This window comes from Bacteroides sp. A1C1, assembly GCF_004328515.1.
GTDB classification, from domain to species: domain Bacteria; phylum Bacteroidota; class Bacteroidia; order Bacteroidales; family Bacteroidaceae; genus Bacteroides; species Bacteroides uniformis.
The window spans coordinates 3,921,658-3,979,328 of sequence record NZ_CP036491.1 but is presented as its reverse complement, the minus strand read 5'-3'; the positions used below and the strand labels follow the sequence as shown (position 1 = coordinate 3,979,328).

Annotated in this window: 53 protein-coding genes and 1 pseudogene (1 of these 54 running past the window's edge); 16 read left to right on the top strand and 38 right to left on the bottom strand. The window is 44.6% G+C overall.

Going from position 1 to position 57,671, the window contains the following annotated elements; translation table 11 throughout:
* Nucleotides 1–27: 27 nt before the first annotated feature.
* The 16 genes and pseudogenes from EYA81_RS16490 to EYA81_RS16415 form a co-directional block, all read right to left on the bottom strand.
* Nucleotides 28–258 (bottom strand): annotated as a pseudogene (locus tag EYA81_RS16490) (hypothetical protein); the annotation flags it as partial.
* 56 nt (nucleotides 259–314) lie between these two features.
* A complete protein-coding gene (locus EYA81_RS16485) occupies nucleotides 315–1,565 on the bottom strand; it encodes a DegT/DnrJ/EryC1/StrS aminotransferase family protein (protein WP_057087885.1) in 1,251 nt (416 codons plus the stop codon).
* A 76-nt stretch (nucleotides 1,566–1,641) separates the two neighbouring features.
* The gene (locus EYA81_RS16480) at nucleotides 1,642–2,232 is read right to left on the bottom strand and encodes a sugar transferase (protein ID WP_119992782.1); all 591 of its coding nucleotides are present in this window, start codon (nucleotides 2,230–2,232) and stop codon (nucleotides 1,642–1,644) included.
* Between the two features lie 39 nt (nucleotides 2,233–2,271).
* The gene (locus EYA81_RS16475; RefSeq protein ID WP_370293220.1) at nucleotides 2,272–3,228 is read right to left on the bottom strand and encodes a glycosyltransferase family 2 protein; all 957 of its coding nucleotides are present in this window, start codon (nucleotides 3,226–3,228) and stop codon (nucleotides 2,272–2,274) included.
* Between the two features lie 40 nt (nucleotides 3,229–3,268).
* Nucleotides 3,269–4,549: a nucleotide sugar dehydrogenase gene (locus EYA81_RS16470; RefSeq protein ID WP_119992786.1), complete on the bottom strand. Its 1,281-nt coding sequence runs from the start codon at nucleotides 4,547–4,549 to the stop codon at nucleotides 3,269–3,271.
* Nucleotides 4,550–4,591: 42 nt separating this feature from the next.
* Nucleotides 4,592–5,716, bottom strand: coding sequence for a glycosyltransferase family 4 protein (locus EYA81_RS16465; RefSeq protein ID WP_119992788.1), 1,125 nt, complete (start codon nucleotides 5,714–5,716; stop codon nucleotides 4,592–4,594).
* Nucleotides 5,717–5,746: 30 nt separating this feature from the next.
* Entirely contained in the window at nucleotides 5,747–7,300 is a 1,554-nt protein-coding gene (locus EYA81_RS16460) for a hypothetical protein (protein WP_131226093.1), read from the bottom strand.
* On the bottom strand, nucleotides 7,260–8,150 hold the full coding sequence (locus EYA81_RS16455) for a hypothetical protein (protein WP_131226092.1): 891 nt from the start codon (nucleotides 8,148–8,150) through the stop codon (nucleotides 7,260–7,262). The genes EYA81_RS16460 and EYA81_RS16455 overlap by 41 nt, the downstream gene beginning before the upstream one ends.
* 58 nt (nucleotides 8,151–8,208) lie before the next feature.
* On the bottom strand, nucleotides 8,209–9,366 hold the full coding sequence (locus tag EYA81_RS16450) for a hypothetical protein (protein WP_131226090.1): 1,158 nt from the start codon (nucleotides 9,364–9,366) through the stop codon (nucleotides 8,209–8,211).
* Between the two features lie 39 nt (nucleotides 9,367–9,405).
* Nucleotides 9,406–9,951 carry a DapH/DapD/GlmU-related protein gene (locus EYA81_RS16445; protein ID WP_119992796.1) on the bottom strand — a complete coding sequence of 182 codons (546 nt, stop codon included), beginning with the start codon at nucleotides 9,949–9,951 and terminating at the stop codon, nucleotides 9,406–9,408.
* The gene (locus tag EYA81_RS16440; RefSeq protein ID WP_119992798.1) at nucleotides 9,948–11,036 is read right to left on the bottom strand and encodes a polysaccharide pyruvyl transferase family protein; all 1,089 of its coding nucleotides are present in this window, start codon (nucleotides 11,034–11,036) and stop codon (nucleotides 9,948–9,950) included. The genes EYA81_RS16445 and EYA81_RS16440 overlap by 4 nt, the downstream gene beginning before the upstream one ends.
* Nucleotides 11,037–11,049: 13 nt before the next feature.
* Nucleotides 11,050–12,510 carry a lipopolysaccharide biosynthesis protein gene (locus EYA81_RS16435; RefSeq protein WP_131226089.1) on the bottom strand — a complete coding sequence of 487 codons (1,461 nt, stop codon included), beginning with the start codon at nucleotides 12,508–12,510 and terminating at the stop codon, nucleotides 11,050–11,052.
* Between the two features lie 83 nt (nucleotides 12,511–12,593).
* On the bottom strand, nucleotides 12,594–13,694 hold the full coding sequence (locus EYA81_RS16430; RefSeq protein ID WP_119992851.1) for a Wzz/FepE/Etk N-terminal domain-containing protein: 1,101 nt from the start codon (nucleotides 13,692–13,694) through the stop codon (nucleotides 12,594–12,596).
* A 37-nt stretch (nucleotides 13,695–13,731) separates the two neighbouring features.
* Complete coding sequence (locus EYA81_RS16425; protein ID WP_131226087.1) at nucleotides 13,732–16,152, bottom strand: SLBB domain-containing protein; 2,421 nt, start codon at nucleotides 16,150–16,152, stop codon at nucleotides 13,732–13,734.
* A gap of 413 nt (nucleotides 16,153–16,565) precedes the next feature.
* Nucleotides 16,566–17,060 carry a UpxZ family transcription anti-terminator antagonist gene (locus EYA81_RS16420; protein WP_119992804.1) on the bottom strand — a complete coding sequence of 165 codons (495 nt, stop codon included), beginning with the start codon at nucleotides 17,058–17,060 and terminating at the stop codon, nucleotides 16,566–16,568.
* Between the two features lie 50 nt (nucleotides 17,061–17,110).
* On the bottom strand, nucleotides 17,111–17,647 hold the full coding sequence (locus tag EYA81_RS16415) for a UpxY family transcription antiterminator (RefSeq protein ID WP_131226085.1): 537 nt from the start codon (nucleotides 17,645–17,647) through the stop codon (nucleotides 17,111–17,113).
* 719 nt (nucleotides 17,648–18,366) lie between these two features.
* On the opposite strand from EYA81_RS16415, the gene EYA81_RS19265 reads away from it, so the two are divergent.
* The 3 genes from EYA81_RS19265 to EYA81_RS16405 all read left to right on the top strand — a co-directional run bounded on the left by EYA81_RS19265 (nucleotide 18,367) and on the right by EYA81_RS16405 (nucleotide 20,029).
* Nucleotides 18,367–18,594, top strand: coding sequence for a hypothetical protein (locus EYA81_RS19265; RefSeq protein WP_165491396.1), 228 nt, complete (start codon nucleotides 18,367–18,369; stop codon nucleotides 18,592–18,594).
* 216 nt (nucleotides 18,595–18,810) lie between these two features.
* Nucleotides 18,811–19,158, top strand: a complete 348-nt coding sequence (locus EYA81_RS16410; RefSeq protein ID WP_022401485.1) for an SH3 beta-barrel fold-containing protein — start codon at nucleotides 18,811–18,813, stop codon at nucleotides 19,156–19,158.
* Between the two features lie 40 nt (nucleotides 19,159–19,198).
* Entirely contained in the window at nucleotides 19,199–20,029 is an 831-nt protein-coding gene (locus tag EYA81_RS16405; protein WP_117951925.1) for a DUF4373 domain-containing protein, read from the top strand.
* A gap of 127 nt (nucleotides 20,030–20,156) precedes the next feature.
* On the opposite strand, the gene EYA81_RS16400 is transcribed toward EYA81_RS16405, so the two are convergent.
* Both EYA81_RS16400 and lipB read right to left on the bottom strand, forming a co-directional pair.
* Nucleotides 20,157–20,753 carry an ACP phosphodiesterase gene (locus tag EYA81_RS16400; protein ID WP_117951922.1) on the bottom strand — a complete coding sequence of 199 codons (597 nt, stop codon included), beginning with the start codon at nucleotides 20,751–20,753 and terminating at the stop codon, nucleotides 20,157–20,159.
* Nucleotides 20,750–21,421: a lipoyl(octanoyl) transferase LipB gene (gene lipB, locus EYA81_RS16395; protein WP_370293456.1), complete on the bottom strand. Its 672-nt coding sequence runs from the start codon at nucleotides 21,419–21,421 to the stop codon at nucleotides 20,750–20,752. The genes EYA81_RS16400 and lipB overlap by 4 nt, the downstream gene beginning before the upstream one ends.
* A gap of 111 nt (nucleotides 21,422–21,532) precedes the next feature.
* Here lipB and EYA81_RS16390 point away from each other — a divergent pair, with 111 nt between their 5' ends.
* Nucleotides 21,533–22,366, top strand: a complete 834-nt coding sequence (locus tag EYA81_RS16390) for a helix-turn-helix domain-containing protein (protein ID WP_005828170.1) — start codon at nucleotides 21,533–21,535, stop codon at nucleotides 22,364–22,366.
* Between the two features lie 11 nt (nucleotides 22,367–22,377).
* On the opposite strand, the gene EYA81_RS16385 is transcribed toward EYA81_RS16390, so the two are convergent.
* From EYA81_RS16385 to EYA81_RS16370, 4 genes are all read right to left on the bottom strand, one after another.
* A complete protein-coding gene (locus EYA81_RS16385) occupies nucleotides 22,378–24,072 on the bottom strand; it encodes a heavy metal translocating P-type ATPase (protein ID WP_117951916.1) in 1,695 nt (564 codons plus the stop codon).
* Nucleotides 24,073–24,142: 70 nt separating this feature from the next.
* Nucleotides 24,143–24,454 (bottom strand): heavy-metal-associated domain-containing protein, encoded by a 312-nt coding sequence (locus EYA81_RS16380; protein WP_117951913.1) that lies wholly within the window; start codon nucleotides 24,452–24,454, stop codon nucleotides 24,143–24,145.
* Nucleotides 24,455–24,482: 28 nt separating this feature from the next.
* A complete protein-coding gene (locus EYA81_RS16375) occupies nucleotides 24,483–26,699 on the bottom strand; it encodes a TonB-dependent receptor domain-containing protein (protein WP_117951910.1) in 2,217 nt (738 codons plus the stop codon).
* An 83-nt stretch (nucleotides 26,700–26,782) separates the two neighbouring features.
* Nucleotides 26,783–27,181, bottom strand: coding sequence for a hypothetical protein (locus EYA81_RS16370; RefSeq protein WP_117951907.1), 399 nt, complete (start codon nucleotides 27,179–27,181; stop codon nucleotides 26,783–26,785).
* A 138-nt stretch (nucleotides 27,182–27,319) separates the two neighbouring features.
* Between EYA81_RS16370 and EYA81_RS16365 the strand changes: the two genes are divergently transcribed.
* The 9 genes from EYA81_RS16365 (at nucleotide 27,320) to EYA81_RS16325 (ending at nucleotide 37,727) form a co-directional block, all read left to right on the top strand.
* A complete protein-coding gene (locus EYA81_RS16365) occupies nucleotides 27,320–28,186 on the top strand; it encodes a DUF3298 and DUF4163 domain-containing protein (RefSeq protein WP_117600571.1) in 867 nt (288 codons plus the stop codon).
* A gap of 37 nt (nucleotides 28,187–28,223) precedes the next feature.
* On the top strand, nucleotides 28,224–28,844 hold the full coding sequence (gene rsmG / locus EYA81_RS16360) for a 16S rRNA (guanine(527)-N(7))-methyltransferase RsmG (protein ID WP_117600572.1): 621 nt from the start codon (nucleotides 28,224–28,226) through the stop codon (nucleotides 28,842–28,844).
* A gap of 35 nt (nucleotides 28,845–28,879) precedes the next feature.
* Complete coding sequence (locus EYA81_RS16355) at nucleotides 28,880–29,518, top strand: MBL fold metallo-hydrolase (protein ID WP_117600573.1); 639 nt, start codon at nucleotides 28,880–28,882, stop codon at nucleotides 29,516–29,518.
* Between the two features lie 31 nt (nucleotides 29,519–29,549).
* Nucleotides 29,550–32,399 (top strand): aminomethyl-transferring glycine dehydrogenase, encoded by a 2,850-nt coding sequence (gene gcvP / locus EYA81_RS16350; RefSeq protein ID WP_117951904.1) that lies wholly within the window; start codon nucleotides 29,550–29,552, stop codon nucleotides 32,397–32,399.
* Entirely contained in the window at nucleotides 32,378–33,061 is a 684-nt protein-coding gene (locus EYA81_RS16345; protein ID WP_117600575.1) for a hemolysin III family protein, read from the top strand. Before gcvP ends, EYA81_RS16345 begins: the two co-directional genes overlap by 22 nt.
* A 117-nt stretch (nucleotides 33,062–33,178) precedes the next feature.
* Entirely contained in the window at nucleotides 33,179–34,003 is an 825-nt protein-coding gene (locus EYA81_RS16340; RefSeq protein WP_117951901.1) for an ABC transporter ATP-binding protein, read from the top strand.
* The gene (locus tag EYA81_RS16335; RefSeq protein WP_131226083.1) at nucleotides 34,000–34,794 is read left to right on the top strand and encodes a hypothetical protein; all 795 of its coding nucleotides are present in this window, start codon (nucleotides 34,000–34,002) and stop codon (nucleotides 34,792–34,794) included. The genes EYA81_RS16340 and EYA81_RS16335 overlap by 4 nt, the downstream gene beginning before the upstream one ends.
* Before the next feature lie 3 nt (nucleotides 34,795–34,797).
* Nucleotides 34,798–35,166: a GntR family transcriptional regulator gene (locus EYA81_RS16330; protein WP_009036896.1), complete on the top strand. Its 369-nt coding sequence runs from the start codon at nucleotides 34,798–34,800 to the stop codon at nucleotides 35,164–35,166.
* A 230-nt stretch (nucleotides 35,167–35,396) separates the two neighbouring features.
* Nucleotides 35,397–37,727, top strand: coding sequence for a TonB-dependent receptor (locus EYA81_RS16325; RefSeq protein ID WP_131226081.1), 2,331 nt, complete (start codon nucleotides 35,397–35,399; stop codon nucleotides 37,725–37,727).
* A gap of 111 nt (nucleotides 37,728–37,838) precedes the next feature.
* On the opposite strand, the gene EYA81_RS16320 is transcribed toward EYA81_RS16325, so the two are convergent.
* The 4 genes from EYA81_RS16320 to EYA81_RS16305 all read right to left on the bottom strand — a co-directional run bounded on the left by EYA81_RS16320 (nucleotide 37,839) and on the right by EYA81_RS16305 (nucleotide 41,776).
* A complete protein-coding gene (locus tag EYA81_RS16320) occupies nucleotides 37,839–38,402 on the bottom strand; it encodes a nitroreductase (RefSeq protein ID WP_117951893.1) in 564 nt (187 codons plus the stop codon).
* A 60-nt stretch (nucleotides 38,403–38,462) separates the two neighbouring features.
* Nucleotides 38,463–39,587, bottom strand: coding sequence for an HpaII family restriction endonuclease (locus tag EYA81_RS16315; RefSeq protein WP_117951890.1), 1,125 nt, complete (start codon nucleotides 39,585–39,587; stop codon nucleotides 38,463–38,465).
* 158 nt (nucleotides 39,588–39,745) lie between these two features.
* The gene (locus tag EYA81_RS16310) at nucleotides 39,746–40,342 is read right to left on the bottom strand and encodes a YigZ family protein (protein WP_005837654.1); all 597 of its coding nucleotides are present in this window, start codon (nucleotides 40,340–40,342) and stop codon (nucleotides 39,746–39,748) included.
* A 702-nt stretch (nucleotides 40,343–41,044) separates the two neighbouring features.
* Nucleotides 41,045–41,776, bottom strand: a complete 732-nt coding sequence (locus EYA81_RS16305) for a hypothetical protein (RefSeq protein WP_074668557.1) — start codon at nucleotides 41,774–41,776, stop codon at nucleotides 41,045–41,047.
* Between the two features lie 450 nt (nucleotides 41,777–42,226).
* Between EYA81_RS16305 and EYA81_RS16300 the strand changes: the two genes are divergently transcribed.
* Nucleotides 42,227–43,384, top strand: coding sequence for a glycerate kinase (locus tag EYA81_RS16300; RefSeq protein WP_117951949.1), 1,158 nt, complete (start codon nucleotides 42,227–42,229; stop codon nucleotides 43,382–43,384).
* On the opposite strand, the gene EYA81_RS16295 is transcribed toward EYA81_RS16300, so the two are convergent.
* The 5 genes from EYA81_RS16295 to EYA81_RS16275 all read right to left on the bottom strand — a co-directional run bounded on the left by EYA81_RS16295 (nucleotide 43,381) and on the right by EYA81_RS16275 (nucleotide 46,519).
* On the bottom strand, nucleotides 43,381–44,721 hold the full coding sequence (locus EYA81_RS16295; protein WP_131226079.1) for an MATE family efflux transporter: 1,341 nt from the start codon (nucleotides 44,719–44,721) through the stop codon (nucleotides 43,381–43,383). The genes EYA81_RS16300 and EYA81_RS16295 overlap by 4 nt on opposite strands.
* Nucleotides 44,722–44,830: 109 nt before the next feature.
* Nucleotides 44,831–45,013, bottom strand: coding sequence for a hypothetical protein (locus tag EYA81_RS16290; RefSeq protein ID WP_005828120.1), 183 nt, complete (start codon nucleotides 45,011–45,013; stop codon nucleotides 44,831–44,833).
* 64 nt (nucleotides 45,014–45,077) lie between these two features.
* Nucleotides 45,078–45,479, bottom strand: coding sequence for an FKBP-type peptidyl-prolyl cis-trans isomerase (locus tag EYA81_RS16285; protein ID WP_117951886.1), 402 nt, complete (start codon nucleotides 45,477–45,479; stop codon nucleotides 45,078–45,080).
* Nucleotides 45,480–45,497: 18 nt separating this feature from the next.
* Nucleotides 45,498–46,073 carry a flavodoxin family protein gene (locus EYA81_RS16280; RefSeq protein WP_005828115.1) on the bottom strand — a complete coding sequence of 192 codons (576 nt, stop codon included), beginning with the start codon at nucleotides 46,071–46,073 and terminating at the stop codon, nucleotides 45,498–45,500.
* A 50-nt stretch (nucleotides 46,074–46,123) separates the two neighbouring features.
* Nucleotides 46,124–46,519 (bottom strand): DUF6249 domain-containing protein, encoded by a 396-nt coding sequence (locus EYA81_RS16275; protein WP_016273511.1) that lies wholly within the window; start codon nucleotides 46,517–46,519, stop codon nucleotides 46,124–46,126.
* A 143-nt stretch (nucleotides 46,520–46,662) separates the two neighbouring features.
* Between EYA81_RS16275 and EYA81_RS16270 the strand changes: the two genes are divergently transcribed.
* Both EYA81_RS16270 and EYA81_RS16265 read left to right on the top strand, forming a co-directional pair.
* Nucleotides 46,663–47,211, top strand: a complete 549-nt coding sequence (locus EYA81_RS16270; protein ID WP_057097949.1) for an RNA polymerase sigma factor — start codon at nucleotides 46,663–46,665, stop codon at nucleotides 47,209–47,211.
* Nucleotides 47,208–47,597, top strand: a complete 390-nt coding sequence (locus tag EYA81_RS16265) for a hypothetical protein (RefSeq protein WP_016273509.1) — start codon at nucleotides 47,208–47,210, stop codon at nucleotides 47,595–47,597. The genes EYA81_RS16270 and EYA81_RS16265 overlap by 4 nt, the downstream gene beginning before the upstream one ends.
* A gap of 60 nt (nucleotides 47,598–47,657) precedes the next feature.
* Here the strand turns inward: EYA81_RS16265 and EYA81_RS16260 are convergent, their stop codons facing one another.
* The 7 genes from EYA81_RS16260 to EYA81_RS16230 form a co-directional block, all read right to left on the bottom strand.
* Nucleotides 47,658–48,905, bottom strand: coding sequence for a DUF1015 domain-containing protein (locus EYA81_RS16260; protein ID WP_117951883.1), 1,248 nt, complete (start codon nucleotides 48,903–48,905; stop codon nucleotides 47,658–47,660).
* A 103-nt stretch (nucleotides 48,906–49,008) separates the two neighbouring features.
* Nucleotides 49,009–49,929, bottom strand: coding sequence for an NAD(P)-dependent oxidoreductase (locus tag EYA81_RS16255; RefSeq protein ID WP_005828107.1), 921 nt, complete (start codon nucleotides 49,927–49,929; stop codon nucleotides 49,009–49,011).
* A 110-nt stretch (nucleotides 49,930–50,039) separates the two neighbouring features.
* Nucleotides 50,040–51,107 (bottom strand): 3-phosphoserine/phosphohydroxythreonine transaminase, encoded by a 1,068-nt coding sequence (gene serC / locus EYA81_RS16250; protein WP_005828105.1) that lies wholly within the window; start codon nucleotides 51,105–51,107, stop codon nucleotides 50,040–50,042.
* Nucleotides 51,108–51,381: 274 nt separating this feature from the next.
* Entirely contained in the window at nucleotides 51,382–52,719 is a 1,338-nt protein-coding gene (locus EYA81_RS16245) for a DEAD/DEAH box helicase (protein WP_117951880.1), read from the bottom strand.
* Between the two features lie 147 nt (nucleotides 52,720–52,866).
* A complete protein-coding gene (locus EYA81_RS16240; protein ID WP_005828102.1) occupies nucleotides 52,867–54,156 on the bottom strand; it encodes a DNA/RNA non-specific endonuclease in 1,290 nt (429 codons plus the stop codon).
* Between the two features lie 97 nt (nucleotides 54,157–54,253).
* On the bottom strand, nucleotides 54,254–56,746 hold the full coding sequence (locus EYA81_RS16235) for a choice-of-anchor J domain-containing protein (protein WP_227186897.1): 2,493 nt from the start codon (nucleotides 56,744–56,746) through the stop codon (nucleotides 54,254–54,256).
* A gap of 12 nt (nucleotides 56,747–56,758) precedes the next feature.
* A protein-coding gene (locus EYA81_RS16230) for a TonB-dependent receptor (RefSeq protein WP_131226078.1) crosses the window boundary here: on the bottom strand, nucleotides 56,759–57,671 show its final stretch. It continues 1,835 nt past the right edge of the window; only the last 913 of its 2,748 coding nucleotides appear in the window; its start codon lies beyond the right edge, outside the window; the stop codon is at nucleotides 56,759–56,761.

Genomic DNA, 57,671 nt, shown 5'->3' with positions numbered 1-57,671 from the left:
TGACAGATTAGGCAAGCCAACTTAATCAAGATATCCTACGATGATGATTGCCTGTACTGCCATATAGGTCGAAGATACTATGACATGGGGAATCTTCAGCTCATTCGCCATAATCTGATAAGATGTTTGCGATGCGGTAGTCCAATATTCTCATGAAGCATCAGGCGGTGAATATTTGGCACGCTTGCAGAAATTGAAGAAGCAGAAGACTAGAACGGAACAGACAACGGTATAGATGAAATCCGCATTGACAAACGTATTGGCAACCGACAGCGTTGTCAAGGTCGTAGTTAAAAAAGCTGTATTTTCATCTATTATTTTACTATGGCCTCTTTTATACACTCCACGATATAATATACATCTTCATCAGTCACCCACGGCCCGGCAGGAAGGCACATACCGATTTTAAAAATAGCTTCGGATACCCCATTGATATAAGCCGGAGCATCCTTATAGACCGGCTGCTTGTGCATCGGTTTCCAAACCGGGCGTGCCTCTATTTTTTTGCCAAGCATAAAAGCACGCAAAGCCTCCACATTCTCGTTGGGCTGGCAATCTGTTGTAGCACAATCTACGGCATGAATCACACCAGCAGCACCACCTACGGCAGTCTTGACAATATCCTTATAAGCATTTTCCTGCCCTTTGATGCGAAGTGAAGAACCCAGAGTGATTGTACAAAGCCAGAAATTAGAGTCATAATCAGCCGAAGGAGCTTCATGCAGCAATACCCCCTCCACATCCTTAAGCAGTTCCTTATAGAGAGCCTGCACATGTCGGTGATGTGCAATATGCTTATCGGCAACGGTCATTTGACCACGACCAATACCTGCACATATATTACTCATGCGATAGTTATACCCTATCGCCTCATGCTGGTAATAAGGATAAGCCTCACGAGCCTGCGTAGCATACCACATGATTTGATTCTTGCTTTCGGCATCTTTACAAATCAACGCACCACCGCCACTGGTAGTAATCATCTTGTTACCGTTAAAGCTCAGCACCCCGAACTTGCCGAACGTCCCCAGTACCTGTCCCTTAAAACGGGAGCCAAAACCTTCGGCAGCATCTTCCACCACTGGAATAGCATACCTATCGGCTATCTCCATGATACGTGTACAGTCATAGGGCATGCCATACAATGCCACAGGAACAATAGCTTTTGGCTTTTTGCCAGTCTTGGCAATGCGGTCTTTGATGGCTTCTTCCAACAGTTCCGGAGACATGTTCCAAGTTTCTTTCTCAGAATCCACAAATACCGGAACAGCCCCCAGATAAGTGACCGGATGCGAAGACGCACAGAATGTGAAGCTTTGTACAATCACTTCGTCACCCTGTCCCACTCCGCAAGCCAACAGAGCCAAATGTACTGCCGCCGTACCGGCCGAAAGTGCCACCACTTCCTTGCCTTCGCCTACAAAACGTTTCAAATCCTCTTCAAAAGCATTCACGTTAGGACCGAGAGGAACCACCCAGTTCGTATCGAAGGCTTCTTTTACATATTTCTGTTCAATACCCTCCTCGCTCATATGGGCAAGGCAGAGATAAATGGTTTTATCCATAAATATATATGTGATTATTTAATGATCAGACTTCGGATTCCTCACATAGTGGGGAATAAAAAAGAAAGAAAGAAGTTTACAGATCCTTTCCAAGTACTGTGTAGATAATGATTTTGATGTCATTCCAGAAGGACCAATTATCCAAATATTCTATATTTATCTGTACTTTATCCGGGAATAATACCGCATCATTATATTTTTGAGGATTCTCCTGTTCTGCCAATATCTCTTCCTCATTCCGGTATTTTAAACTTGCAGGACCTGTAATTCCCGGTTTCAAAAGAAGCATCCGCCTATTCTCTCCTTCAAGTTTGTCAGCATAACCGGGAACATCGGGACGGGGGCCGACAAGACTCATGTCACCTATCAATACATTCCATAATTCCGGCAATTCATCCAGTTTATATTTCCGCAATTTGGCTCCCAAAGGAGTAATGCGGCTTTCTCCTTTCACAGATACGGAGCTTCCCGAATGGCCGACAGTCATAGATCGGAATTTGTACATGGTAAACAATTGCCCGTGTTGTCCGACCCTTCTCTGCTTAAAGATTATAGGACCACCGGGCATCTTGATGCGAATCAGAATACCAACTACAATCAAAACTGGAAACAAGAAGACTAGACCGAAAAACGAAGCGGTACGGTCAAAAATGGATTTTAGGAGCATAATTTAAATTGTAAACACAACTTCCCATTCTGTCTATTTTCACTTCCCATAACCGATGCATTTATAGATTCCTACTAACGACCCATACCCATAAGAAAGATGCAGCACCACAAAAGATAAAAGCAAGTAAGAAATACTGATTTTACTACGCAAATTTATAGACATACTGATACAGAAAAGAACCAACAGATAGGATAATAATGAAAGAAATGAAAGAAAAGCGAACGGAAGATAAAACAATGCCGCAAACAACGGAAGAAGTAAAGACAGCAAAAACACCAACGGAATAAAATGCCTTACCGACAAAGATTTCAATTGCCTTGTATAATACACCGTCAAGACATTCCATTTTCCGTTAGAAAAATTATTCCTTGCCAATCCTTTAAACGTCTCACGAGCCAAATAGGTACAATAAGTTTCGGGCACAATACAAATGCGACCACCACCATGTATAATACGCTTGTTTAGCTCAATGTCCTGATTACGTATCAAGCGTTCATCATAGTAACCATATTTCTCAAACACCTTCCTGCGCCAACACCCAAAAGGCACGGTTTCCACATCCATTACCTTGTCCACACCCAAACGAAACGTGGAATTCCCCACACCAAACCTATTACTCAGTACCTCGCGTATGGCAAGTGTTTTAGGAGTCTTGTTCAATACGTCCGTCCTGCAAGCAGCCCCCACATTGTCCGCATTCAGTTCATAAAGTTTCTTCACCAAAACCCCAAAATAGTTCGTCGGATAACTGGCATGGGCATCCAGGCGCATCACTACATCTCCTTTGGATGCCCGTATACCAATGTTCATCGCCACCGGAACAATCTTTTTGGGGTTGTCTATCAATTTGATAAACGGATATTCACGGGCATATTCCAACACCCTTTCACGGGTTCCATCCCGGCTCATGCCATCCACAAAGAGCACTTCGAGCTGCTCTTTCGGATAATCCTGAAGCAAAACAGATTGAATGCATACATCAATGTATTTCACTTCATTATATATAGGACAAATTACGGAAAGCATATTTTTCCTACAATCTTCCGTCTATTTGGTTCTTGGGTAGAATGCCCTTCACATCATACACTACTCCATTCTCCGCCTTCAAGAAAGCGCGAGCATCCAAATCCTTGAATTCATTGTGTGCAACCCCGAAAATCACGGCATCAAACTTCCCTTCCAAACTTTCCATATCTCCTTTGGAAATTCCGATACCATATTCATGCTCTACGTGCGCTTTGTCCGCCCAAGGATCATAAACTGTAATGTTTGAAGTATATTCACGCAACGTGCTGTAAATATCCACAATTTTAGTATTTCGGATGTCAGGGCAGTTTTCTTTGAACGTGATGCCTAACAACAGAATCCTGGCATCTTTCACCAATACCCCCTTCTTGTTCATCAGCTTAATCACTTGATTGGCCACATAGTCACCCATACCATCGTTCAAGCGACGTGCCGATGACATCACACGTGGCAATACCCCATACACTTGCGCCTTCTGAATCAAATAATAAGGATCCACGCTAATACAATGACCGCCTACCAATCCCGGCTTCAACTTAATGAAGTTCCATTTGGAAGCAGCGGCCTCTATCACATCGTTCGTATCGATACCCATCGCATTAAAGATCTTTGCCAACTCGTTCATAAACGCAATATTCACATCTCGTTGCGAATTTTCAATAATCTTCGAAGCCTCTGCAACTTTGATAGTCGGTGCTTTATGAGTGCCATTTACCAACACAGAATTATATACATCATCTACTATATTGGCAATCTCAGGGGTGGAACCGGAAGTCACCTTCTTTATTTTTTCCACCGTATGTTCTTTATCGCCCGGATTGATGCGCTCGGGAGAATACCCCGCAAAGAAATCTACATTGAATTTCAGGCCTGATACCTTTTCAACCACCGGCAAACACTCCTCCTCTGTAACTCCCGGATATACCGTGGACTCATACACCACAATATCCCCTTTAGAAATCACCTTGCCTACCGTTTCACTAGCCCCCCACAAAGGTTTCAAGTCGGGACGATTGTCCGCATCAACAGGTGTAGGTACTGCTACTACATAAAAATTACAATCCTTTATATCTTCCAATTTCGTAGTACATACAAAACCATTATTTCTGATGGCATCCTGGAGCAAATCATCCGCTACTTCCAGTGTGGCGTCATGACCGGACATCAACGCATCTACACGCGATTGATTCATATCGAAGCCTAGCGTTTTATACTTTGTTGAGAAAAGTCGAGCCAAAGGAAGCCCTACGTAACCGAGACCGATTACGGCAATTTTAATTGAGTCCATAATTATATTCTAATGTTTTATAATAATTTTAATGAATCTATCCTAATGAATTAATCTAATCACATCACGTGCTATATTATCCCATGAGAAACGATAAAGTGATTTTCCTATCGGTTCATATTGTTCATATTCATCTATCAACCGACATATAGCTTTTTTTATAGAGTTCTCATCATAAGAATCAGCCGCCTCACCAATCTTTTCTTTTAACGTACCATCAATACCTTGTCCTCGAGTATAAAGAATAGGTAGCCCTTGACTAAGTGCCTCGATATAAACCAAGCCAAAAGTCTCACTATGCGAAACCATCACAAAAATATCAGATTCAGCAAACACTTTACATAAATCTTTTTTATCTAATATTTTTCCCTTAAACGTAAACAATTCCGGATGAAGCTTACAATATTTCAAGACCCTTTCATGTTGATTACCTCCTCCGCCAACCAATGTAAGATGTAAACCCTCATAACGAGATGAAAGATTTTCAACGACTTTCATTGTAGCAAGAATATTCTTATTATCATTAAACACCCCTATAAAAAGTAAACTTCTTGGAATCGACGAAACATGTTTACTTTTCGCATGCTCTATCCAATAAGATTCAATTCCATTAGGAATAATTTCCATCTTTCCTTGAACATTTTTTTTTACAGGAAGCATTATTTTCTTTTGAAAAAAATGCCGAGAAATAGCCTCTGTTATAAATGTCACCTTATGCGCACATCTTAACACATTCCAAGCTAATGGCCAGACATGAACCATATATTTCATATAAAAATTAACATCAGTCGCCCTTACAGCTATTACATAGGGAATACTATAATTCTTATATAACCGATATGCTACTGCCCCTTCAGAAAACAAAGTAGCAGCATAAACCATATTTACACTCTGTATATCAATATGACTAATTAGCCATGAAGTCTTCCGTTCTATTTTAAAGAAAAAGTCATACTTGTATTTTTGGGCTGATTCATCTAATTTATACAATAACGTCTGATAATTTATTCCTGTATATGTTGAGCGTAAATCATTTGAAAGAATATTATTTCGTAATACCGCATACACTATTACATTTATACCTTTACCTAAATCAACAATATGCTTGCACAACTGGTGGTGCACTTTAGAGTAAGGATAGTCTTCAGCTAAATAAAGAAAATTCATGTTATTTTACAGTTTAAAGACTTTTATATATTATTTTCCACTCTGCACAACAATAGGAGATATTTTATTTGAACCTTTCGTAGATAATTTCTCCATTTTATAATCAATTACATCATCGGTAAATAAATCAATATTTGATATTTTACATACAACTGCATCAGAAGATATATCAATTTTATTAAGAACTATTTGCGATATATATCCAAAAGATATTGGTAGTCTTTGAGTATCAGATTTAAATATATAGCATTCTTTTAAAGGTTCTTTAAACTCTATTTGACAGTTATCTATCTTTATATTAGGAAGGCATTTTTTTGCTAATTCAAATCTCTCATTTTCTTGTTTGGGTATCCCCATAATATAAATTATACCATCATTTAAAGAGGTCATTTTCATTATGCAATTTTCAAAAAACAAATCGAAAGGAGTATAAGCATTATAAGACGAGGTCAATAAACACGGAATAGCTGCATCAAAGACACAATTACGGTAAGAAATTTTACCATAAATAGAAGAGTACTGATTATAAAGGCGAAAAATAGTACAATTCTCAAAATCTATATCACGTCCATAACAATGGATATCAAATCTATTTATACAACAATCTTTCAAATGAGCTACATTAACATTATTATTTCCAAATATCCCCCACTTACCATCTCCTTTCAGCCTTAATATCGTTGTATTCCAAAGATTATTAAACATTATTCCATAGCCATATCGTTTTAACTGAGAGTAGGTTCCATTAATAACAATATCTTTAAGCAAGGAATTTGTACAATTTTGCAATGATATGGCAGCATCTCCATAGAGAGCATTCACAGGAGTATTTATAATTACATTACTAATAGTAACCCGATTCTGATTTTCAATAAGAAAACAGCGAGTCATACAAGTACTAGATTCCATCCTATTTATTGTAATACCATCTATAATTTTTTCATTCTGATCTACACTACAATATTTGAATTGGGGCTGTGATGCCAAAGTATTATAAGAAGCTACAGGAGAATTCACCACCTTGGCATCCGATATCAAAAGTACATCTTTACGCATAGCACCATAAGCATACCCTATACGATTTTTTACCCAAGGAGTTTTATCCTCTATAACCAACAATTTATCACCATATTTAAACTCTTCCCGATGCAAATAACTTAAAGAACAAAATTCCTGTTTTGAAATAGAAATAGGAATCAAGTTCTGGTTCATTTTAAATAGATAAATATTCTTCCTTTTATTCGTTACATTCAGAATCAATCCTTTAAAATCCGTATTATATCCCAAAGGAATACTACATCCATCTATAGGAATCTCAATATCCAACTCCTTTATTCCTGTATAATCTACTGTCAATCCTTTCTCTAATGCAAGCTTATGTGTTGTTAATAAAATTCGATAACGCTCTATACCCGTTTTTGCCTGCGCCAATCCATAATCTAAAGGAGAAATTTTTTGTGCAAAAAGACTTAAAGGCAAAAAAAGAAGAAAAAGAACAATCACCCTCATTTCATTTAAGTATGATATCTGAATTGCCCGCATATCAATTAAATTGTTTGAACGGATTAAGTCCATTTCTCTCATAATATAAAATAGTATTACGCAGTTGGCTATCCGTTAAATTATTTTCTCCTCCGTTACTAGAATACAACATCACATCTCTTGTATTTAATACAGGCAATATACCTTTGTAATTTTTTACTACAACAATCTCCGTATTTTGCAAACGTATCATTGTATTTAACCATAAATCATCCTCCAATGGACATAAATCACAGGCAAGTGCTATATTTAATGTATCCCGATAAAGACTAGTACCAGGCATTGGAAATAAAGTTCCTCCTCCTGTTCCTAGAAAGATATCTTGTCCGCCAAACTTTGTTTTATAAATACGCGACCATTTTAAACTAGATTTTATGGTCATATTACTATCCCATACAATACTTTTGGCATAACGACATATAACACTTTTAGGATAAAGTTCATGATACTGCACCAAAGTCTGGATCATAGTCGTAGGATAAAATATATCATCATCAACCGTTATTATAAGATCGTCAGGATAAGCTTGCATCACATAATAATATTTTTTGTGCGATCTAATATCTCCCTCCACGAATCTAATATCCAATCCTCTCGCTTTCATATTCAGAAGGGAATCTGGTAAATCTTCTTCTAGTCTGGGAAATTGTACTTTTGATAAATATAAGATAACCTTGTCCGGTTTTATACTCTGACTCAGAATTGTTTCTATCACCATCCATAGTTTTGAAATGCGATTAGGAAAGGATGTTAAACTAACAACAATTTTTTCCGTACGTTCTCCAATAAATAAACCATAATGTTTTCTATTAGATAAACAATAAGGCAATATTCTATTAGCCAAAACACGTACTGCATATCGCAGCAACGAATTTATCTTTAATTTATCCAAAAGGTAACTATCATTAAATGAGATAGAATAAAGTCGATTAAAAAGATTTACCATTATATTATTTTGTTTTTCGTAGAGAGGCTGTAGCACAAGAAAATATCAAAAATTGCCATACAGTAAAAGCAAAAGGACGTTGAAGAAATGATAAAATAAAAAGTAAATAAAAAAATAAAATATCTGGATTTTTTTTTCCAGCTAATATATAATAAGCAAAAAGCAAACAAACTATTGAAAGAAACCCATATTCTATTATAAATAATTTATATGATTGCCCCTCTTTCAGCTGCTTATCCATCATTTTATTATAACCAATGCCCAATAAAGCTTCTGGTGTATAAACAAAGGACTTATAAAAACGAGAAGCCTGATATCCTGTACGATTATCTAAGTTATCCACCCCTCCTCCAGATATCCGTTCCACTACAGAATACTGAAAAGCCAAATTATCTTTTAAGGTTGAATAAGCAATGAAAGCAAGCAATAAAAGAAAAAATATTGATAGTAGAATTTTTCTTACACTCTTCAAAGATTGAAATAAATACCCCATGAAAGTTAAAATATAAAAGGCTAATGAAAATGAAAAAAATGCACCTATCAATATTATCAAATTGCTTTTTCGCTTAAAATCGTACTTATTAGCAAATAAAACAAATGCAGAAAGAGTTCCTAACACTCCTGGTTCATCAAACATTGAATAAAAACGAAATGTATTTGCAGTAGCCATTGTGACAAATAACAAATAGTTATTCATGGGATAAACACTTCCTTTAAATTCAGAATTATCAATTTCTCCGAAAGAAGGAAACTCAAATACAAAAACATGGATCAACCATGCAGGCAATGATATACTTATTATACAAGCTAAAATTTTGGTAAATATATCCAATGCTTGTACTTTTTCAGATTCATCGAGTCCTAATGCTAAAAGAAAGCTCATGATAATGAGAACATTGCTCGCATGAAAGCCTACAAATAAAGGATGTATCAGAAAACATATACACAAAAAAATAAAAGCACTCCAATATTTCAGCAACATTGAAGCATTTACTATAGAAGATACTTTAATTCCAAATAGGACTATTAGCAAACAATAAGATATTGCTGTTCCTTTACCTCCCCACAATGGCCATATAGGATTTAAGCATAAAATAATGACTGCAACGATTAAAGATACAACACTATTTTTATTATACTTTACACGGAAAAAATTCAGCATTTTCTAAATGAGCATAAGCTAAACGAAATTCCTAACATCTCATACATTAGTTTTCCTCTTTTTTATAAGCTTCGAAGGGACTCCACCAACTATAGAATACTCAGGAAAATCCTTGGTCAGGACACAACCTAACGCTATAATAGTACCTTTATAAACATGACGTCCATTTGTAAAAGAAACATTTCTTCCAATCCAAACATCATCTTCTATTATGGTCTGTTTATGCTCTGAATGTCCTTGCAAAATCATAGGAATATTTGTAGCATCAAAAGCATGGTCAGCTTGAAGAATATAACAATTTGGTCCCATCATTACATTTTCACCTATGATTGTGTCATTAGGTATAGAGGAATTTATTCCTAATCCACTATTATCACCTATAATAATATTAACTCCAGATCCAAACCAAGCCTTACGTTCTATATTGACATTTTTTCCACATTTCCTGAAAATATGTTTGCAACAATTATAACGTAATCGCCTACAATATTTACCTATAATAGGTGTAGTAGAAGCTGGAAGATAATATAAGAAAGAATAATATAATGCTAAAAATATAATCTTCTTTGAAAAAGTCATCCTCATTCTCTATCGTTTTTTAATGAATCTAAAAGAAAACTCAAAGATTTTTTACGTAATATATTTAATTGACTAGTCACTTTATCATAATCTATATCATTTTCTGGCAAATTATCGTCAGATACAATACGATCTGTTAGTCCTAGCTGAGTCAGCACTTCTGATACACGTTCAATATTTCCTCCATTAACAGAAATAAAAGTTTTTCTAAAAACAAGAGAAAGGGCTGTTCCATGAAAAGAAACACAAACTACACACTCCGCATATTTTATCAAACTTAATAATTCTGGAACAGATGCATCTATTATTTTAGCTTTCTCATAAGTATTACGAGTACTCCGATTACATGGAGCAACAACTACAATTTCGGCATTCAAGATTGCAGCTTTTTTCTTTGCAATTTGCATTAAATTAGAATTTTTCCCAACAGCATAAACTAAAACATAAGGATACTCAACTATACGTTTAGGAGTTATGCTCTCTAAGATACAAGGATTAGCCATTAATGTCGGATCAAGTACCACAGTTGCCTCATATCCATGTTTATTGACAAATTCCTCAAGTCGCTTTTCACGTACCCCAATCCTATTAAAACAAGAAAGCCATTTTGAAACATCCAAAAAACAATGACTATCAAAAAGCTCTTTTACACCACTACTAATAGCATATCCTATTATCTCAGATTGTTTTGAACAATATTGCCCCCAATAGACCAAATCAGGACCATCGGTAAGAATTGGGTTCCATACCTGATCACTGCCAATAATAAAATAATTATAAGGAGCTGTCCTTAAATTGATTGCTGTATATCGCTTTGACAAAACAAGAAATTCTGTTCTAAATTTATTAAAATTAGTGGCACGATGTTTATAAGATGGGAAAAAACGTAATACTCGGAATACAAAAAGAAATGGATGATATAAAAACTCAGAAAAAGAAAACGGATGCATTCTACTTTCTATAAGGGGATTCCTATAATCTACAATTTCCACATCAAATCCAATGCGACGTAACGTTTCTTGCAAACAATAAGCCTGTAATACAGCACCATAATTATTTGCATTATGAAAAGTCAATATTCCTATACGCATAATTAGTTGTTATTTAATGAAATAATTTATCCACGCCCCTCAAAATATATTTTTTTGTAGTAGAGCGTTCCGAAGATGTTAATGCGATAAAAAAAGTAAATATTGATAATAATAATACTGCAACAATAGAAGTTACAAAAAAATGAATGACAGCATTAGGGATACATTTCCCAATGAAATAGACAAAAATAAAAGAAAGTAAACCAATCATAAGCAAAGGGAAAAAAACATTAGCCATATAATCAACCACTTTATATCCCATTAACTTTTCCAAAATAAAACTACGAATAATAATCGTCACTAACGAAAGTACTATTGACACAATCATTGTCACTTCTGGAGCACATCCCCAAAATAATAAAATATATGACATTGGTAAGTTTAAGATCATTAATCCACCTGTAATTATTTCAAATTTTTTTATACGTCCTGTAGCTAATGCAGCAGCAATGGCAGGTCCATTTACAGAATCAATAAGTGCATTTATAAGAACTAATTGTGTAAAAAGTACTGTATAATCAGGTATCTGATTTAACCATAAATTTAAAACAAACTCCATATTCATTAATATAGGGTAAGCCAATATAGCAACAAGAAGAAAACAAATCTTAGAACTACGTGATAATAAAATATACATCTGATTTAACTCATTTGCACCATATAACTTATAAATCTGAGGCTTTACTGCTACAAAAAAACTATTAGTTAAGCTATCAACCGCCACACTCACTTGGAAAGCAATAGCACGAGCACCATTTACTACGGGATTGAAAAAGGAGTTTAACAAAACATTTACACCTTGATTTCGTACAATAACGGAAACAGCACCTATTAAATGCCATCCTGAATAACTCGCTACTTCGCGTATTTTATCACTTTTCCATAAATAAGAATAATGACTTTCTGGATACTTACATTTACAATAAACATAATAAAACAAAGTTATACAGCTTGTTGACAAAAACAGTAATACTGCATACAATATAAGTCTATCTACATCACCAAGGCTTAAAAGGAAAACGATACCAAGCCTTAACAAAACTTCTATTATAGATATATAAGCATAAACAGACATCTGTTCATGAGAAATAATCAAAGCATTATAAGGAATGGAGAAACTAGAAACGATGAATGTTAAAATAGAAAATTGATAAGTCCAATTCATTGCAACAATCCTATCCTGTGGAATAACTAAACAGTTATTGACAAACCAAAGCCCAATAGTTTCTGCAAAAAATATAACTACTAAAATGAAATACAAATAAACTGTTAAATTCAAGCGAAATAAAATTGATATTCCCTCCTGATTTCCACGACCTATTTCATAAGAGAAATAGCGTTGACATGTAGAAGATAATGTACTATTTAAAAATGAGACCATAGCTACCACTCCCCCTACGACATTATATATACCAAAATCTTCAACTCCTAATACCCCCAATATAATGCGACTTGTATAAAGAGATACTACCATAATTAGCAGCATTCGAATATATAGCATCAATGTGTTCTTGGCAATACGCCGATTATCCTTCAATGCAGATGACATATTTACACTCAAAACAAATCCTTACTTTTTAAAGCTATTATTATATCCCTCCCTAAAAATATCCAACTCATACATCCCATCATTGTCACAAACAAAGCACTTATTAATATTAATATTTTACTAGGCCGAGAGGGAGCAATAGGTATTGTCGCCGGCTCGAGCACCGTATAAATAGGAGTAATTTCCTGTACCTTCGCCTCAGCCACTTGCAACTGCTGTGCAACACTTGTATATACTTGATAGGCAAGATTCATTTCATTCTCCAATCGTACTTGTTCAGCACGGTAACTCTGAAGAATAATATTTTTGTTAGTATCAGAGAACTTTGCATAATTCTCCTGTGCCGTCTCATATTCTTTCTTTTTACGTTCAAAAAGTTTCTTTTGGAACTCAAAATCCTGACGAGCTTTATTTGTACGGTAATCCGTAACATAGCTCTGCAAACGATACATTACACTATCTGTCAAACAGGCAGCAATACGAGCATCCTGCATCGTAACAGACAAAGTGGCAAGCCCCGTCTTCTTGTCAACAGAAACACTGATACTATTACTCAAAAGTTTTGCAATGGATGATTCTTTTACTGTCAAGTGAAAAGGGTCAAGCTTTGTAATTCTATCCTCATCCTTTTCATCCTTAAACAAAGAAGCCACCCATCCAAGAGCCTTGAAAGGAGCAGAAATTATCACACTCCACCAAGGAGAACGTTGATACTTGTCCAAATAACAATAAAGTGTAGTATCTATTATCCCCTCCAGGTCTTTCACTGGAATATTGAAAAGACCAGTAATAAAGGGAGTCGAACTCACAATATCGGGATACAAATCAGGATAGATAGCATCAGCACCAGAAGAAGTATTTATATTAAATCCTGCCATGGCAGCAAGAGAAGACAATCCTCCCCCACTTTTTCCATCCGACAACTCCGGAGCAATCGTAGCTGTAGCTGTATATTCTTTCGGAATACTGAAAGCAATCACCAGTCCCACAATCACTGCATAGCTGCAACACTTCAATATCCACCTGCGCTCTGCCCAGACCTTCAAGGCAAGCTCAAGCAAATCAATCTCCTCTTCCTGTGGATGTTTATTCTGCTGTCCGTCATTCATATCAGCATTCTTTCTTTTTATATCTTCCACTTGTTTCTTATTTAAAAGTATTAGCCAAAGTAGCCACCATCGCCGCAATCGTCGCAGTCATGGAGCTTATACCCATAATCTCGGAAAGTTGGAGACGCTTCCTCTCAGACTTCGTGGGAACCACAATCTCACAACCCGGCTGGATTAAATCACTGTCACTCTTCTTAGCACGGGCTACCATACCGTTCAGATAAATAATGTATGCCTTCTTCTTTTTCGCATTCTCGCCATAGCCACCTGCCATATTGATATAATGTTTCAGTTTGGCACCTTTCTCCCAAGTTACTGTATTAGGATACATCACAGAACCGCTAATCTTCACCGTATTGACGTATTCAGGAATATAAACGATATCTCCCTCACGCAGGATAATGTCATAATCACTACCCGGATGTGACAGAGCCTTTTTCATGTCAACGCCTACCGTGTAAGTGTCGGAGATAGCAAGCTTGTTCACTGCAATGCTATCGGAACCTTCACCGCTCTGTGCCATGCGAAGCACATCCGTCTCACGCCGACGTTCCTCATCATTACGCTTGCGAATCAAACGTCCCCCCTTTATATATGCCGCCGGAGTAATTCCGCCTGCACGACCTATCACATCACTCAGACGTTCATTCTTCTTCAACAACGAATAGCTGCCGCTGAAAAGCACCTCACCCGCAAGCGTCACCATGCGCTGAACTTGGTAGGCAGGACTGCGACGAACCTGGACTACATCGAAAGGTTGCAGGCAGAAACTACCGGCACCCGTCAGAAGACCGTCCTTGATGTCAAAGGTGAATGTCTCCGCAAGCTTGCTGCTATAGGCAGTACTCTTGGGATCCTTGATGCGGCGCGTCACGCTCACACAGGTAGTGGCGGCAGCCTCGGTAAGACCTCCCGCCTGGACAATCATATCCTCTATCGTTAAGTTGTCGGAGTACAGGAAAGTACCGGGATTGAGCACCTCACCATAAATGGAGACCGTCTCGCTCTCCTTCAGGTCATGGATACCGGGAACATACAGATGGTCGTTCTTCTGAAGGGGTATATCAGAAACCGTACCGTTCATAATACCCTCCAGATCAACGGCAACCATTTCGTGCGTAAGATCTTCACGTTCACGGTCCAGAAGGACACGGGCAAGGAAAGCATCTCCCCGGAGTCCCTCAGCCTTCTTTATCAGCTGCTTCACCGTGTTCACCTCACCGTCCAACTGATAAAGCCCCGGACGATAGACGGCACCACTGACCTCAACCTTGTTCTCAAAACGGTCGAGTACGGCGTCAACCGTCATTAAGTCACCGTCGTCTAAACGGAATACGGAATAGTCCATCTCATCCACATTATATACTTGATGTTCACGTCCGCTTTTACGGATGATGCGTACAGCATTCTTATAGGCATCTCCCATAAAGCCACCCGCATACTTCAGTAAGGAAGCAACCGTCTCGGCAGGCTTCATTTCATAATACATGGGACGTTTCACCTTGCCTACTATCTCGACCAACGACTGGTAGGGACTCACGATAATCACATCGCCCTCCTGCAGACGGACATCGTCATTCATCTTGCCCTGCATGATGAACTCATAGACGTCCAAATGCTCTATCGTCTCTCCGTTACGAACCAGACGGATGTCACGCAAGCTACCGATATTATTCACACCACCGGCACGGTACAAGGCATGGAAAACCGTGGAAAAGGCCGAAAGTGTATAAGTACCCGGCACCGTGACCTCACCCATGATATGGATCTGAATGGTACGTATATCGCCTAAAGTCAGACGGATCTGTGAATTGGGATCCCCCCCTCCGATACCGGAATAGATCTTGGACAGTTCCCGTTGCAGATAAGCGTTGGCTTCTTTAACAGTCATGCCGTTCAGATAAACGGGACCGAGGTCTTTCACCTGGATACTTCCCTCGGGACTAATGGTCTGGCGGATGGTATTCTCGGAAGCTCCCCAGATATCTATGATCACCTCGTCACCGGGCCCCAGCCGATAATTTGCCGGAGTAGCCAGATTCACACTAGGTTCAAAGGAGAGATTACGGTTCTGGAACAGATTATGACCGAAAATCTGTATGCCGGCAGCCTCAGGGGCGGACTGGCTTTCAAGTCTCTCATTAACAACCGCTTTCTGATCATCCAGTTCGGCAGCCTCGTAGGATTCTCCCACAGCAATCGAACGCTTGCGCATCTGTGAGGAAGCTTCGGAACCCGGGACAGCAACACCCGAGTTCTCATATTTATCCTTGATGCGGAGCACCTGTTCGCGGGTCACCCCACGGCGCAACAGTTCGGCAGTCATCTGCTTCTGAGATTTTCCGGCTGCCTGTGCTTGTTTCACATATTCAACCACTTGCTCGTCGGACATGCGCTGGGCATAGGCAGAACCGAAGAAAATGAAAAGACATAAAATCAGAAATAAGATTCGACGCATAGTTTAATGTTTGTTAGATTCTTATATGTCACACACTGAAAAAATCAAACTAATCCGGGAAGGTGGAACCAAAGGTGATTTATATTTATTACTTCGCGTAGTAATGAAAGAGTTAGTACCACGCTTCCCGGATATTCAATAGATATTGGGCATCTACTAAAGGGGGTATAACCCACTTTGAATTATATTTTTAATCAAATAATAAGTTATTTTACTATATTCATTGGCAGAAATGCCATATAATCCGTTTCTCTGGAGACTATTTTTCGTAATACAATGTGTGGAATCCTTTTCACTCATTACATGAATATATCACTTGTATGTTTAGTTCTATATGCCTTTAACTTTTCCCGTGTCTCCTGCATTCTCCACTCCATTTCTTTTTTTGCCTTTCGAGAAAACTTTCACCTGTTTTAGTCCTCAAGATATTCCCACGGATAGGGATTGTCAACTACATTCCGGAATTCCTCGACAGCTTCCTGCTGTTCGGCAGTGAGCGATGCGGAGTCCCAGGAAGAAATAATCTTTCGGGCTTCGTCGGCTAGGGGCTCATCGAACACTTCTCCATAACAGGCAGTAAGCAGACGGAGTTTCAACAGCGAGGCGGGAAGGGTATCAAGGAGATTCCAACAACGATTTAATATCTCCTGGAGGTGATCCTGCTTCTCGCCATGGTCAATGAACGATGCGTTATACCCCATCAAGAGAGCAAGACAGACGTTTGCTTGTTCTTCCGTAGTAGTACCTCGAACACTGGAACCATACAAAGCCGCAGTCAAGCGGTAAACCTCACCGTTGCGGCGGGAAAGGTCATCACTATAGATAGGACTACCGTCCATACCTAAATACATCAGTTCGTGCGCAGCACGCTGGAGATTAATTGCTTCTTCGAAAAGGGAGGAGGACATTTTTTGAATTATGAATTGTAAACTATGAGTTGTAAATTATGAATTATAATTCAGCCGATCACTTCTATAAGATCCGGATGGATAGTGGCCATGGCAAGAGCAATGACACCTTGTATCTCTATAACCACACGGCGGTCACGTGCCCCCTTTACTTTCAGAAAAATACCCTCCTGACCTGCAAAGTCACCACCCGTAATACGGACTCTAGTTCCTTTCGACAGATTCAACTCTTCGGGCTGGAAATAAAGCAAATGGTCGTTATAGGTTCCGGCAACGGCGATGAAGCACTGCATCTCATGGTCGGGAATAATTATCTTCTGACCACTGCGGGTATCGGTTATATATTGCAAATAAGTAATTTGAGACTTAACACGCTGTACGTCGGAAGGACGTGCATGGACAAAAACCAGATTACGGATGACGGGAACCAAAGTACGGACTTTCTTACCCTTACGGATACTTACCTTATATTGCATGGGGACAAAACAGCCGAGGTTCTCCTTCTCGAGAAGATGCACCGCATCAAGCTCTCTGCGGTATGTGGCACGCATGGCATGCCAGACTTCAACCTCGTTATCCGTTTCCATTTTCGTTGTTTTGTTCACAAAAGAGTGTTCCTCTGGGGCTTTGAACCCTCGGTATATACCTGGTATTCAATCATTTGCGAGCACTCTATGTAAAATACAGCAAGCATTGTGCCCTTCTTGCCAACAGTTTTTTTGCAGTTCGTCATTACCTTCTGGTAAGAGACTATAAACGAACGGATTACAAACAAAAAGCGTTTTTTAAACGTTCGTTTAATGGACGTCAAATTTCAGGAAATGAAATAGGGAATGAGTTAATAAAAGGGAATGGAAATTTTAAATATTAAATAAGATACTTAATATACTGAATTACTGTAGATTAAACTGAGACCCGATGGGTTTTCCAAAATATTTTTATTAAACATTTTGAGGATATAAAAAACAGTCTTATCTTTGCGTCCATTAAACGAACGTTTAAAAAACACTTCCAAGTCAAAGTCATTTCCATTTATATATCAACGCATTAACCCATCATAAAGATAAAACCCAGCTTTTTATCTCCATCCTTACTCCACAAAAACAAAAAACTTGATATACCTTTGCATTTATTTTACAAACTACAGTAATTTTAATTATTAACCCAAAAATATTAGAAAAATGAAGGTAAAAGAGACACTCCAAAGTAAGGAAAAAAAACAAAAAGAGACACCCTAGAAACAAATGTAAAGCACGGCATATCAGCTCCTAAAGTGGGAGTAGGACGTCCCTCAAGTGGGGAGGTTATGGGAATACTGCCACAGCATAGGAAAAAGGTTATCAAGGACGTCATCCTATGGGAAAGGTCAAGCTACCTTATAGAAGAAAAGCCGACAAGCAACAAGGCATTGGCACAATGGGCATACCGACATTTAGACTTCCGGACGGCAGACCATAAAAAACTGTCAGAAAGCACTATAATACAAGAGTTCGGTGAAGTGTGGCGGGAAATGAAGGTAGCAGGAGAAATATAGGGAATAAAACAAAAAAAGGCAGAAACCACGAAACTTATTGACAATAATTAAATATAAACAACTTAAGGAATAAACCACTTATCTTTGCCGCCACTTTGGTAAGGATGAAGCCACACCGCCTATAGATGCCGCTTTCTCAACGAATGCGGCATCTTTTTTATATATAAGCGTACCTCCTGCCAAACTAATACAATTATTAATTTTAAAGACAACAAGATGAGAAAGTCGACAAAGAACGCTTCACTTCACGAAGCACTGAGAAACCTATGGAAAATACGTATCATGCTGGAAAAGAACTACACGGAAACATGCGCCACATGGATGGCCCGACGGATAGAAAGCCTGATAGACCACATGCAATACGGACACGCACTCATAGCCTACCACAAGCAGGACGGGACATTCAGGCTGGCGAAAGCCACCTTACTGCCCTACAAGGCTGACTTCAGAAGAGATTATGACATCACAAGAGTGACAAGCACCATAGCCTTCTGGGATGTGGAACTGCAAGCATGGAAAACTTTCCAGCTGGAGAACTTCCTCGAATGGAGCCCCATATGCTAACCATTAACCATTAATCACTAATCATTAAACACTAAAAACAATGGCCATGATGTACGGGGGAATGCTATACTTCCCCCTCAAAGTAAATCTATTCGAAGAGATAGCAGTGGAACTGGTGGAAGCCAGGTTCGGACTGAAAGGAACGGCGGCGGTAATGAAACTGCTGTGCAAGATACACAAGGAAAACGGATATTACCTGAAATGGAACGCGGAGCAATGCACACTGTTCACAAACAAGGCGGGAAAGGACATCAACGAGCAGGAGATGCAGGGAATCGTGGACATTCTGGTGGAGAAAGCTTTTTTCGACCCCAAAACCTATAAGGAGCAAGGGGTACTGACCTCTACCGAGATACAGAAGGTATGGCTGGAAGCCACCAAACGAAGAAAAAGGGACCTCACCACCCTACCCTATCTGCTGGTAGAGACGGAGGAAGATAAACCGGACAAGGACGAGACTTGTACGCAAAAACGGGAAAATTGTACGCAGGATGCGGACATTTTCCCCGAAAATGCATACAATTCCAAACAAAGCAAAGTAGAAGAAAGTAAAGCAAAAGAAAGTAAAGCACTTCCCCCTCTTACTCCCCCGGGGGAAAGCGGAGGAGCGCAGGGGAATCCTGATCTGGACATTCCCGGATATGCCTACAACAGGAATACGCACAACCTGGAATGCCTCATGCTGAATCTGGAAAAGCTCTACATCACCGACCGGGAGGAAATCAGGAAGATTCTGAAGTTATCGGACTACGGCAGGCTGGGAAACTACGTCTGGAAAATATTCAATGGGACGAACTGGAGCAAGGTGAACAGCAAGGGAGGGTACATCATCTCGGTACTGGCAAGAGAGAAGCGGAGTACGGGAAGCTGATTCCACAGGGCACAAGCTATCAATAACATGTCATGCAGGAAATCAATAACGTGTGATACAAAAAACAAATATCGTGCCGGCAGGAAATTAATTCCTTGCCGACACGATATGAATTTCTTCTTCGTCCTTAAAATTGTGACTTATAATTATGCCGGTATTCAGCGCAAAACCTCTGCAATTCAATAAAAAATGGCTGGAACACAGCAAACAGTTCCTCATCGTGCTCTTCAAGGTATCGAATTGCCTTATCTACGGATATATCAATATGATGATATTCCACCATGATGTTCAAAGACTCTCTTATTCCGTTCAGAGTGGCGTATTTCCGCAAACGGTCGGTCAGGATAAAATGCCAGATAAAACGTTTGAACCGTAGCGGAAGATAGCGGTAATTGATAAGGAGGGAAAGATAAAAATTCCGGGTATACTTCCTCAAGGAGCCTCCGGAGAACGACTCGAAACGGGAAGCCAGCAAATAATCGAAACAAATATCCAGCAATACCCCCGAATACCGTCCGAATTCAGGTTGAAGCCTATGCACCACCTCGCAAACTGCCGGATGATGGTCGGTATAGTCGTCAATAGCGCGGTGAAGCTGAATACCCTTGGCTATATCCGGCGGATAATTCTTATAGGAGCTTCCCTTTACGGCATCGCCTACAAAATTGCCCAACTGTACTTTTCTGTTCGAACCGGAAAGGAATATATGTGCCAGATAGTTCATGACAAAAGATTTACCAGCTCCTTGCAAAGACGCTCCTTCACCTCCTCCATCGACACCTCGTGTCCCAGCTCTTTCTGCAAAGAAGTGACACCCTTGTCTATGAATCCGCAGGGATTGATATAGCTGAAATAACGTAAATCGGTATTCACATTCAGTGCCAATCCATGCATGGTGACAAAATGGCTGCTGCGCACGCCGATGGCACAAATCTTACGGGCACGGGGAGTATCGCCCTCCAGCCATACGCCCGTTGCCTTCTCCAGACGTCCGGCCGCGATGCCAAACGAAGCACAAACACGGATTACCGCCTCTTCCAGCAGATGCACATATTCCTTCAACCCCAAAGAAAAGTCGTCAAGGTTCAGAATAGGATAGCAGACCAACTGTCCCGGACCATGATACGTAATGTCTCCGCCACGGTCAATATGATAGAGCGTAGCCCCTATCCTGCGCAGTTGTTCTTCTCCCAGCAGCATATTCCTTTCTTTTCCGCTACGCCCCAATGTATAGGCATGGGGATGCTCGCAGAGCACAATATGATTGACATAGCACTCTCCTGCCTGCTTGGCATGTACAAGTGCGTCAAACCATTCCGTCTGCCGGCTCCATGCTCCGGCATAAGGAATCATGTTCCAATCTGATATTTCCAGTTTCATGCAAGCAAATATAGTACTTTTTTGAATTCTAAAAAGAACATTTCATTTTAAAAACAGAATGTCTTCCGTTACTTTTTTCCCGGAAAAGAATTACCTTTGTGCGAACTCTAAACGACAAAGCGTATGGAATTTCCTCAAGTCGACCTGCCAGTAGACATGATTGCATGGACTGAAGTAACGGAAGACATTCTAAACATATACAAACAGTCGTGCCGCCTGAAAGCATGCATCTTTGCACTATGCATAGAAGGTTCCATCACGGTATCCATCAACTTGATGGATACGGAAATCAAGCAAGGGGATTTTATCACCCTGCTTCCCGGAACTATCATACAGTTTTACGAACAAAAGGAAAAAGTGTGCCTGGGATTCGTGGGGTTTTCTTCCCATTGCCTCAATGGAGTCAACCTCATCCAGTCTACATTGAGCTCCTTCTCCAACATACTGGAGTATCCGGTACTGGCTGTCAACCCTACCGTCGCCTCCTACTTTAAGGACTATTTTGCCCTATGGGCACGCATCACGACCGGTCCCTATCCTCCCGATACAAAAATGGCTCAAAGCACATTGAACATGCTCCTCAGCGGCATAGACAGAATGTATTGCCACCGTCCGCAGATGCAAAAAGGGAATAAGAGCCGGAAAGAGGAAATATGCCGCGAACTGGTGCAGCTCGTCATCGAAAACTATACCCGCGAACGCCGCGCGCAATTCTATGCCGACAAACTGGGCATCTCCCTGCAACACCTCAGCACCACCGTGAGGCAGGTGACCGGCAGAAATGTATTGGACATCATCGCCCACGTCGTCATCGTAGACGTGAAAGCCAAGCTGAAATCAACCAATATGACCATTCAGGAGATTGCCTATTCCCTAAACTTCCCCAGTGCTTCTTTCTTTGGAAAATACTTCAAGAGGCACATGGGCATGAGTCCGCTGGAGTATAGGAACAGCTGAGAATACAGCCGTCAGAACCTGGAACTCAGACGAAGGCTGCTCAAAGCCACGGATACACAGGAAAGAGCCATGGCAGCACCTGCCAGCGCAGGACTCAGCAGGATGTCATAGACGGGATAGAGTACTCCGGCTGCGACAAAGATACCCACTGTATTATAGATGAAAGCCCAGAACAGATTCCGGTACATGAGGCTCACAGTCTGGCGAGACAACCGGAAAACTTTGGGCAACAGCAGCAGGTCTGAAGTCCTGAGAGTAATCATGGCGGTGTCCATCAACGTATCGGTCCCCTTTCCCATGGCAATGCTTACATCAGCACAGCTCAAGGCTTGCGCATCGTTCACGCCATCACCTACCATGGCGACCGTTTTACCCTGAAGCTGCAGCTTATGGATGAAATCCTCTTTGTCATCGGGCATGGCATCGGCCACAAAACGCATGATACCCAAACTGCCGGCCACGGAAGAAGCTGTACGCTCACCGTCTCCCGTAAGCATGCATATCTCGATGTCCTGGATACGCAGTTCCCGGATAGCTTCCATAGAAGTCACCCGCAACTGGTCCTTGATGGCAATAACGGCAAGTAAATCGTTCTCACGCCCAAAGTAGACAATACTGTTTCCATCCGATTCATATTGTGTCAGCATATCGGCCAGGATATCCGACAAATTGGCTTGATAATCTTTCAGCAGTTTATGGCTTCCTACCCAATATTCCGCACCCTGATAGGCCACTCTGACACCTTTTCCGGTAATGTTTTCAAAACCGTCCAGGTGGGCAGGGATAACCTGCTCCTCCCCTTCCAGGGCCGTAACGATTGCTTCTGCCAGAGGATGGTCCGAAGTAGACTCGGCAGCAAGCAGTACATCTTTATAATGCTCCTCCTGCCCTTGCGCCCACAGCCAGCCTATTACCGTAGGATGTCCTTCTGTCAGGGTCCCGGTCTTGTCGAATACCACCACATCCACATTGCGCATCTGCTCTAAAGCGGAAGTGTCCCTAATTAGGATATGATTGCGGGCAGCTTTATTGAGGCCCGCCGCCAAAGCTACTGGAGTGGCCAGCCCTACCACACACGGACAAGCCACCACCAATACGGACAAAGCGGCAAACAGACCGTGTGACACTACATCTATGCCTCCGAAGAACACCCATATAAAAAAGGTCAGCAGGGAAATGATGAGAATGACCGGGACAAAAAGCTCGGCAACACGGTCGTCAATGCGTTGCTTCTCCGGCAGTACGCGGGCTGCGTTATGCTGCCAGCCTCCCAACCGGCAGATAGCCGCCGACACAGTTCTCCGGGCACGTTCCTCCATAAACTCGCCAGTCAGGGAAAAGGCGATGATGACGGCGGCAACCCCATAATAGACATGCGGTTCCAGCCCGATGCCCAGCCAATAATCCGGAAAGAAAGTATTGAACACACTGAACAAAAAAGCCACAGAGGTGGTAAGTGCCACCAGACGGTCTATATTGTTGCGGCCCGACCGGGTTCCCTTCCAGGCACCGGAATAAAAAGGAAAGCCGAAAAACAGCAGTACCGGAATTGCCAGTACCATCTGTATTTCACGGGTATAGGGTATATGCACAAAGACTGTAGAAAACAGTATCAGCACGATGGCAAAAAGCCATGCGCCGACGACACGCAATTCCGTGCTGTGCATATCCAGCACGGGATGCGCCTTAGTAATTATATTGCTCATTCGATTTATTTTTTAGATGATTGTTGTTCCGCTTTAATAAAGCAACAACCGGAATGAGCAGTTTGTTCAATTACTTCTTATCGTCCTGCTTGGTTTCCTTGACAAACTCCGCTTCATAATGGAACTTTTGGAAACCTTTTTTCAACTTTTCCACATTGGTCTTGTCGGCATCATACGTGATGGTTACCGTCTTTGTCTTCAAGTCTGTGTGGAAGTCCTTCAGTCCCTTCTCAAAACGGATGTTATTGTTTATCTTCCTTACACAGTTCTCACACTTCATCTGTGCCACCTTGAACATGGCTGTACGGATGTCTTTTGCCATTGCGGCAGATGCCCAGAAGAGTACAACTGCCAAAGTCATTAAAAATCTTCTTGTTTTCATTGTTTCGCTATTGATTTAATAAATAATATTATATTCTCGGCAAGTTAAAACGGACACCTACATAGGCTTTTGCTCCATGCATCGGTCCCCACACCATCGTAGCATCAAAGTTGCTTCCCCAGGGATCGGAGGCATCGATGATAGGATTCTTCTGTTTGAAGTTTGTCAGATTCTCGCCACCGATGTATATAGACCAGCGACGGAAATAGCGCGTCACCTGTGCGCTCAACTGCTCGAAGCCGCCATAGCGCCTTTCCCACGACCAATTGCCGTCTGTCAGTTCGTATGGAGCCGGCATGCGCCCGCCACCGTTCAGTTGCAAAGTTACATCAAACTGCCACAATCCCAAAGGTGTCTGATAAGAAGCCGTCAGCAAACCTTTATATTTGCTGGTAAGGGGTTTCTCCATCAGTTCTCCGTTGTAATTCGTCTTGGCATCCGTCCAACGGTAAGCCGCGGTAAAGGTGAAACCCGGGAAGAACGGATAGCTTGCCTCCACCTGCACTACCTGCGAATAGGAACGGCCGTGAAGGTTGTAAAACAGAACGGCATGCGGGTCCGTATCCATGTCTACCACCACCTGCTTGCTGAAATCCGTGTAATAGTATTCCGCATTCAGGTTCAAGGTTTTGCCGAACAAGGGAATATAGGCGGAAGTGCTTGCGCCATAGTTCCAGGCCTCATCCTGGTCAAGACGTTTGGCGATGTCTATCCGGCGGCTACTTGCCAGCAGGTAGTTATTCTCGGCCAGCACATGGTTCGTGCGGTATCCTTTTCCTGCCGAAAGACGGAAATGTACATACTCGTTGGGATTGTACTTCACATGGAAACGCGGGGTGACGAAATAGCCGTACTCGTTGCTATGGTCGCCGCGGATGCCACCCATCAGCACCAGTTTATCGTCCCAGTTGTAGGTGTACTGCACGTAGGCGCCGGGGACGGCTTCTTTGGTGAATTTCTTCGTCAAAGGCTGTGCGGCGTCATTGTCCAGGCGGTAGCGCTGGTCATAGGAGTCATAGTTGAAGCTCAGTCCGGCAGAAAGGCTTTGACGCTTGGTCAGTTCCGTCTCGAACAACAAGGAGGCATAAGCATTGTGCTGGTCTACGTCGTAGATTTTCCGTCCGTACAAGGCATCCTGCTTATGCAGGGAGCCAGAGAGGATCAATGCCAGGTTAGTGTTCTTCTCCTTGTTGAATATATAGGCGTTCTTGGTGAAAGCTTCGTAGCGGTCGGTGCCTATACTTATCTTATAAGGGTCTGTCAGAGGCATTTTGCCATGACCGACTTGTCCGCTGTTGCGGTCTTCCGTAAGCACTTTGATGCCTGCTTGGAAAACGTAGCGGTCGCCCATGTATGCCCAGCGGTTCCAGAGGTTGTACTGCTCCACGCGGGGGATGTCGGCAAAGCCGTCGTCGTTGCTGTCGTGAGCTTTGGTCTCATTCTCGTAATGTGCCAGCAAAGAGGTGCTCCAGCGTTTGGAGAGTTTCACCGTGGCATCGGCATTGGCTTCATAACGGTTGGTGCTGCTGGCAAAAAGGTTGGCCGAAAACCAGTCCGCTTCGGGCAACTGGGGTTTCTTGAATTCCACATTGATTTGTCCCGTGATGGCCTCATAGCCGTTCTTCACGGACGAACTGCCCTTGCTCACCTGAATGCTCTGCATCCACGGCCCAGGGACATAGCCCAAGCCGTAGGGGGCAGCAGAGCCGCGGTAGTTGGGGACATTCTCCGTCATCATCTGCACATACGTACCGGACAAGCCCAGAAGCTTGATTTGCTTGGCACCGGTGGCGGCGTCAGAGTAAGTGACGTCCACCGAAGGATTGGTCACAAAACTTTCTCCCAGGTTACAGCAGGCGGCACGGCTCAGCTCGGCGCTGCTTATCATATCTTCGTTCATCACACTGTTGCGCAACTTCATGGTGCCCAACTTACGGCTGACCACATTCACCTCGCTCAGTTCCACCCCTTCGCGCAAGACAATGTCGAGCGTCTCATTGCGGTTACTGACGTGTATCGTATCATTCTCAAAACCGATAAAGCTGACTACAAGCATATGCTTGTCATTGGGTTTGGACAAGGAGAAGGTACCGTCTGCCGAAGTGGTGGTTCCTTGAGTGGTTCCCTGCCAGAAGAGGTTGGCACCCGCAATCGGGTCGCCCAAATTATCCTTTACCATTCCCTTTACCTGCGCCTGCAAGGGGATGAAAGAGAACAGAAGGATGGCTATCAAACTATATTTCATTTCTGTTTTATACTTAAAGAAGTGATTAAAAAACAAACAATTCCCTCCGGACAATTCATGTCATTGCCCCGTATAAAACAACACTAAATGAGAAACGTGGAATAGAGCGCCAGATAATGACGCGAGCCGACGACATATGGCGGTGCCCCGAAATGCACTTCCGGAGTACAGGCCACTTGCGGCAAGGAGTAATCAAACAACGGCAGTTGCTCACAAAACAGTGTAAGGGATGGCACGAACGAAGCAGACTCGTGTGCATGTTTCACGAAATCCACCTTGTAGTAGACGGCTGTACAACCGGTATCCTTGCACGTTTTTTGTGAACCACGATGTGCATGATGGCATTTGGAACAGCCGGAGGTGCAACAACTTTGTGTCGTCTCGCATCCGGCACAGCAATACTGAACTACAGAAATCCCCACTCCGCTTATAATGATAAGAGAGGAAAAGAGTACAGCCAGTATGTAACGGAGTTCCTTCATAAGCGCTGCAAAGATAGAAAGTTTTAACCGTTTGCCGGAATTAATTTTTCCTTTTTTATGCCTGCAGTTCGTTAATAAGTTCTATATTTGTCGATAAAGTTTTTTGATTGATATGTTGATTTATAAACGAAACTCAATATGAAAAAGCAAACTGTCAGCCTACTTGTCCTTCTGCTTGCGGCAAGCGGCTTTTTCTTTTCCTGCGGTAACACCGTGAACAAAAACGCATACGCGTTGGAGTTCGACAGTATACAAGTAAACGAAACCGTACATCTCTTCGGAGACACAGCCAAGCCGGCCTGCAACCTCATCCTCAACGTTGCCTACGCCAGCCAGTCATCCGACGTAAGGCTGAAAGACAGTCTGAACACCTTCTTCCTATCTGCCTGCTTCGGCGACAAGTACATGGCGATGACACCCGAAGAAGCTGTCAAGAAATATACGGAGAAATATGTCGGCGACTACCGCAATGACCTGGAGCCGATGTACAAGAAAGACGAGGAGGACAAACAGGACGAGCAGAGCATAGGAGCCTGGTATTCCTATTATAAAGGAATCGAAAGCCATGTGCAGTTGTGCAATACCTTAATACTGACCTACCGTATAGATTACAACGAATATACCGGCGGCGCACACGGCATCTATATGTCCACCTTCCTCAACCTCGACCTAAAGACCCTAAGCCCCATCCACCTAGGCGACCTCTTTGAAGGCGACTATAAGGAAGCGCTGACCGACTTGCTTTGGAAACAGCTGATGGCAGACAACAACGTCAGCACCCGCCAAGAGCTGGAGGACATGGGCTACGCCACCACCGGTGACCTGGAGCCTATCGAGAATTTCTATCTGGACCCAACGGGAATCACCTTCTATTATAATGTATATGAAATTGCCCCATACGTAATGGGAGCAACCAAAATCACGTTGTCTTATGAGGACATAACCCATCTGATGAACAGCGAATTCGTCACCTTGAGCAATACGATAAAAGCAGGCGACCAATAGGAACCGTAATCAATTGTCTATCAACATAAAATTCACAATGGATTTAATACTCAAATATTTCCCGGACCTGACGGAAGAACAGAAACGGCAGTTTGCCGCCCTCTACGACCTCTACATGGACTGGAATTCTAAGATTAATGTCATTTCACGCAAAGATATAGAGAACTTGTACGAACACCATGTGCTGCATTCTCTGGGCATAGCCAAGGTAATCCGCTTCAGACCGGGGACACAGATTATGGACCTCGGCACGGGAGGAGGCTTTCCGGGAATCCCGCTTGCCATCCTTTTCCCCGAAGTGCAGTTCCATCTGGTGGACAGCATCGGAAAGAAAGTACGCGTAGCCTCCGAAATAGCCAACAGCATCGGGCTGAAAAACGCCACCTTCCGTCATGCCCGTGCAGAAGAGGAAAAAGGGAAGTTCGACTTTGTGGTGAGCCGTGCCGTGATGCCGCTGACAGACCTGCTGAAGATTATCCGTAAGAACATCTCCCCAAAACAGCAGAACGCATTGCCCAACGGACTGATTTGCCTCAAGGGGGGCGAATTGGGGAACGAAACCATGCCCGTCAAGAACAAGACCACGTTGTGGGACCTGAAGGAGTTCTTTGAAGAGGAGTTCTTCGAGACAAAAAAAGTAGTGTACGTAGGGTGTTGAGAGATAGTTGAGGTTTAGAAATCTAAATACATAATATGAAAATAAAGAGATTCGAATTTAATATGTTCCCGGAGAACTGTTATGTGCTTTGGGACGAAACCAATGAAGCGGTCGTCATTGACCCGGGCTGCTTTTATGAGGAAGAAAAGCAGGCCTTGAAAAACTTCATTACCAAGAATGGGCTGAATGTGAAACATCTGCTGAATACCCATCTGCATCTGGACCATATCTTCGGCAATCCTTTCATGCTGAAAGAGTTCGGTCTGAAGGCCGAAGCCAACCAGGCCGATGAGTTCTGGATTGACGAAGCGCCGAAACAAAGCCGCATGTTCGGCTTCCAGCTGCAGGAAGCCCCCGTGCCCCTGGGCACTTATCTGCACGACGGAGACATCATCACCTTCGGCAATACGAAACTGGAAGCCATCCATGTACCGGGACACTCGCCGGGCAGTCTGGTGTATTATTGCGCGGCAGACCACTGCATGTTCTCGGGGGATGTGTTGTTTCAAGGCAGCATCGGCCGTGCCGACCTCACCGGTGGCAACTTCGACGAACTGATAGAACATATTTGCAGCCGTCTGTTCATCCTGCCCAACGACACGATTGTCTATCCCGGACACGGAGCGCCGACTACCATAGGAATAGAGAAAGCGGAGAATCCGTTCTTCCGGTAAATATACAGCAAACTTTTAAATCATTACAGCCATGAAAAACGACCTATTGGCCTACCGCCACATCGGCATCAGCGAAAAAGACGAGGAGAAGATGCTCCAAAAAATAGGAGTGAAAAGCCTGGACGAGCTGATTGATAAAACCATTCCTGCCAACATCCGCTTGAAAGAACCGCTGGCTCTGCCCAAGACAATGACAGAGTACGAGTTCGGACAACATATTGCAGGGTTGGCTGCCAAAAACAAACTTTATACAACCTATATCGGTATGGGATGGTACAACACCATCACTCCTGCCGTTATCCAACGGAACGTATTCGAGAACCCCGTTTGGTACACTTCCTATACCCCCTATCAGACCGAAGTCTCACAAGGACGCCTGGAAGCCCTGATGAACTTCCAGACTGCCGTATGCGACCTCACCGGCATGCCCCTTGCCAACTGCTCCCTGCTGGACGAAGCGACTGCCGCAGCCGAAGCCGTGACGATGATGTATGCCCTGCGTCCGCGCGACATGCAGAAATCGGGCGCCAACGTGGTATTTGTAGACGAAGCCGTCTTCCCGCAGACACTGGCAGTAATGACTACCCGCGCCATTCCGCAAGGTATCGAGCTGCGTATAGGAAAATACCATGAAATGGAATTCACGCCGGACATCTTCGCCTGCGTACTGCAATATCCCAACGCCGCCGGCAACGTGGAAGATTATCGCGCCTTCGTGGAAAAAGCCCATGCAGCCAACTGCAAAGTGGCCGTTGCCGCCGACATTCTGAGCCTCGCCCTGCTCACCCCTCCGGGAGAATGGGGAGCTGACATCGTCTTCGGAACCACACAACGGCTCGGTACACCGATGTTCTACGGCGGGCCGTCGGCAGCCTACTTTGCCACCCGCGACGAGTACAAGCGCAATATGCCGGGACGCATCATCGGCTGGTCGAAAGACAAATACGGCAAGTTGTGCTACCGCATGGCGCTGCAAACCCGCGAGCAACACATCAAGCGTGAAAAGGCGACTTCCAACATCTGTACCGCGCAGGCACTGCTGGCTACAATGGCAGGCTTCTATGCCGTATATCATGGTCCGGAAGGCATCCGCACCATTGCAGAACGCATCCACAGCATTGCCGTATTTCTGGAAGAAAGTATCAACAGACTGGGGTACAAGCAGGTCAATGCACAATATTTCGACACGCTCCGCTTTGCACTGCCCGACACCATTTCGGCACAGCAGATACGTACCATCGCCTTGAGCAAGGAAGTGAACCTGCGTTATTTCAAGAATGGGGACGTAGGTATGAGCATCGATGAGACTACGGACATCACTGCCGTCAACGTACTGCTCTCCATCTTTGCCATTGCCGCCGGAAGGGATTGGGAAAAGGCAAGCGACGTACCCATGGCAAGCAGCATCAGCGCGGAGATGAAACGCCAAAGCGCCTATCTGACACACGAAGTATTCAACAAATACCATACGGAAACGGAGATGATGCGCTATATCAAGCGTCTCGACCGCAAGGACATCTCACTGGCACACTCCATGATTTCCCTCGGCTCGTGCACCATGAAGCTGAACGCTGCCGCAGAGATGCTTCCGCTCAGCCGCCCGGAATTCATGAACATGCATCCCCTGGTGCCCGAAGACCAGGCCGAAGGTTACCGCGAACTGATAAGCAACCTCAGTGAAGAACTGAAGATAATTACCGGCTTTGCCGGCGTCAGCCTGCAACCCAACTCCGGTGCGGCAGGCGAATATGCCGGACTCCGCGTCATCCGCGCCTATCTGGAAAGCATCGGGCAAGGACACCGCAATAAGGTGCTGATACCGGCATCCGCACACGGCACCAACCCGGCTTCTGCCATCCAGGCAGGCTTTACCACTGTGACCTGCGCCTGCGACGCACAAGGCAATGTGGATATGGCCGACTTGCGTGCCAAAGCGGAAGAAAACAAGGATGACCTCGCCGCCCTGATGATTACCTACCCTTCCACACACGGTATCTTTGAAACGGAAATTGTGGAAATCTGCCACATCATACATGCCTGCGGTGCGCAGGTATATATGGACGGCGCCAATATGAATGCCCAAGTAGGCTTGACGAATCCCGGCTTTATCGGTGCGGACGTCTGCCACTTGAATCTGCACAAAACGTTCGCCTCTCCTCACGGCGGCGGCGGACCGGGCGTAGGCCCCATCTGCGTGGCAGAGCATCTGGTTCCGTTCCTTCCGGGACACAAATTGTTCGGCAATGCAGCCAACCAGGTGTCCGGAGCTCCCTTCGGCAGCGCAGGTATCCTGCCCATCACTTACGGCTACATCCGCATGATGGGAACGGAAGGACTGACGCGTGCCACGAAGATAGCTATCCTCAGCGCCAACTACCTGGCAGCCAGCCTCAAGGATACGTACGGCATTGTTTATCGCGGTGCTACCGGCTTCGTAGGACACGAAATGATATTGGAATGCCGCAAGGTGCACGAAGAGACGGGCATCAGTGAAAACGACATCGCCAAACGTCTGATGGACTACGGCTATCATGCCCCCACCCTCTCCTTCCCGGTACACGGCACACTGATGATTGAACCGACGGAAAGCGAAAGCCTTGCCGAACTGGACAACTTTGTCCACGTGATGCTGACCATTTGGGACGAGATTCAAGAGGTAAAGAACGGCGAAGCCGACAAGACGGACAACGTGCTGGTGAATGCCCCACATCCCGAATACGAAGTGGTAGCCGACACGTGGGAGCACAGCTATACCCGCCAAAAGGCAGCCTACCCGATAGAAAGCGTGCGCGAAAACAAGTTCTGGGTGAACGTGGCACGTGTAGACAACACGTTGGGAGACCGTAAACTGTTGCCCACATGCTATGGATGCTTCGACTGATGAAAAGAAAGCGTAACGGACTATTTTATAGTAAAAAAGAAGAAACCATCAATTCCATCTCCCATGGCATCGGCATTGCCATGGGAGTAATTGTAAGTACACTATTCCTGATAAAATGCTACCAAGCACAGAATCTTTGGGCAGCATTCGGTGTATGGCTCTATCTGTTCGGTATGGGCGGCTCCTATCTTGCCTCCACACTCTACCACTCCCTGAAACATCATAATCCGTGGAAACGACGCTTGCGGCATTGGGACCATGCAGCCATCTATTGGCACATTGCAGGCAGTTATTCCCCCATCACACTCATTGCATTGAGAGAGGACGGCGGTTGGGGCTGGGGACTTTTCGGCTTCGTCTGGCTATGCGCCATCATCGGCACTGTTGTCAGCTTCCGCAAGATGGAGGAGCACAGTTACGTGGAAACAGTATGCTACATCCTGATGGGGCTGTCCGTACTGGTAGTATTCAAGCAGCTTTTCGCCCTCTCCCCCACAGCCTGCTACTGGATTATTGCCGAGGGGGTATGCTACATCACGGGAGCCGCCTTCTACTCCTTGCGCAAAGCACGGTACATGCATTCGGTTTTCCATTTCTTTGTATTGGGCGGTTCAGCCTGCCACATGGTGGCTGTATGGGACATACTGGTGAAGATGCTGTAAGCAAACGGCAAGCGCACAACCGCTAAAAGAAGTTAATAAGTATCTCTCCCCCTTGCTTTTCTCCATAACTTACCCTACGTTTGCAGTGTTGTACATCAGTACAACACTAATAAAACTATGATAACGATAGAGAATACGAGCTACGGTTACAAGTCCAATCCTTTTATTTTCAACAATATATCTTTGAAAATAGGAAATGGTATATATGGACTTCTGGGGGAAAACGGCGCAGGCAAAACAACGCTGATGCATCTCATCTGCGGACTACTCTTCCCCAAAAACGGAAAGTGCAGTATAGACGGAAGAAACACGGCGGAGAGACAGTCCGGGGCGCTAAACCGTTACTTCTTCCTGCCCGAAGAGATGCAGATGCCAACCGAGAGTATCGTCAGCTTCGCTGCACGCCATTCCGTATTCTATCCACATTTCAATCAAGAAGAATTCGAGCTGAACCTGGAAGAATTGAAAATCGACCGGAAACAAAAACTCTCTTCCATCTCCTACGGACAACAGAAGAAGGCAATGCTGGCATACGCCTTTGCCCTGCATACTCCATACACCCTACTCGACGAACCGACAAACGGGCTGGACATCACCTCTCGCCAAGCCTTGAAGCGTATCATCAGCCGCAGCATGGACGATGAAAGCACGCTACTCATCTCCACCCATCAGGCACACGACTTCGAGAACCTGCTGGACCACCTCATCATCCTTGGCAAAGGCGAAATATTACTGAACCGTTCGCTGGACGAAATCAGTAACCGGCTTCTCTTTGCCCGGACAGACATTCTGCCGGAAGAAAGAATTTACAGCGAAGAGAATCTATCGGGTTATTTCTCCATCATTCCCAACGAGGACGGAGAGGAGAACACACCGGACATCGAGCTGCTGTATAAAGCGGTGCTGCAACAACCGGAAAAGATAAAGAGCATGTTTCAATGAAAATCCATCATACAAACAGAACTATGAACGCAACTTTTAATCTGAAACGCTTCCTGCTACTGGAACAATATAAAAGGAATGAGACCGGCAGACACCTACTTTGGTCAGCAGCCGTCGTATCGTTCATCTGCATCCTGTGCATTCTCTACAACATAAACCGCGGTGGAAGTTACTACGGCAAACATACCTCTGCCACCGAATTCTCCCGCTACATACTATGGTTTATCCTCATGGCCCCCTGCCTGCTGGAAACAAATTTCAGCAAACGCAGCTCCACTCTCGATATACTGCTGCCGACATCGGCATTCGAGAAGTTCCTGCATATCTGGATAAAATACCTGCTGCTGCTTCCCCTATTCTGCAGTCTGCTGATAGCCTGCCTCAAAGGTCTGCTGTCCTTAAGCGGCAGCGAGTTCCTGCAGTATTTTGCAACGCACATCACGATGTTCCGGATACACAACACCCAGATACTGACCTATGTAATCCTGCATGCTTCCGCCTTCATCGGCTACTTCGCCTTCAGTCGGCAAGTCCTGCTGAAAAGTTTCACCATCTTTGTAGGCTCCATTGCCGTCTGCATAGGAATTGTAACTTTTGTGGCCTCCCTCATGCCCGAAGCCAGAGCGGACGGATACTGGATGGATAACATTGCCACATGGCCCCACACCAACTATCCGTTGTCGGCCGGTGCACAAGCCATCGTGACTTTCTGCAATTATGCGGCTCCCATCAGTGTGTTGCTCGGTTCATGGGTATCGAGCTACTTCCTGCTCAAAGAAAAACAACTGTAGCCTATGGACTTCAAGACCAACAAGCCGATATACCAGCAGATTGTAGACTTCTGTTTCAGCAAGATTCTCACCCGCGAATGGCGGGCGGAAGAGCGGGTGGTATCCGTGAGGGAGCTCTCCACACAACTGGCAGTGAACTCGCGCACCGTGCTGAAGGCCTATGAATACCTCCAGACGGAGGACATCATCTACCCGGAACGGGGAATGGGGTTCTACCTCTCCAAAGATGCGGTGAAGAAAGTGATGCGAATACAGAAGAAAGAGTTTTTTGACAACCAGCTTGCCGACATGTTCCGCAGCATGGAGCTACTCGGCATCAGTATAGAAGAAATAACAGAACGATATAACAAACTTAAAAAAGACGGTTCATGAAGAGATACGCAAAGACTGCATTATGGATTACCTTCGGACTCCTCTTCGGACTTACGATTGTCAAAGTTTCGACACTGATGTACGAGATTTATTCCTTCATGCATTCCTAACTTTCATCGGACAGACGAGGAAAGTATAAACAACTGATATACAAGCTTCAGCATCTTCCCTTAGCGGGAAGAGTGACTTTTACATCCCTATCCAACAGTAACAGACTAATACAAACGATTATGAAAACCAAACTTTTTTTACTATTGCTTGCCCTCTCCGTACTCCGTACGCAGGCACAGAGCCTCTCCAACAAAGGACGCGTCACGGACGCCTCGCAAGAAGCAGTTATAGCCGCCAATGTGTCATTATGGACCATAGACTCTACTTTGGTGACCGGAGTAACCTCGGATGCACAAGGCAAGTTCGCCCTCCATAAAATCAAGGCAGGCGATTACCGCCTTTCCATCTCCTTCATCGGCCTCCAAAGTGAAAACATACTGCTGAAACTGAATAAAAGCCTCGACCTGGGCGATGTACAGTTGCAGGAAGATGCCGTGAGCCTCGGTGAAGTGACGGTATCCGCTAGCAATGTGCTGCAGCGGGTAGACCGGCAAATCATCCTGCCTTCCGAAAGCCAGCTCAAACGCTCATTCGGTGCCTACGACCTGCTGAACAATCTCGGCATTGCCCGTCTGCAAGTGGACAATCTGAGCAACAGCATGAGCGTCAGCGGTGGTGGGGCCGTACAAACCCGTATCAACGGCATTAAAGTGACAGACAAGGAGATAGCGGCCGTCAGAGCCAAAGACGTACTGCGTGTGGAGTTCATCGAAGACCCCGGCAAGCAGTACGGAGACGATGAACTGGGCGCCGTAGTCAACATTATCCTGCGCCGCCGCGAAACGGGCGGTGTTGTGAACTTCCAACTCTCCGATTCGCCCCACACCCTATGGGGAGAGAATTTCCTGAGCGCGAAGTTCAATTACAAGAACTCCGAATGGGGCATCGACTACTTCAACAAGAACGGCAAGTATCACAGCCGCCTCGAATCCCACGAAACCTTCTATCTGGGCGACCGCACCATCGACCGCATCAAGGAAGGCATCGAAGACGAGTCGCCCTCTCTGAGCTTCATCAACAACCTGAATCTGACGTACAATCTGACGAAAGCGGACAAATATGTATTCAATGCCATCTTCCGTAACAACCTCAGCAATGCCCCCTACCAGAATGAACTGAACAAGATGTGGGCAGTGGGCAGCACGGAGTCCATCTATTCGTACGTCAACAACCACACATCCAGCTACTCTCCGGCACTCGACCTTTACTTCCAGCATACCCTGCCCCATCAGCAGAGCATCCAGATGAATGTGACGGGAACGCTCATCCATACCAAGAACAACCGGAAATACAAGGAGTACAAGGACGAGAACGCACCGCTGGCAGACATCCAGACATTAGTGGACGGCGACAAACGCTCCGTCATCGGCGAAGCCATTTATGAAAAGAACTTCAAGGAGGTGAAGCTGAGCGGCGGTGCCCGCCACTATCAGATGCGGACGGAGAATGAGTATAAAGGTTCCCATCCCACCACTTCGAAGATGGACCAGTCGCAGACATCCGCTTTCTTCGAGGTGCAAGGCAAGGTAAAGGACTTCAGCTATGCGGGCAGCGTAGGCATGACACGTGCCTGGTTCAAGGAGAGTGAGGAAGACCATGCTTACTATACCTTCACGCCCACCGTGCGGTTGAGCTATAATCTGAAGAAGGCGGGATTCCTGCGCTACCGATTCAACATCAGTCCTGCCATACCGTCACTCGGTTCGCTGACGGATGTGGAGCAGGCGATGGATACGATACAGATAGTCCGCGGCAACCCGTTGCTGAAAACGTATCAACAGTTCACGAACTCCTTGTCTTACAGCTATTCGAAGAAACAGTTCAACGCCAATCTGAGTGTGCGCCACCAGTATTATGACAATCCCATCATGGAAAGCATCTTCGTGGAGGACGGCAAACTGATACTGAAAGATGAAAACCAGCGGTCGTTCCAAAGCCTGAATGCGGAACTGATGGTCGGCATTAACGGCGCTACGCTGTTCGGGCTGAAGGATTTCCTGACGCTTTATGCTTCGGGAGGATATACGCGCAGTTGGTCGGAAGGCCTGAACTATAGCCATATGTACGATGAATTCTATTACAGCGTGATGGCGCAAGTGCAATATAAAGACTTCTCGCTGCTCGGGCAGTTCCGGAAAGTGCAGAACAATTTCTTCGGCGAAACCATCAAGAAGAACGAAAACCAGACGGCATTCATGGCAATGTACACCCGACGTAACCTTCAAGCAGGAATCGGTATTATGTTTCCTTTCACCAATAACTATAAGGTGGGAAAAGAAAGAATCAGTGAAGTGGCTCCTTTCCGTTCCGAAACATTCGTCAGGGAGACGGGACAGATGGTCGTACTGCGCATGGGCTATACATTCGAGTTCGGACGCAAGCACAAGGCAGGCAACAAGGGGCTGAACAACAGTGATACGGACAGCGGCATCATTAATATGCAGCGATAACCCATTTCCTCTATGAAGAGGAAGCCCAACGGAGAGTGACGGAATTATACGTTATTTTGCTTCATGTATGATTAATTACCTAACCGCCACCTCTCCTGCGGGTATCTCTGTTTAGCGGATGATGGTCACCGTACCTTCCTTCACCTTTTTCTCCTTCACCGGAGCATCGGCGGGAGCATATCCCAGGGCTGCGCAGCCATATACCTTATGGCTCTCGGGTACACCCAGCTTTGTCAAGAAAGCGCGGACATCGGGGTCGTCGCAGGTCTGCCCCAACTGGTTAATCCAGCAGGAACCGATGCCGAGGGACTTGGCTGCAAGGAAAATGTTCTCCAAGGCGCAGGCACAATCCATACCGGCCCACCACTTGTCCGGCTCATTGGAGACAATGACCAACGTGGGGGCATGATAGTAGCAACAATAAGTCTGGCTGTGTCCACGCTCCCGTGTATGGAGGTCGTCATTCTTGGCAAAGACACCTTTGATTTTATCGTTCAGCTCTTCCAGCACCTCCTTATTCTGGATGGCGGTAAAGTGCCACGTCTCCAAATGCATACCACTGGGAGCATAGGTAGCCGCCTCAAGGATAAGGTTCAAATCTTCTGCGGAAACTTGCTGTTCCGTATAGGCACGGACGCTGCGGCGTGCCTTGATGGTTTGTAATGTCTCGTTCATTTATTTATTTGAGAATTGATAGTTGATAATGCACATCAGTACGTGTTCAGTGGGGCTGTTTCACCGTTTCACCAGCCCAATCTTTACATTCAGCTTGAAGTACCAGACGCCGTTCTCGCGCTCCAAGAAGCCGTATTTATCTTTCTCTACGGCACCTTTCTCCAAACGCGTGTTCTGATAAAGGAAGTCTGCAAAGACTTGCGGACGGGATTTGTGGTAGCAGAGTATCTGCCCGTTGCCGTCCGTCAGGAAGATACCTTCGACGGCAGAGTCCGTACCGTTATAAATTTTGGCAGGACGCATGCCGAGGGCAAGCGCCAGCAAGAACTGCTTCATCTTGAACTCGTAGAAGCGGTGCTTGTTTATCAACTCGTCCTTTATCTTCAACGGATTCATCTCCTTGATGCGCTCCGTCAATTCGCTGATGCGGGTGATACCGTCCAAGTGCATCAAGCGCACCATCTCGGCAAGCATGCGAGGGAAGTGGAGGTCTATCATCAGCAAGTTGCAACGGAACACGCGGTCGGCAACGTCGGCATACTTCAGCACGCCACCCAGTCGCTCAATCATCATCATGCGTTCTGCCACTTCCGTAGGAGATTCCGGCAGGGCATTCACCTTGTTCACCGTGGGCACGGCAAACTTGACACCGCTTTGCTCCAGCTTCAGATTTGCCGTACGTCCTCCGTCCAGCAACGGATTCATCGGGGCGAGACGACAACGGACATTGAAGCCCGTCAGAGGTGCTTCGGGATGCCAGAAGGCAACGGAGAAGTCGGTACGGTCCTCCGTCTTTGCTTCCAGGTCGAAGATATTGACAGCATCCAGGAAAGCTTCCAAGCCTTCAGTCACTTCCACTTCCTCGCCCGAAACGTTCTTCAACAGATGCAGAACCAACTCTGCCGCATCACCAAAGTCTTCGCGGGGGAAACGCAGTTCCTCCTTCTCGCCCGGAACAAACGAACCGTCCTTCCCGGTAGTTCCGCTGACAATGCGCACTTCCTGCTCTTCGATATAGTAACGGCGCGTACCGTCATGCTCTTCCCTCTGTATCAAGGCAACGGGCCAGCGCAGGGTTTCGTCTTTTTCAGCTTTCGGTGTGCCCGGTGACACGGCTCCATCCGCCAGCAGGCGAAAGAAGGTGTAGAGCTCGCCCAGTTCTCTTTTTGTTGCACTAAATGCCATAAACTTTCTTTTGTTTAAAGGGGGGGAGTCAGCCTTTCATAAGAAGTGGTACCGTTTCCGCAAAGAAAACAGTCTGTTCCTCATAGGAAAACAACTTGTTCCGTTAAAGGAAACGAACAACTTCCCTATTAAAAGGGGCTCTTATCCCATTTGTTGTATTATTCAAACCTCAATGTTTCTACTTTCTCCAACCGTGCCCGCAACTTCGGCATCATGGACTGACGGATGCGGAGCGTCATACGGCAGTCCATATCATACGACTGTTCCAGAATTTCCGGCTCCTCCTCCTTCACCACCCGCATCACATCGTTCATGAAAGGATATTCGAAAAGGAAGGTAACCGTCTCATCCACGGTCTTTTCAATAACGGTGGCGGCAGCAATGGCTTCGGCGGCGGCGGCTTTATAGGCTACAATCAGTCCGCTCGTACCCAATTTGATGCCTCCGAAATAACGCACTACGATAATCAATATATCCGTCAGTTCGTTGGAATTGATTTGTCCCAGAATCGGCTTGCCTGCCGTACCCGATGGTTCGCCGTTGTCGTTGGCACGGAAGTCCTTCCGCTCATGGCCCAACATGTAGGCATAGCACACGTGGCGGGCGTCGTAATATTTCTTCTGGTAAGTTTCCAGATGCGCCTTCACCTCCTCTACTGTACGCACCGGCAGGGCAATAGCAATGAACTTGCTGCGCTTTTCAGTGTAAATGCCCTCAGAAGGGGCAACGATGGTTTTATACGTATCTTCGCTCATGCTGCAAAGATAATGCAAAATCAAAAGTGGTAGAAATAAGAAAAGAGATTTTTACGCTGTTATGTCCTTACACCAGTGAATTAGTCATGCACAAAAAAGCCTATGTCTTCGGTAAAAAAGCAAAAGAACAGACAAGTGATAAAAATATTCAAATTGCGAAGTTCACTTGGACTACTAAAATCATTACATGTACGTAGTTCGTCATGTAGCTCTGACAACTTCTCCGCAACTTTTAATCTGCCGGACTTCATCCATTGGAACAAAAAACTCTACTCCATCAAGAAGATAAAAAAGAGTGAAATATCAATAAATATGTGCCAACAGATTCTCATATTTTTCTTGCTCACGCATATCATATGTCAATTCCGATTCACCAGTACTTACAGCAATAATTTTGAGAGTAGCTTTAGTAACTTGCAAGCCACACTTAATTTCCTCCAATATAGTTGTCATAGAAGTGGACATTACTTCCTTATAACCAAACAATCCTTTGATGAAAGCCTTTTGTAAGAGACTAGAACACTTTCGCCATCACAATAACACATATGTCAACATCACTTTTTCCAAATGCTTTTAGAATGTACAAACACTTTGGATGTTGACTGACGTTCTTTGAAAATTCTCTGTAAAACCTCTATCTCTTGGTTATTCAAATTTTATTTTAGCCAAATGTCATTTACAAACTTAGGTAAAATTCTATCATTATCTAATCCTTACAACACTCTTTTTTACATCAATATCATGATCATCTTGAAAAATTTTATAGAGCAAAGCATCAACTATAGCTCTTTCACCTTCTCCTGCTTTAGGTCCTAAAACAACTTGCATTTTTTTCATAGCTTCCCATTTTAACGGTATATAAAAAGATTCTCTTTCAAGAGGTCTATCTATAATAGCTCCTTTTTCATTAACAGACATTCCCCTTATTATGAAACGTGCCTCTTTTTGAAAATCCCAATACTTCTTTTTATGAATCCCTATTTCATTAGTATGAAGCAAAATGTCACCGTTCTTACAAGAAACAGCATATTCTTTATAACATTTAACAGCATCATTATCATCTTTTAAATCATACTTTACATTACAAGGTTCTGTATTATTCATATCACTACTTACTGCTAAATGTCCATCACGATAGAATCTTTCTTTAAGAAAAGAAGTTTTATCATTAATTTTATATACAACAAACATATCCTTGTCAAGCCCGATTCTCACTCCTTTCAAGTCTGTATACATTTTCCATAGAGCAATATTCTCTACTTTATCCTCTGTCCAACACGAAACAAACGAAGATGAATTCAATTTCATGTCGCTATCCCCATAGCCAAACAAACTCTCATCCGGATCATCTACTAAATCCAAGCGATTAAACTTAATAGACTTTGTTGTCAAAATCAACGCAAATGTTGCTAATGATGTATAATGATATAGCATAAATTATTATTTTTATAAACCTATCGACCATTAAACTAATATTACTCACTTTTGAGACAATTCATATGAAAATATACCTATCGAAAACCTTCATAAAAGTATATCTACCGCAAAAATAGATATTTTTCAGTGAAACTATATTATTTTCTACTATTACTCGCTCTTCTTTTTAAGAATTTTACGCACCAAAGAATATAAGTATCGATAGTTTATTTTATCTAACTTTTTTTCCTACGAAAATAGACATGACAAAAACGTCAAATTATCCTCTCTAACATTTAACAAAGGACTTCCAAATCATCTGAAGAAAGTTTCAAACTATTTGAACTAAACATTGTAAGTATTGAAAATAAGCTTTATTTTCGCACTTAAAACAGATATCCGCAACCTAAGAACATGTATCTGCAGGCTGGATCGATCCTCCAGAAAATAGACTACCAGTTATTTAAAATGAAGCCTCAAAAGATAGTGATTGCCATCGATTCCTTCAAAGGATGTCTCACCTCGGCAGAAGCCGGAGAAGCTGCCGCCCAAGGGGTACATGCCGCATGTCCCGAATGCCGGACCATCGTGCTCCCCGTGGCCGACGGTGGAGAAGGCATGCTCGACGTCCTGCTTGCAGCCAGTAACGGAAAACGTATCACCGTCCGTGCCCACGACCCGTTGATGCAACCGTGCGATGCCAGTTACGGCATCTCCGGAGACGGCAATACCGCATTCATAGAGATGGCCGCCATCAGCGGACTGCCTCTGGTTCCTGCCGACAAAAGGAATCCGATGAAAACCACCACCTTCGGAACGGGCGAACTGATACGCGATGCCCTGGAACGGGGATGCCTCCGTTTCATCATCGGACTTGGAGGGAGCGCCACGAACGATGCCGGTCTGGGAATGCTGCAAGCATTGGGATTCCGTTTCTTCGATAAAGAAGGACACGAAGTGGGAAGCATGAAAAAAGGCATCGCCCTATGCGGTGCCCTTCTATCGGCAATCAGCTCCATTGACAGCTCTTCCGCCCATCCCGCACTGAAAAAGACATGTTTCACGGCGGCGTGTGATGTACGCAATCCTTTCTTCGGTCCCAATGGAGCAGCCCACATATTCGCTCCCCAAAAAGGAGCAGACGCAGATATGGTAAAGGAACTGGATGTTGCTATGCAGCATCTTTCAGACGTCATATTTCACACTACTGGCAAAGACGTATCCTTGCATCCCGGTGCCGGTGCGGCAGGCGGCATGGGCGGCAGTCTCCACGCATTTTTGGATGCACAGTTGAAACCCGGCATAGAGCTTTTTTTGGAAACTCTGGATTTTGCAGAAAAGATTAAGGATGCCGACCTCATCATCACTGGAGAAGGGAAATCGGACCGGCAGACTCTTATGGGGAAAGTGCCTTCGGGCATCTTGCAGGAAGCAAGAAGGCAACATATTCCCGTCATCCTGCTGGCAGGAGCGATAGAGGATGCCGGGATACTGAATGCCGCCGGATTCCGGGGCGTATTCTCCATTACCCCCTCTCCCGTCTCTTTGGAGCAGGCCATGCAGCCTAAATTTGCTCAAGAAAATATCCGAAGGACAGTGGAGCAAATTTGCCGGATTTTCTTTTAACTCCCTCTAACTCCTTTAACATACCGATAGCACCAGATACCGACCACGTCGGCAATCAGCCAGCCGATGGGGATGGACCACCAGATACCCGTCACCCCAATCTCAGGTATCGAAGCAAGCCAGTAAGAAAGAACTACACGGGTGCCCAGCGACAGCACGGTCAGCACAACAGACATGCCCGGCATACGGATGGCCCGATAGTATCCGTACAGCAAAAACAAGATGCCGATAGCACAGTAGAAAGCACCTTCGATGCGTAGGTACGCCACTCCCACCGCAATAATCTCCGTTTCGTCCGGACGGACAAAGATAAGCATCAACGGTTTGGCAAAGATGAAAACCAATACGGACACAAGGAGCGAAAAAACAACAGCCGTGACAAATGCACTGCGAACACCCCGGTGGATACGGTCGTAACGTCCGGCCCCGAAGTTCTGTGCAATAAAGGTGGAAAAGGCATTCCCAAATTCCTGCACGGGCATATAGGCGAAAGAGTCAATCTTCACAGCTGCCGCAAAAGCTGCCATTACCGCTGTTCCAAAGCTGTTGACAAGTCCCTGTATCATCAGGATTCCCAGATTCATCACCGACTGTTGGACGCAAGTCAGTGTAGAGAAGGAAGCTATTTCCTTTAAGCAAGTACGGTCAAAACACATATCTTCATGATGCCATCGCAGTTCCGGACGCCTTCTGTAAGTATAAATGATGATGCCCAGAGCAGCTACTCCTTGAGCGAGGACAGTGGCCGCAGCCGCACCCTGAATCCCCCAATCCAGTTGTAGGATAAAAAACAAGTCGAGCGCTATATTCAGAACGACAGAAACTGCCAAAAACCAAAGCGGAGTGACAGAATCCCCTATTGCACGCAGCAGAGATGCGTAGAAGTTATAGATAAAGGTGAAAACTATACCGCAGAAGATTATCCACAAGTAGCTGCGCATCATGCCGTATATGTCTTGCGGGACCTGCAACAGCCGGAGAATAGGGTCGAGCCAGATAAAAACGGCTACATTCAGTATCAATGTCACGATACCTATCAGTACAAACGAACTGAATATGCTACGACGCAGTGCTACATGGTTTCCGGCACCATAATGTAAAGAGAACACAGTGCCACTGCCCATCGCCAGTCCCAGCAAAACGGATATAAGGAAAACCATCAATGTGTATGCCGAACCGACCGCCGCCAACGCCCCTGCACCAATGCATTGGCCTACAATGAGCGTATCTGCAATGTTGTAGCATTGCTGCAAAAAAGACCCTACCATCATGGGTAGGGTAAAATGTAATAAAGTACCGGTTATGCCTCCTTGAGTGAGGTCTCCTTTCCGTAGCATCCTGCTTTTGTTTTTAAGAGTTTCATTTCCGGGTACAAAGATACAAAACCCTCCAACAAATCATCTGGACTCGACGAAGAAAGAGGCATGTAATAAAAAAAGCAGAGGGTTAACCTCTGCTCTCCATACTGTTTTTGTCAGGATTCAGAATCTTTACGACCTGACGAACATCTCTCTTGTCTGCATTACCGTAAAGGCCAATCTGTTGTCCGGGTACTGTTCCCTTTTCATGTTCTGCCTGGGACAATGCTACTTTCGGGTCAATATGCCCTGCTTTCTTATCTATATTCATACCTATTGAGTTTTTCTAAATTCTTATATGAGAACAAGATAAAAAAGCAAATTGTTCAGCAGTGTCACGAGATATTTAGTAATTCCACTTCAAATATCAGTGTGGAATACGCCGGAATGGGTCCACTGGTACGTGTACCGTATCCCATGGTGTAAGGGATATATACAGTCCAACGACTTCCGGGATGCATTCGTAGCAAGGCAATCTGCCAGCCCTCAATCACTTCATTCAGACGAAAAGCCTCCGGACAATTCCGTTTCCACGAATTATCGAACTCACGCCCATTAATAAGCGTGCCTTTATAATGCACAGATACTACACTGTTGAGACGTGGTGTCGGACCGTCTCTGCCTTCCTCCAATACCCGATAAAGTATGCCGCAAGGCAATTCCTTGATTCCTTCTGCCGTACGCAACTGCTCCAGAAACTGTTCGTTTTGCAATTTATATTCTTCTTTTCTACTCATATTGACTTTTTCAATACTTTACAATAATTTGTGCACTGCTTTCTTGCAGTTCCGCATATCCTTTTCCGTCAGCTCAGGATGCTTCTTAGTACCTCCCCTCTCAATGGTTTTCACAATCTTGAAACCACTCCATTTCAGAATCTCCCTGAAAGCTTTCACCACACCGTGCGTCTGATTATAGAGAATATTGAAAGGATAAGGGGTAGTACAAGTGCTTACCACAATCGCTTTCTTGCCCTTATGAAGCGGAAGGGGCATTCCCCAGGAGTTCTCCCCCATCATACCGTAAACCATACGGTCGAAAAGCACTTTCACTTCTCCCGGCATGTTTCCCCAATAGCAAGGGGCACCGATTATCACTGCATCGGCTTCTTTCATAGACTGCAACACTCTCTGTGCCCCATCCTCGGGCAGACAACACTTCAATGAACTGCGACACTTCATGCAACCGATGCAGGGATGTACCTGCAACTGTGGAACGTCTATATAAACTGTTCCAACTCCGCAGCCTTCAAGTTCCTGCTTCATCAGCTCCAACATTTTCGACATGTTGCCATGACGACGAGGACTACCGTTAAGAATCAATACCTTCATTGCATACTCTTAATTTTTCAGCAAAGGTCGGCATTTTCTACATAATAACCTTACTTCTTGTTCAGTTTTAGTTCTGTAATAAAAGCCACTATCAGTCCGATTCCACCAACACCCAGCACACAAGCCCCATAAATAAGGGAAACAGTCTCCCTATACATCCAGTCTCTGTCCGCAGTAAAGTAATTGGGAATCGTCGCATAGCAGATAAGATAACCCAGCAATAACCCAAGTCCCATACCAGCCAACAGACATCCTATTTTCAGGGCAGAGAACGAAAAGCTACTTCCACGTAATTTAGGCGTATCCATCTGAGGGAGTAGTCCCCGCTCGTCCATCTTCTCAATCAGCATGATTCTTTCCTTCTTACAAACAAACAGCTCAAACAATTTGTAAACTCCTAAAGTAATGATTGTCATCACCGCAGGCACCATAATAAAATCCATCATATTCGTTTCAATTTAAATTAGTAATTTCGTTTCTTTGTACCCTTTAGACGCGGCAGTTTACATGAGGTTACACTTTTCCGGAAAAATATTTTTTCTTCCGAAAATCTGTAACCAACCAAACAAACTTGCGTCTAACAGACAAAATGAAAGACGACGAGAGACATATCATCCAGCGCATCTTGAGGGGAGAGACTGCTCTTTACGAGCATTTTCTCAACACATACGGCCAGCAGGTATTCATCCTGGTGGCCCGTATCGTCTCCAACCAGGAAGATGCCGAAGAACTGACCCAAGATGTCTTCCTGAAAGCCTTCCAGCATCTCTCGTCTTTCAAGGGCACCAGTTCTTTTTCGACGTGGATTTATTCGATTGCATATAATACGGCCATCTCGAATGCACGGAAAAAGAAATTTGATACCTTTGTCATGGATGATACACTGCTTGCCAACATATCCGATACACAAGTAGATGAAGCCTTAAATGATGAAGGGGAAGAGCAAATTGCCAAATTGAACAGAGCCATGGAGCAACTCGATTCCGAGGAACAGGCACTGATAAGCCTGTTCTATTATGAAGAAAAAACATTGAATGAGGTCGCTCTCATCCTGGGACTGACGGAAAGCAACGCAAAAGTGAAGCTACACCGTATACGTAAAAAGATTTATGTGTTGATGAAACAAGAAAAAGTATGAACGAAGAACTAAAAGATAGAGGATTGAAAAAGGCGGTAAGAGAACAGACTACTTTCCGCCTGCCGTCCAATTTTACCTACCGCACCATGCAGAAGGTAGAAGAAGCCATACGTCTGCGCGAGAAGAAATCAGAAAGAAGAATTCTGCTTGCAACTATTGCCGCTGCTATCTTCTTGATAGGTGTCAGTGGGACAGGATTGGTTCTGTACTTCGGAGACAGCATCCGGGAAGCCTTTACGCCCACCACCCTCCCACAGTCAGAAAGTATCCAGATTCCTTGCTTTTATCTCCTACTGATTCTGACCATTCCGCTTTTCATCCTGTTTGACCGGTGGATGAGAAAACTGTATTTCAAACATCACACTCCTAAGCTTCCAGAGTTCTGAACGAAAAACGGGGATGTCTTTTAGTGGAAGACATCCCCGTTTCAGTTTATATCAATTCATTTAGTCCAGTTTATGAATCACCAGTCCCGAACGCAACTTCGGCTCAAACCAAGTTGTCTTGGGAGGCATGATGTTGCCCGTATCGGCGATGTCCATCAGCTGCTTCATGGAAACGGGATAGAGGGCCAATGCCACTTTCATCTCACCACTGTCCACCCGCTTCTTCAACTCTCCCAGACCACGGATGCCGCCTACAAAGTCAATACGCTTGTCGGAACGGAGGTCTTTGATGCCGAGCACTTCATCCAGTATCAGATTGGAGGAGATGGTTACATCCAGTACTCCAATGGGGTCGTTATCATTATAAGTACCCGGTTTGGCAGTAAGGCTGTACCACTTTCCGTTCAAATAGAGGGAGAAGTTATGCAGTTCGGACGGCTTATAGATGTCCTCACCTTTCTCCTCCACGATGAAATTCTTGCCCACAGCAGCCAGAAACTCTTCGGGAGTCATGCCGTTCAAGTCCTTCACCACCCGGTTATAGTCAATAATAGTCAACTGGTTGGCAGGGAAGCACACAGCCATGAAATAGTTGTACTCTTCGTCACCACGGTGATTGGGGTTTTGCTTGGCCTTCTCCGCACCCACCAAAGCGGCAGCGGCGCTGCGATGATGCCCATCGGCAATGTAGAGGGCGGGCATTTGGGCAAACTCTTGGGTAATGGCATCAATGTCCTCCTGCTTGTCTATAATCCAGAAGGTATGGCCGAAACCGTCACCCGGAGCGATAAAGTCGTATACCGGTTTCCCCGCTGTATAACGGGAAATGACGGCATCCAGTGCAACGTTATCGGGATAGGCAAAGAATACGGGCTCAATGTTGGCATTGTTCACGCGGACATGCTTCATACGGTCCTCCTCTTTATCACGACGAGTCAACTCGTGCTTCTTGATAACGCCGTTCATATAATCGGGAACATAGGCACCGACAACAAGACCGTACTGTGTCTTGCCATTCATGGTCTGGGCATAGACGTAATAGTTTTCTTTATCGTCCTGCACCAGCCAGCCTTTCTCCTGGAACATACGGAAGTTCTCTGCAGCTTTCTGATAAACACGTTCGTCATGCTCATCCGTACCGACGGGAAAATCTATTTCCGGCTTGATAATATGATATAGGGATTTTTCATTACCTTCCGCTTCTATGCGGGCTTCCTCTGAATTGAGTACATCATACGGGCGGGAAGCTACTTGTTCTACTAAGTCTTGGGGAGGACGGACTCCTTTGAAAGGTTTAATGATTGCCATGGTAATTAGATGTTTTAATGGAATACTTAGGCGCAGATTACACGGAACTGTACGGAAAATAAAAACTCCGTGAAATCCGCGTAATCCGCGCCTACTAAAAATATTACTTGTTTACGCGGAACTTCTCGCAACCGTCTTTCAGGAAGCCTACAATCTGCTTGGCAGCGGCAATACCTGCGTTGATATTGGCTTCGGCAGTCTGGGCACCCATCTTTTTCGGTGTAGAGAAATAACGTCCGGCAAACTTGGCTGCAAATGTTTCATTGGCAGCAGGCATAATGTCGGTCATGTATTTCAAGTCGGTACGCTCTTCCATCAGCTGGATAAGCTCGGCTTCATTGATGACTTCCTTACGGGCTGTGTTCACCAGCAGTCCACCTTTCGGCATCTTGTTCACCAATGCATAATTGATGGAATTCTTCGTTTCGGCAGTTGCAGGAATATGCAGGGAAACGACATCGCAAGTAGAGTAAAGCTCTTCGGCAGAACCCACAGCCTTCACTCCATCCTTCTCGATTACTTCTTTCGGGCAGAAAGCGTCGAACGCATAAATCTCCATACCGAAGCCTTTGGCAATACGGGCTACGTTGCGCCCCACGTTACCATAAGCGTGGATACCCAGTTTCTTGCCCATCAGTTCAGTACCGGAAGTACCGTTATACATATTACGGACAGCCATCACCATCAAGCCGAAAGCCAACTCGGCCACAGCATTGGAGTTCTGTCCCGGAGTATTCATTACACATACATTGTGGGCAGTAGCTGCTTCCAGGTCCACATTGTCATAACCGGCACCGGCACGCACCACAATCTTCAGTTCCTTGGCGGCATCCAGCACTTCAGCATCAATGATGTCACTGCGGATAATGATAGCGTTTGCATCTTTCACAGCCTCCAGCAGCTTGGCTTTTTCACCATATTTCTCCAGCAGCACGAGTTCGTAACCTGCTGCTTCTATTTCTTTACGGATACCGTCTACTGCCACTTTGGCAAACGGTTTGTCTGTTGCAACTAATACTTTCATAATTTCATGATATTAAAAAGACTCACCACAGATGACACAGATTATCACAGAGTTTAATCATAAAAACAATCTGTGCAAATCTGCGTAATCTGTGGTGAAAAACAATATTATTAATGAAGTTTCTCAAATTCCTGCATGCAGTCAATCAAAGCCTGCACGCTTTCCTTCGGCATGGCATTATAGCAGGATGCACGGAATCCACCTACAGAACGGTGTCCCTTGATACCTACCATACCTCTTTCGGTAGCGAACTTCAGGAAGTCAGCTTCCAATTCCTTGTATTCGGGAGCCATCACAAAGCAGATGTTCATGCGTGAACGGTCTTCTTTGGCAGCCGTACCCACAAACATTTTGTTACGGTCAATTTCAGCATACAGCATATCGGCCTTTTCGATGGCACGGCGTTCCATTTCCTTCACGCCACCCTCTGCCTTAATCCAGCGCAATGTCTGCAGGGCTGCATAGATGGGGACAACGGGAGGAGTATTGAACATAGAGCCGCTATCCACATGCGTCTGATAGTTCAGCATGGTCGGGATATAGCGGGATACCTTACCCAGCGCGTCATTCTTCACGATGACGAATGTAACACCGGAAGGAGCCAGATTCTTCTGCGCACCACCATAGATACAGATATATTTGGATACGTCGATGGGACGGGAGAAAATATCAGAAGACATATCGGCCACCATCGGAACGTTTACGTCCAAATCCTCTTTCAGTTCCGTACCGTAGATTGTATTGTTGGTAGTGATGTGGAAATAGTCTGCATCAGCAGGCACTGTATAGTCCTTCGGAATATAAGTATAAGTAGATTCAGCGGAAGAAGCGACTTCAACTACTTCACCGAATGCCTTAGCTTCTTTCATGGCTTTTTTGGCCCATACACCCGTATTCAGGTAAGCAGCTTTCTTTTCAAGGAAGTTGAAGGGTACCATGCAGAATTCCAAACTGGCACCACCGCCCAAGAACAGTACCGAATATCCTTCGGGGATATTGAGCAATTCTTTGAATAATGCCACAGCTTCGTCCACAACGGGTTGGAAGTCTTTGGCACGGTGGCTGATTTCCATCAGTGAGAGGCCTGAGCCATTGAAATCAAGAATAGCCTGTGCCGTATTCTCAATCACCTCACGAGGAAGGATAGAAGGTCCTGCATTGAAATTATGCTTTTTCATTTGAAGTTTGTTTTGGTTATACAATTTCGTTCATTAATGTCTTTCGACTTTGCGAAATTACGGAAATATTTCTTCAAAACAAACCTTTCCTGATGAAATTCTATTTTTAAGCCGTATTTAGCTTACTTTTTAATGGTTTATACAAGATATATGCACCATTTTGTTATCTTTACTTATCAAGGATAATACTTTTAGAGAAACTAAAAGCAAGGCGGTTTCATTACTTCATATTCAAAAGAATAAGCGCAAATAAAATGAATATTTATAAGATAAATCATTTTGCTTCCTCGATAACAGTTTTCATTCCCTTGATTTTTTCACCGCGTACCAGCGTCAACAATTGTTTCATTTTACTGCGGCGCACGGCTACAAAGGCATAGTGTTCCTTTACATCCACCTGCCCGACATCTTCACGCGCCATTCCTCCTTTTTTATACAAGAAGCCGACAATATCTATCTTGTTCAACTTATCCTTTTTCCCTTTACCTATATATAAGGTAGCCCATCGGGGCTTGGCCGGTTTGGGAAGCGTCTCCGGAAACTCGTACGTTTCGATGTCTTCAGAAATGTACTCGGGTACCCGCTCCTCGGCATGCAGAACAAGATATGCATTTCCCGATGCCTCCCAACGGGCGGTACGTCCATTACGGTGTGTATAGGCTTCCTCGTTTACGGGAGGATGGTAATGCACCACATTCTCAATACCCGGAATATCCAGTCCGCGGGCGGCAAGGTCTGTAGATATCAGTACGGCGCAACTGCCATTGCGGAACTTGTAAAGCGCACGTTCGCGGTCGGGCTGCTCCATACCGCCATGGAACATGTCGCAAGGGAACTTCCTGGCTTGCAGGTACCCGGCAACACGCTCCACGCTTTCACGATAATTGCAGAATACCAAAGTGGAATGATAGCCGAGGGTACAAAGCAGGTTATAGAGGGTTTCCAGTTTGTCCTTCTCCGGAGAAACGACCTTATGCAGCCGCAGACGCGGAGCAAGGGCTTCCGGAGCAAGAAAATCAAGCTTCATGAGCCGGGAGCCGGAAGACGGGGAATCACCTCCTACTCCGGCAAATTGCGGTATTTCCTCTGCATCGGTGGCCGAGAGAAGCACACGCTTTTTCAGTGAGGGAAGCTGCCCGATAACCTCTGCCATCTCGTCATGGAAACCGAACTCAAGACACTTGTCGAATTCATCTATCACCAGAGTGACGACAGTGGCGGCATTGAAATTCTCTTTCCTCAAATGGTCGCTCATACGTCCCGGAGTACCGATAATGACGGCGGGATGAATGCCTTTCATTGTCCGGTGTTCTTCCATAGCAGGGCGTCCGCCATAGCAGCTCATAGCCTTGAAAGGAGTTCCCATAGACTTGAACACAGTTTCTATCTGCAAAGCCAATTCGCGTGAAGGTACTAGTACAAGAGCCTGCACACCTTGTATATCCGCTTTCAAGGTCTGTACCAGCGGAAGGAGAAAAGCCAGTGTCTTACCCGAACCGGTAGGCGAAAGAAGCACTAAATCTTGGGCTGATTGATAGGCTTCCTTAGCAGCCTCCTGCATCGGAGTAAGTTCTTGTATCTTCAAATTATGAAGTATATCCGAAAGTTCCATGAATATCTCTTTTTTTAATCAATATGCAAAGATACGGATAAGAAGTCAGTTTCCATCAAAACGAAAACAGCTTTTAAGAAAGCTACCTAAATCATGACATGCCCGTCATACTAAAAGGGGAGACTCTCCTTATAGTTTCTGAAGCTTTTACCAAGCCCAATCGTCAGCACTATAAGTAGCTTCTACAGTCTTCTCTATCTCATTAGGCAGGTTACAGAAGAAGTCGATACCAGTTTCGTACTCCAAATTTTTAATAGAAACGGCATAAACCATAAATTCATCTTTTCCAGGTTTTTCTGGCAATAATTCAGAATGAGGGACTAAAAAAGCGATAGTATGATAAACCCCTGCCTTCTCGCTCAACAGAGCCATGTAATAATAGCTGGGACAAATGAGTCCGCCAAGTGTCAGCCCGTCGGCATTGGTGGTGGGATAAAGCCCGTCATTGGCTTTCTTCACACCTGTGAAATTGGTAAGCAAACGGTCAGTAGTACCACCTTTCACGACATAAAGTTTGTCGTATGTGCCATTGATGGTGGAACGTCCCCAAGTCTGCACCTGCTTCTCAAGAGCCGCCCAATACTTTTGATTGAAACTCCCTATCTGTGGCGAGATATTACTGTAGTAGAAGGTCTGCTTATTGGCACTTTTACTGTACACACGGTCTTCGCTGGCACAAAGATGCCCCTTGTCGTACCCATCGCTCTTATGCATGGATTCAGTCACCTCCACGCTGTTGTCAATATTGGGGTCGTCTTGATTCCACTCGTTGGCACGCTTCACGTTGTCTTGCGCAGTAATCGGGTCGAAACTGAATGCCACCCAAGCCGAATGCTTCTTGGAAGCGATGTATTCCAAAGAGAAATTGAGTACCTGCCCGGCACCTTCCTCATCAGACACGCCTGCATAGTATTCAATATATTGATTGGTTGCATTGAGAGCTGGGATTTCAAGATTGTCTGCTTTATTGTTATCAGCAATATTGGCATTTTTCACATCTATATCCTCAGAAGCCACATACTCTATGCCCACTTCATTACCGTGAATATAGGCCACGCGGAGCTTGCCCATCTGATAATGATTGTAGCGGTTGAAACGCACCCAATAGCACGTAGAGGGTTTCACCTCAACGCTTTCGCTGAAAGCATCGGCAGACGGAACAACAGTAAGCCCTTCCAGCGACTCACTATTAACAGGAGCAAATGCGTAATTACGCCCGGTAAAAGCTTTGGACTGGATATAGAAAGGGGTGCCGATAGCCTTGGGCTTATACACGTTGAAACCATTGTCGCTCGACTCATAGCCCTTCATCACGTAAGTATCCGAACCCTGCTCGGTAGGTATTATCTCGGGAATGAGCGAAGCCTCTGAAGAATCATCACATCCAGCCAGCCAAATTCCGACCAGCAAAAGAAATAAGTAAGACAGTTTTTTCATCTATGTTTCTAAATTTGATTTTACGATACTAAGAATGCAAATGTGGTAATGGACAGTAAAGTCCATTACCACATTGTCTATTGCACAACCTCAGGAATTATTCCTTCACCACAAAGTTACTCATGTAGAATGTAGGAGCAAATCCAGGATCAGTATTACTTGCATAACGGAATGCCACATATACTTTCTTGCCCACATAGTCAGCCATGGAAGTACGCATTTCGATCTCTTTAGAGCTTGTAGGCCACTCGAACGACAACGGATCACTCCAAGCCGCTCCCTGCAATGCTGCAATCTTCTCTTCCTCAGTAGCAGTAGAAGCCGCAGGGATATAATTTTCGGACACATGTACAGACACTGCGTTCTCAATTTTGCCTCCATACAAATAGTCTGCCGAAGCAGTGAATACCATCTGTGGGGCAATAGCTTCGGTAAGATCTACCTCACCGGTTACAAGCCATGCCTCCGTATCGCGGTTACGCTGATAATAACCGCTTGCCTTGATACGGGTATAACCTGCACCTGCACTCCATACATAATTCATGCCATCAAGCTTCACATTCACAATCTGGGCATCGTTATGAAGTTCACCAGCAAAGTCATTGCTATAATACTCTTTTGCTTCCATCCATTTGCCGTCAGTCTTCAGGAATGCCATTTCAGCAGTTTCCGTTTCGGTATTCTTCTTCACCCATGCAGTGCCATCGAAGCCATATTCATCGGCCATCACATCATACTCCTTATTTCCGAAATAAACTACTGCCTTGACATCCCCGCTCTGTGCGTAAGGGAATGCATTCTTCAGATAAACGGGCAATACGGCATCAGCATCGCTCAAATAGTCCGAACCGGTAGAAACATAATCGGCAGGTTGCATCACACGGATACCGATACTTGCGCTTTCTTCGTAGGCAGTCCAAGCCGAACCGTCATACTGGTAGAGAGCAGAAGCATTTGGCTTCACGTCTGATGCACGGGTAACGGCACGAGCAGGCATTTCAGCTTCTGATTCAGGAATCTCCTTATAAATATCCACACCCTCATAATACCCTGATACGGTACTTGTAAGTGACATATTCTTAAACTCTACAGTAGGCGCACACTCTGTAGTACTCTTATAACGGAAAGCAATGGCTATCTTCTTGCCCTCGTAAGCACTCAGGTCAATATCACCGGAATTTACATAATTCCAATTCTTGCCTTCCGGCCATTGAGGTACATTCAGAGTCTTCCATTCAGCAGTAGCCACATCATCCACATAATCTTCCGAAGCCAGCAATTCAATAAAATCAGCACGATTGTTACCATTCAAGAAATTAATGGCAATATCTACCTTAAGAAGAGGAGCCTTCGCTTTTGCTAAATCTATAATAGGAGAAACCACCCATGCTTCCGATTCAAAATCGCTATCTCCTACATGAGCACTACCCTTCCAACCATATTTACCATCCACCTTCCATACATTAGTTAACGTGCCGGTAAGTTTCACATTTTGAGTAGTGAAACCGCCCTCGTTTCCATTGAACGACTCATTCATATAAATGCCCAACGTAGCATTCGGATAAGAACCGTATGAATAAGAGTTTCCTTTTTCATAGAAATTCAGCTTGATGATTTTGTCCTTTTCCACATTTTTTACATCAAATGCCTTACGGTCATAGTTGTAAGCAAAGCTCCAATCCCCACCCTCGGGTATGGAAGTACCGATGTTGAAACTGTTAAACGTACCACTCTGATAGATGAACTTGCCATCCGGACGTTGCATAGTGAAACCTTTTTCCGTAGGAGTAAGTGTCATGATATGATTGGACACATCGCTGGTGATGAAACCATCCGCAATCTCTACCGGTTCACCCTCCATATAACCATACGTCTTATCCGGGTCTTTGAACTGACCGAAAGGAATCCAAGTATTGTCCTTCGTCGGAGCCACAATGACATAATTACCTCCTTCGGCATCAATAGAAGTTACTTTCTGGTATACCATTTTCACTGCACCGCCGCCTGTACTGGGCTCGGTCTCCGACCAAGCGTAATTCACTTGGCACACATCTCCCGTCTTCGGGTTCTTGATACCTTCCTTCAACAAAGCAGGAAGCTTCTTCAACGTAGAAGGGGTGAGATATTTCACTACCATGCTTTCCCCCCATACTGTAGCGTAATTGTCAGAAGTAAGATCGAAAGTCTGAGCTTCGTTTATCTTCGAGAGATATTCAGGTTGCTCCTTGCCGATATTGTACTGCACCAGCACCTTGGAACCATCTGACAGATATGCGTAGAGCGAATCGACAAATGCAGGCAGATAATCTTCAGGAGCTACCATATCAGTAAACATCTTGGTTTTACCCAGCTGGTTCAATGCCGTAAGATAAGTCTGCCCCTCGGGATCCTTGGCAAGAGCTATCCCTTGGTTCTTCGGCATAGAAGCTATTTTGCCATAATGGGCATCAGCCAATACGAGGGTATCGGTACTGACATCCGTGATGGTTTCTTTTTCATCAAATCCGGGGAAATTATCCTCGTTATAATCGCAGGCCCCAAGTGCAAACAGCGAAGCCAATGCGGTTCCTAATAATATATGTTTTTTCATAAATATGTTCGCTTAGAAATTCAACTTCAATCTTACAGTATAAGTACGTCCCCAACCATAGATAACACGTGTGGCCATCTCCCAGTCATGGTTACTTCCATCGCGTGCATCGGCTATGTACTCTTGGTTGAACAAGTTGTTCACATTGCCGCTCAGTGTAGCACGAATCTTACCGAAGTCAAAGGTATATCCTGCACTTACATCAAATGTGCTCCATGAAGGAATCTCCCAAGGTTTTTCCACCACGTAAGCCTCTTTTTGAGTGGCTTGGCTCGCATCAATGTCATAATCGGCATAATTGCGTGCAAAGAAGTTCCAGTCTGCATTAAGACGCAAGCCTTTCATTGGGCGGAATGTCACTCCCAAAGCAGCTGTAGTCTGAGCAGAACCGCCCACCTGTACATTATCCATTTCAATGGTATACTTGTACTGATCTACATTACTCATATCTGTCACCACTTCACCACGGCTATTCGCCATAATCTGGCCTTCAGTATTCATCATGAAGCCTTTCGCTGTCCCATTCCAGCGCCAGTCTCCCCAAGAGAACATACCGTTAACTTCCATCCAGCGGAAAGGCTTGGCAATAAAGTCAAGCTCTATACCCATGTGGTTAGCCTGCGCACCGGTCATGTTCATTGTCCAACGCTGGGAAGCCCCGTTTACGTCTTCATAGGATCCGGTATCATATAAAGCCTTGTCTTTCCACATAGTATAATAGGCGTTTACATTGGCTGAAAAATACTGGCTACGATATCCATAACCTAATTCGAAAGAGTAAACTTTCTCATTCTTAGCATCGGGATTACGCTCATGTGAACTCTGAGAATTGATGAAGGTATTATCAAAAATAGGAGCACGGCTGATAAATCCGGTATTGAAGAATACGTTATTGTAATCATCAAGGTTGTAATTCAAACCAGCT

Excerpts from the sequence above, each read along its gene's own strand:
- EYA81_RS16485 (WP_057087885.1), bottom strand. The coding sequence starts at position 1,565 with ATGGATAAAACCATTTATCTCTGCCTTGCCCATATGAGCGAGGAGGGT.
- EYA81_RS16480 (WP_119992782.1), bottom strand. The coding sequence starts at position 2,232 with ATGCTCCTAAAATCCATTTTTGACCGTACCGCTTCGTTTTTCGGTCTA.
- EYA81_RS16470 (WP_119992786.1), bottom strand. The coding sequence starts at position 4,549 with ATGGACTCAATTAAAATTGCCGTAATCGGTCTCGGTTACGTAGGGCTT.
- EYA81_RS16465 (WP_119992788.1), bottom strand. The coding sequence starts at position 5,716 with ATGAATTTTCTTTATTTAGCTGAAGACTATCCTTACTCTAAAGTGCAC.
- EYA81_RS16460 (WP_131226093.1), bottom strand. The coding sequence starts at position 7,300 with ATGAGAGAAATGGACTTAATCCGTTCAAACAATTTAATTGATATGCGG.
- EYA81_RS16450 (WP_131226090.1), bottom strand. The coding sequence starts at position 9,366 with ATGCTGAATTTTTTCCGTGTAAAGTATAATAAAAATAGTGTTGTATCT.
- EYA81_RS16445 (WP_119992796.1), bottom strand. The coding sequence starts at position 9,951 with ATGAGGATGACTTTTTCAAAGAAGATTATATTTTTAGCATTATATTAT.
- EYA81_RS16440 (WP_119992798.1), bottom strand. The coding sequence starts at position 11,036 with ATGCGTATAGGAATATTGACTTTTCATAATGCAAATAATTATGGTGCT.
- EYA81_RS16435 (WP_131226089.1), bottom strand. The coding sequence starts at position 12,510 with ATGGTAGTATCTCTTTATACAAGTCGCATTATATTGGGGGTATTAGGA.
- EYA81_RS16430 (WP_119992851.1), bottom strand. The coding sequence starts at position 13,694 with ATGAATGACGGACAGCAGAATAAACATCCACAGGAAGAGGAGATTGAT.
- EYA81_RS16425 (WP_131226087.1), bottom strand. The coding sequence starts at position 16,152 with ATGCGTCGAATCTTATTTCTGATTTTATGTCTTTTCATTTTCTTCGGT.
- EYA81_RS16420 (WP_119992804.1), bottom strand. The coding sequence starts at position 17,060 with ATGTCCTCCTCCCTTTTCGAAGAAGCAATTAATCTCCAGCGTGCTGCG.
- EYA81_RS16415 (WP_131226085.1), bottom strand. The coding sequence starts at position 17,647 with ATGGAAACGGATAACGAGGTTGAAGTCTGGCATGCCATGCGTGCCACA.
- EYA81_RS19265 (WP_165491396.1), top strand. The coding sequence starts at position 18,367 with ATGGGAATACTGCCACAGCATAGGAAAAAGGTTATCAAGGACGTCATC.
- EYA81_RS16410 (WP_022401485.1), top strand. The coding sequence starts at position 18,811 with ATGAGAAAGTCGACAAAGAACGCTTCACTTCACGAAGCACTGAGAAAC.
- EYA81_RS16405 (WP_117951925.1), top strand. The coding sequence starts at position 19,199 with ATGGCCATGATGTACGGGGGAATGCTATACTTCCCCCTCAAAGTAAAT.
- EYA81_RS16400 (WP_117951922.1), bottom strand. The coding sequence starts at position 20,753 with ATGAACTATCTGGCACATATATTCCTTTCCGGTTCGAACAGAAAAGTA.
- EYA81_RS16390 (WP_005828170.1), top strand. The coding sequence starts at position 21,533 with ATGGAATTTCCTCAAGTCGACCTGCCAGTAGACATGATTGCATGGACT.
- EYA81_RS16385 (WP_117951916.1), bottom strand. The coding sequence starts at position 24,072 with ATGAGCAATATAATTACTAAGGCGCATCCCGTGCTGGATATGCACAGC.
- EYA81_RS16380 (WP_117951913.1), bottom strand. The coding sequence starts at position 24,454 with ATGAAAACAAGAAGATTTTTAATGACTTTGGCAGTTGTACTCTTCTGG.
- EYA81_RS16375 (WP_117951910.1), bottom strand. The coding sequence starts at position 26,699 with ATGAAATATAGTTTGATAGCCATCCTTCTGTTCTCTTTCATCCCCTTG.
- EYA81_RS16370 (WP_117951907.1), bottom strand. The coding sequence starts at position 27,181 with ATGAAGGAACTCCGTTACATACTGGCTGTACTCTTTTCCTCTCTTATC.
- EYA81_RS16365 (WP_117600571.1), top strand. The coding sequence starts at position 27,320 with ATGAAAAAGCAAACTGTCAGCCTACTTGTCCTTCTGCTTGCGGCAAGC.
- rsmG (WP_117600572.1), top strand. The coding sequence starts at position 28,224 with ATGGATTTAATACTCAAATATTTCCCGGACCTGACGGAAGAACAGAAA.
- EYA81_RS16355 (WP_117600573.1), top strand. The coding sequence starts at position 28,880 with ATGAAAATAAAGAGATTCGAATTTAATATGTTCCCGGAGAACTGTTAT.
- gcvP (WP_117951904.1), top strand. The coding sequence starts at position 29,550 with ATGAAAAACGACCTATTGGCCTACCGCCACATCGGCATCAGCGAAAAA.
- EYA81_RS16345 (WP_117600575.1), top strand. The coding sequence starts at position 32,378 with ATGCTATGGATGCTTCGACTGATGAAAAGAAAGCGTAACGGACTATTT.
- EYA81_RS16340 (WP_117951901.1), top strand. The coding sequence starts at position 33,179 with ATGATAACGATAGAGAATACGAGCTACGGTTACAAGTCCAATCCTTTT.
- EYA81_RS16335 (WP_131226083.1), top strand. The coding sequence starts at position 34,000 with ATGAAAATCCATCATACAAACAGAACTATGAACGCAACTTTTAATCTG.
- EYA81_RS16330 (WP_009036896.1), top strand. The coding sequence starts at position 34,798 with ATGGACTTCAAGACCAACAAGCCGATATACCAGCAGATTGTAGACTTC.
- EYA81_RS16325 (WP_131226081.1), top strand. The coding sequence starts at position 35,397 with ATGAAAACCAAACTTTTTTTACTATTGCTTGCCCTCTCCGTACTCCGT.
- EYA81_RS16320 (WP_117951893.1), bottom strand. The coding sequence starts at position 38,402 with ATGAACGAGACATTACAAACCATCAAGGCACGCCGCAGCGTCCGTGCC.
- EYA81_RS16315 (WP_117951890.1), bottom strand. The coding sequence starts at position 39,587 with ATGGCATTTAGTGCAACAAAAAGAGAACTGGGCGAGCTCTACACCTTC.
- EYA81_RS16310 (WP_005837654.1), bottom strand. The coding sequence starts at position 40,342 with ATGAGCGAAGATACGTATAAAACCATCGTTGCCCCTTCTGAGGGCATT.
- EYA81_RS16305 (WP_074668557.1), bottom strand. The coding sequence starts at position 41,776 with ATGCTATATCATTATACATCATTAGCAACATTTGCGTTGATTTTGACA.
- EYA81_RS16300 (WP_117951949.1), top strand. The coding sequence starts at position 42,227 with ATGAAGCCTCAAAAGATAGTGATTGCCATCGATTCCTTCAAAGGATGT.
- EYA81_RS16295 (WP_131226079.1), bottom strand. The coding sequence starts at position 44,721 with ATGCTACGGAAAGGAGACCTCACTCAAGGAGGCATAACCGGTACTTTA.
- EYA81_RS16290 (WP_005828120.1), bottom strand. The coding sequence starts at position 45,013 with ATGAATATAGATAAGAAAGCAGGGCATATTGACCCGAAAGTAGCATTG.
- EYA81_RS16285 (WP_117951886.1), bottom strand. The coding sequence starts at position 45,479 with ATGAGTAGAAAAGAAGAATATAAATTGCAAAACGAACAGTTTCTGGAG.
- EYA81_RS16280 (WP_005828115.1), bottom strand. The coding sequence starts at position 46,073 with ATGAAGGTATTGATTCTTAACGGTAGTCCTCGTCGTCATGGCAACATG.
- EYA81_RS16275 (WP_016273511.1), bottom strand. The coding sequence starts at position 46,519 with ATGATGGATTTTATTATGGTGCCTGCGGTGATGACAATCATTACTTTA.
- EYA81_RS16270 (WP_057097949.1), top strand. The coding sequence starts at position 46,663 with ATGAAAGACGACGAGAGACATATCATCCAGCGCATCTTGAGGGGAGAG.
- EYA81_RS16265 (WP_016273509.1), top strand. The coding sequence starts at position 47,208 with ATGAACGAAGAACTAAAAGATAGAGGATTGAAAAAGGCGGTAAGAGAA.
- EYA81_RS16260 (WP_117951883.1), bottom strand. The coding sequence starts at position 48,905 with ATGGCAATCATTAAACCTTTCAAAGGAGTCCGTCCTCCCCAAGACTTA.
- EYA81_RS16255 (WP_005828107.1), bottom strand. The coding sequence starts at position 49,929 with ATGAAAGTATTAGTTGCAACAGACAAACCGTTTGCCAAAGTGGCAGTA.
- serC (WP_005828105.1), bottom strand. The coding sequence starts at position 51,107 with ATGAAAAAGCATAATTTCAATGCAGGACCTTCTATCCTTCCTCGTGAG.
- EYA81_RS16245 (WP_117951880.1), bottom strand. The coding sequence starts at position 52,719 with ATGGAACTTTCGGATATACTTCATAATTTGAAGATACAAGAACTTACT.
- EYA81_RS16240 (WP_005828102.1), bottom strand. The coding sequence starts at position 54,156 with ATGAAAAAACTGTCTTACTTATTTCTTTTGCTGGTCGGAATTTGGCTG.
- EYA81_RS16235 (WP_227186897.1), bottom strand. The coding sequence starts at position 56,746 with ATGAAAAAACATATATTATTAGGAACCGCATTGGCTTCGCTGTTTGCA.